Raw genomic sequence first — 57,671 nt, 5'->3', positions numbered from 1 at the left:
TGTATAATGAATCCCATATTCTACTAGACCAATGTTTGAGTTACGATCAAGGCTATAATGGTAGAGAAGCTATGGCTAAAGGGAAAGTCGTAGTTAGCGGAGCTAATGAGGATTTTAAAAATTATTACAACCTCACTGAAGCAACCATGCCATTAGTTGAAGCTAGGCCTAATGTAGATTATTTAGTAAACAAATTATCAGAGCTTATTGAAAACCCTGATAAAATGTTAGCTATTTCGAAAAGAGCTCGAAAATTTATTGAGCAACATCACGAATGTACCGAAGTAGCAAAAAAATACCTAAAAGCATGGAGTTTAGACTAACTCCAATTTACAAACTATTTATAGTTTGCCTAATAGCCACTAAATTAGTTAGTAAATTTTTCAAATAATCTAAGTGCAACATATTAGCACCATCACTTTTTGCTTTTGAAGGGTCAAAATGAGTTTCGATAAACAAACCATCTACTCCTGTTGCAATTCCAGCTCTAGCAATGGTTTCAATCATATCTGGCCTTCCTCCAGTTACTCCACTTGATTGATTGGGTTGTTGCAATGAATGTGTAACATCTAACACCGTAGTTCCATACTGTTTCATGGTAGGTATCCCTCTAAAATCTACTACCATATCCTGATATCCAAACATCGTACCTCGATCTGTAATCATAGCATTATCATTACCACTATCGTGCACTTTTCTGATCGCATGTTGCATAGCTTCAGGACTCATAAATTGTCCTTTTTTTAGATTTACCGTTTTTCCAGTTTTTGCTGCTGCTACCACTAAATCTGTTTGACGCACTAAAAAAGCAGGAATTTGCAACACATCCACATATTCTGCCGCCTTAGCAGCATCCTCATTAGTATGAATATCTGTCACTGTAGGAACATCAAATGTTTCTGATACTTTCCTTAAAATTTTCAAGGCTTTTTCATCACCTATTCCGGTAAAACTATCTACACGACTACGATTTGCTTTTTTAAAAGAGCCTTTAAACACATAAGGAATATTTAAATCCGATGTTATTTGAACTACTTTTTCAGCAATTCTAAGCGCCATTTCTTCCCCTTCTATCGCACATGGACCAGCTAGTAAAAAAAAATTATTACTATCTAAATTTTTTATTTTAGGAATATTGTTTAGTTGCATTTTATTTCAGTTTACACAAAAGTAATTTAATTAAAAAACTATACCAACATTATAAAACAGTATTCTGTGCAACTGCACTCACCTAAATCAGGGTAATCAGTCTACAGAAATGCCCTTCATTTCCAACTAAAAATTGTTTAGATTTTTTAATTTAAATACTATTCTTATTTGTAAAATCCTTATTTAAATAAAGAAGAAGACAACAAAAACACTTCACTACACAGTAATTAACCAAATAAACGTACCTTTGCGCCAAATTTTAGTATCAATAAATTAGCTTTTATGAGTAATACGATTAAAAACATAGCCATTATTGCACACGTTGACCACGGAAAAACCACCTTGGTTGATAAAATCATGTATCACTGTCAATTGTTTCGTGAAAACGAAAACACAGGAGATTTAATTCTTGACAATAATGATTTAGAACGTGAACGTGGTATTACCATTACGTCTAAAAACGTTTCGGTTACTTATAAAGGAACAAAAATTAACATTATCGACACTCCGGGTCACGCCGATTTTGGTGGTGAAGTTGAGCGTGTATTAAACATGGCCGATGGGGTTTTATTACTTGTTGATGCTTTTGAAGGACCAATGCCTCAGACTCGTTTTGTATTGCAAAAAGCTATTGATCTTGGTTTAAAACCATGCGTAGTTGTAAACAAAGTGGACAAGGAAAATTGTACTCCCGATGAAGTCCATGAAAAGGTATTTGATTTAATGTTTGAGCTTGGCGCAGAAGAATGGCAATTAGATTTCCCAACGGTTTATGGTTCTGCTAAAAACAATTGGATGAGTACCGATTGGAAAAACCAAACTGAAAACATAGAACCATTATTAGATATGGTTTTGGAACATATTCCTGCACCAAAATTTGATGAAGGGACCACTCAATTGCTTATTACTTCATTAGACTTCTCTTCGTTTACTGGTCGTATAGCTATTGGACGTTTACAAAGAGGTAGCTTAGTTGAAGGACAGCAAGTATCTTTAGTAAAAAGGGATGGTTCTATTTTAAAATCAAAAATTAAAGAACTTCATAGTTTTGAAGGTTTAGGCCGTAAAAAAGTTTCTGAGGTTCAAGTAGGTGATATTTGCGCATTAGTAGGTTTAGAAGGTTTTGATATTGGTGATACCGTTGCTGACATAGAAAACCCTGAGGCTTTAAAAACTATTGCCATTGATGAACCAACTATGAGTATGTTATTTACCATTAATGACTCTCCCTTCTTTGGAAAAGATGGAAAATTTGTAACATCACGCCATATTAAAGATCGTTTAACAAAAGAGCTTGAAAAAAATCTTGCTTTACGTGTAAATGAAACCGATAGTGCCGATAAATTTTTAGTTTTCGGACGTGGAGTATTACACCTTTCTGTACTTATAGAAACTATGCGTAGAGAAGGTTACGAACTACAAATAGGTCAGCCACAAGTAATCATTAAGGAAATTGATGGTGTTAAATGCGAACCTGTTGAGGAGTTAACTATTGACTTACCAGAAAACGTATCAGGTAAAGCTGTTGAAATGGTTACGCTTAGAAAAGGAGAACTCCTTAGTATGGAAACTAAAGGTGACCGTATGATTTGTGAATTTATTATTCCTTCAAGAGGTATTATTGGTTTGCGTAATCAATTATTAACTGCCACTGCCGGAGAAGCTATTATGGCACATAGATTTACTGAATACCAACCAATGCGAGGCGGTATTCCAGAACGTCAAAACGGATCATTAGTTTCTATGGAATTAGGAAAAGCAATTCCTTATTCTATTGATAAATTACAGGACAGAGGTCGTTTCTTTGTTGATCCAGGTGAAGATATTTACGAAGGTCAAGTTATTGGAGAAAATTCTCGAGGTGATGATATGACTGTAAATATTACAAAAACAAAAAAATTATCTAATGTCCGTTCTTCTGGAGCAGATGACAAAGCTAAAATTGTTCCTGCAATTAAATTCTCTTTAGAAGAAGCTTTAGAATTTATACAGAAAGATGAATATGTTGAAGTAACACCTAATTACCTAAGATTAAGAAAAATATATTTAACAGAAAATGAACGTAAGCGCAACAAAATAGCTTAATTCATTTAAAAAATAATAAAAACAATAAAAAGGTGTTATATTCATAGAATATGATACCTTTTTACTTTCCTAAACTTTAACTTATGAAAAATCTTTTTTTTAGCTCTTTATTAACCCTAGTTACCCTATTTATAGTTTCTTGCTCTGGGGATGATGCCGGAGCACCAATTAAACCCGTAATAGACCTAGTTGATGAAAACCTAGTTGGAAAATGGAAACTTACAAATTTTGAAGTTAGTAATGGTACTGTCGACTTAAAAGTTGACGAAACAACTATAGAAATTCCTTTTACCACTGAAGGTTCTGAATTTAACACCACTGCTTTATTTGAAACTACTCCTAATAAAGTAACATTTGATGGTACTTTTAAAGCAAATACAAACTTTGTAACACCTTTAATGATAAACCAGCCTACAACTCGCGAAGATACGTTTGAATCAAGCAAAATTTTAGGGGGCACTTCGACACTAAACGATTGGTCTATTAGCGAAGGGGATTCCGTTATAGCTGGCTCAAAAGCTGAAATCATTAAATTTACTAAAAACGAAATTCAGTATAAACTAGACATCGCACAAACTAGCTTTATTTCGATAATAGAAGAAGGTTTTGATTTAAATGGATTTACAACTACTAACCCAAAAGGACAAATTATTGTTACTTTAGAAAAAATATAAACTACAATTTATACATTCACAAAAAAGAGGTTCGAACAATTGTTCGAACCTCTTTTTTCATTTTTTTTAATTACTATACCTGCATAATATATTTTTTGATGGGTCTAAAATTACATAATAGCAATAAAGCCAAAAGAGCAAATACAATATCGTAATACATAAAATACCTTCGTATACAATGCAACGATATGCTAATAAGAAATAAATTACCTAGAATCAATAATGAAAAGAAATATATTAATCCTTGGAATTGTAATATTTTAGACTTCTTTTTAAAAAAAAGATAGCTCACCAATAGAATAAGAAAAATAACGGGGATAATTGAATAATAAGGGAACGCTAAATTCATATAAAACATTTCACTCCATGCTAAAGGCCTAGCCATAAATAATGGGATAAGAGTTTTTCCTACAATTCTATCAACATTTTTATAGGATGCTGCATAACTCATCTCTTTACCTCTGTACATAGACTTGGCCTCATACTCTATGGTTTGATTCATTATTTTAGGATAATTATCATGATAAAATTGGTGCTTTTCTTTTAAAGAGGAATTTTTGGGTAATTGACATAATAATAATTTCTTTTCTTCTAAAGAGCCATGTACACATCTAAAATATTGTACTACCTCTTCATCAGGCATCAATTTATAATCCTGTAATTCAGACAAATAAAAAGGCAATGTACTTATACTCACATTACCTAACTGCCTAGAAGTGTAATGCCCATGAAACACTCCATAAATTGTCTTTTCTAATAAACCTGAAATAAGAGGAATACTCAATATTAAGACAACTAAAATCATCTTTTTTTTAAGTTCTTTTAAACTCCACATGTAAAAGACAAACAAAACCAATGCTATTGAAATACTTAAAAATTGCGCCCTTGTTAATTGTAAAAGAACTAAAAAAGTAATCATAAAAAAAATATGCTTGTTCTTCTTTGTAAAAAACCATTTTACAGAAGAAGCCATAAAAAAAAGAAAAAAAGTAGTTGACAATGATTTAGTGACCAACTTATTACACATGCCATACGAACCATAAATAGGGTATGTTAAAAGCATGAATAATAAAATCATAACTACTGAATTAAACTTAAAATATTTTTTTAACACCTCACTAAAGTATAGCATTGTCAAATAAGACATCAGCAATTGAATACCAATAGTTGCTTCCTTATAATTTATTCCAAATATACGCTTCACTATATTTAGAAAAATGGAGTACGCAGGCTGTACATTGGGACGGATATACAAATAACTAGCAGTATCATAAGTAAACACATAACCTTTGTCAATAACTACAACAACATTAAAAATAAAAAAGAGTATATAAAAAAGGAATGTAATTTTTTTAATCATAACTTTAAACATGGAGCAGCCTTATCAAATTTTAATTTATCACAGTAAAAATTTACTGTGATAATTCTGCTCATATCAACGGTAAATCGTACTAATATTTTTCTATATTGGCTAAATTATATATAATATAGTTATGCATTAGATTATTTTATATTAAAAAATACTATTCTCGTAAAGAATATCTAAAATTATTTATTCCAAAAAATGATTCAACAATATACCGTAAAAAAATACAATAAAACACATTATCAAAGCTGGAATACTTTTATTGAAAATAGTAAAAACAGCACTTTTTTATTCCATCGAGATTTTATGGAGTATCATAATGATCGTTTTGAAGATCATTCTTTACTTGTATTAAGAAAACAAACTATTGTTGCTTTAGTTCCTGCGAATAAAAATGATACTACTTTCTATTCCCACCAAGGGCTTACTTATGGAGGATTACTACTTTTAAAAAGTATTGGTGTAACAAAAGTTGAAACTATTTTTTTGACTATTATAGAATATTTGAAAAGGAATCAATTTTCAACAATTCGGATAAAAACACTTCCTGTATTTTATCATAAAGCGCCTAGTTTTGAATTAGAATCATTATTCCTCAAGCTTGGAGCTAAAATTTTTAGAAGGGAGCAAAATTTTGCCATTGACTATAACTTGCCATTTGAAATACATAAAACTAAACTTAAAAATTATAAGAAAAATCAACACTTAAATTTTAAGATTATAGAAACAGATAATTTTACTGACTTTTGGGAGGAAATTTTAAAACCTAGACTAAAAACAAAACACAATGCTAAACCTGTTCATACAGAAAGCGAAATATTATTTTTAAAAAGTAAATTCCCTAATAACATCAAACAGTTTAATATTTTTTTAGAAAATAAATTACTAGCTGGAATTACTATTTTTAAAACAGATACCGTTGTAAAGTCTCAATATGGAGCAACAACTAACGATGGAGAAAAGCTAAGGGCTTTAGAATTTCTCTTTATCTATTTAATAAAAAAATATAAAAGTGAAGGATATAAGTTTTTCGATATGGGTATTATAGCTGGAAATATAAGCTTATTAAAACAAAAAGAAGAATTGGGTTGTAATCAGTATCTTCAAGATTTTTATCAACTTTCAATAGACCAAACTAATGAAGTTTAAATTTAGTATTTTACATATATCTTTAATTGTGCCTATATCTATTTTTTTAGGTATGATCATCACTCAATATAAATTATTTCCTTACAACCAATTAAGAAATATAAATCAGAATATTAAATTAAAAATTCTAAAAAAAAATGCATACGATGTTACAGACTTACACGTTCCAAACTTAGATAGTATATTATCCGTTACAAAAGATAATTATACCGAAATAAGAGCTGAACTAAGAAAAACTATTTTTGGTAATAAAACTTCATCATATAAGATCAAAAAAAACATTTTTGACAAAGATTATAATAATTTAGAAAATTTAGCAAACATTGATAAAGTCTATATTGAACAATCATATCATATAAATTCAATAGCTTATATTTTTTATCCAAAAAAAAGTAATGGCAAATCTTTTATCTATCATCAAGGTCATAGAGGAAATTTTTTGTTAGGAAAAAAAACTATTCATTTTTTAGTTAAACAAGGTTTCACAGTAGCAGCACTTGATTTACCTTTGGTAGGCTTTAATAATACTCCCAGCATTTATTTAAAAAAATTTGGTAATGTAGTTTTAAATAACCACAAATTTATGGAACATCTAGATGATCCTATTAGTTTTTTTATCAATCCGATTATTAACATTTTAGATATACTTGAATCAAAAGGGTACAATGAGATTAATATGATTGGTATTAGTGGAGGAGGATGGGCAACTACCATAGCTGCCGCAATAGATGAACGAATAAAAAATAGTTTTCCCGTTGCTGGAACTTATCCAATGTATATTCGATTTCAAGATCCTTATTTAAATTATGGCCATTTCGAAGGAGCCCATAGCGCTTTATTTAAAAAAGTAAATTATCTAGATATGTATATTTTATCGTGTCTAGGAGAAAACAGAAAACAGTATCAAATTTTGAATTTATACGACCCGAAATGCTGCTCAGGCTATATGTATAAAAGCTATGCTTCTTTTGTTGAAGAAAAAGTTAAAAAGTTAAGCCCTAGTTCTGAATTTAAAGTAATTATTGATAGTACACATTTTGAACATAAAATATCTGAATTTTCACATCAAATAATTGAAAAAAAACTATTCAAAAAATAGTTGATAATTTCTTTATTCATTTACTAAATGAGAATACCTTTTTTAAATCTACACAAACTCAACAAACGATTTGAAAACAATTTCAAATCACAATTTGATACATTCTTAACTAGTGGACATTATATTTTAGGCACTAAACTAACTGAATTTGAAAATGCTTTTGCTAGTTATTGTAATGTTTCTTTCTGTATTGGTACGGGCAATGGATTAGACGCACTTACGCTCATATTAAAAGCTTATATCGAACTAGGGAAATTAAATATAGGTGATCAAGTAATTGTACCCGCAAACACATTTATTGCAACCCTACTTTCTGTAAAACAAGCGGGACTCATTCCTGTTTTAATTGAACCAGATGAAGACTCTTTTATTATTAATGTGAGGAATGTGCAACAAAAAATCACCCCTAAAATTAAGGCAATAATTACAACCCATTTGTACGGTCAAGTTTATGGAATGGATGAATTGAAAGAATTTTGCTCAAATGCGCAATTACTTTTAATTGCCGATGCCGCTCAAGCACACGGAGCTATTGATCAAAATGGAAATAAAGCGGGAAGCATTGCTCATGCAGCTGCTTTTAGCTTTTATCCTTCAAAAAACCTTGGTGCTTTAGGTGATGGTGGCGCTATTACTACCAATAACACCGAATTAGCTAATTGTATAAAAAAATTAAGGAACTACGGTACATCGGAAAAATATAGAAATGAATTAATCGGGATCAATTCTCGTTTGGATGAACTTCAGGCTGCCTTTTTAATTGAAAAATTAAATTTATTAGATGATGACAATAACAAACGTAGAGAAATTGCCCTTAGATATTCAAATGAAATAACAAATGAAAACATAAAATTGCCATTTTGGAATGGTAGTAAAAATCATGTTTTTTATGTTTATGTTATAAGGGTAAAAAATAGAATTAATTTTTGCAACTATTTAAATGAAAACCAAATAGGTCATATGATTCATTACCCAATTCCTCCTCATAAACAAAAGGCACTTACAAATGAATTTAAAAATCAATCATTTCCCATAACCGAAAAAATAAGTAACGAAATAGTTAGCATTCCACTAAATCCAATTTTAGAGGTGTCAGAAATTGATTATATTATTCAGGTATTAAACAATTATACATGCCAGGAATAAAAAATTACACTCCTAATAAACAATTACTAAAAGTAATGTCAATCAATTCGATTGCCGTTCTTGTCCGTTTAGTTACAGGCTTTATTTTATCAAAAGCTATTGCTATTTTTATAGGACCACAAGGTTTAGGCATTATTGGTAACCTTCGTAGTTTTATAAATAGTATTCAAACCATCGCTTCATTAGGTTTTTATAACGGCGTTGTTAAATATGTTGCAGAACATAAAAATAATATCAAAGAATTAAGTAAAATCTTATCTACTAGCTATTATTTAGGCTTTATAGCCATGTTAGGCACATCTATGATTTTATATTTTTTTGCGCCATTTTGGAGTAGTTATGTATTAAATTCTTCGGATTATGCACATGTTATCAAAATATTAGCTGCAGGAATTTCATTAATGATTGTCGACTATTTTTGTTTGGCTATTATAAATGGTTTTTCCCGTTATAAAGTATATACCATACTCAATATTACAACGACAGTTTTTAGTCTAATTGTAACTGTTATTTTACTATGGCAATACAGACTAGAGGGAATGCTTTATGCTATAGTAATCACCCCTGCCCTTGCATTATTTATTACTTTGATCATCATATTTAAGCAAAAAAGCTTCGTACAACTTTTAAAAGCATCTAATATAAGTTGGGACTACTCTAAAAAGCTAATAGAATACAGTTTAATGGCATTGTTAACCGCTGTTATTATTCCTCCAACTATTATTGCTATCAGAAATCATATTGTAGATGTTGAAGGCTTAACCCAAATGGGTTATTGGGAAGCTATGAATCGAATTTCTAATTATTATTTAGTATTTGTTACTTCATTACTCAGTTTATATTTATTTCCTAAACTATCGGCTGTAAAAACTACAAAACAATTTAAACAAGAAATTTTTAGCTTTTATAAAACATTAATGCCACTAGTAATTATAGGACTGCTTATACTCTATTTCTTTAGAGTCTTTTTTATTAAGCTCCTATTGACATCAGAATTTTTACCTATGCAACGGTTATTTTCTTGGCAATTAACAGGTGATTTTTTTAGAATTTTATCCTCGGTACTTGCTTATCAATTTATGGCAAAAAAAATGACGAAAAGTTACGTTTTTACCGAAATATTATCTGCGGTAATATGGTATTTTTCTAGTATTTATTTTATAAACAATTACGGATACGAAGGTGCTGCCATTGGGTATTTAGTATGTTATAGTTCCTATTTTTTTGTACTTGTTATATGGTTCAGGAAATATTTCTTTACAAAAGAATAAATATAAATTCTGCTTTTTAAGCTCTATACAAAATGATAAATATCTAGTAAATGTTTTAAATTTTACAACAAACTCACCTAATCAAAAACTAGTTTTTCAATAAAATATTAACACATCTAAGCCTATCCACATTAAAATCAATTTACATATGTAATTTCCTTTTACTATTCTAAACTAACTCCACTCTATTTTGATATAAAACAATCTAACTTTTGTTTTTCTTTAATTTGCTTTCCTATATAACACCATAACCATCATTTTTTCTCTACTCTAAATTCATTCAAACCTTGAATTAACAAATCTTTGTAACTCAACACAACAACATTTAACATATTGATAACTAAACATTTACAAATCAAAGGTATCTTCACTTAAACTTAAATCTATTTTAATAACTAAATTCTTATGAAAAATTTACTTTTATTTTTGAGCATGACAGTATGCTTATTTACTACCGGAAATGCACAAATTATTGATTTCCCTGATCCTAACTTTAAAGCTGCGCTATTAGAAATCACCTATAATGATAATGGTACATGGTATTCATTAGATAGGAATAATGATGGACAAATTGACTCGCAAGAAGCTAGCTATATAAAAAGAATCAATTTAAATCTAAAAAACTTAACTAGCGTTAAAGGAATAGAGAACTTTACTAAGTTAGAAGAACTCTCTCTGTTTAGTAATAATATTCAAGAAATTGATATTTCGAACAATAAACTATTACAAAAATTTAATATAGGTAAAAACCCTATTACCAACTTAGATGTTAGCCAAAATATTAATTTAAAAGAATTAATTATTTCTATAACCCAAATTTCTTCTATTGATATTACTAAAAATGTAAAATTAGAAGAACTGGCTGCACACGAAGCCAATTTGAGTGTTATAAATTTATCTAAAAACATCTTATTGAAAAATCTATCGTTATTTAGTAATAATTTTTCTCAAATAGATGTATCAAATAATTCAAAACTCGAAAGTTTATTTTTAAGCAATAATATTATTACTGAATTAGATGTTTCACAGAATCCAGAACTAAAAACACTATATGTTAGAAATAATCAATTGACTAACATTAACATTACAAACAATCCAAAGTTAGAGCGATTAAATATTGGAATCAACCAAATAACAGAACTAAACGTAAACAACAATACTTTATTAGAACTTATATCTGCGGGACAAAACCAAATATCAACTATTAATGTTACTAATAACAAAGAACTAATTTATTTATATCTTAATAACAACAAAATAAATACTATTAATCTTTCAGAAAACACTAAAATTCAGTACTTACATTTAAATAGTAACTTATTAGAAACAATTGATGTACGCAAATGCCAACTTCTGAATTTTCATTTTGACTCTAACAGAAACTTAAAAAAAGTTTATATGACAGGACAACCTTTTCAATTTAGAGCAAATGGTGAAATTAATATCAGACTATATAATAATCGACAAAACTTAGAATTCATTTGTGCTGATCAACAATATTTAAGCGCTATATATGAGCTCTTAAAAGAAGCTAATCAAACTGATGTGTTATTATCAAACGATTGTGAAACCCCTCACAATAGAATTTCTGGTAGTGTCACTTACGATAATGAAAGTGATGGCTGTGATAACCAAGATGAAGCTTTTACCGAAAGTGTTAGCTTTTCATTGGCTGGACCAGCAGGCTTTTATACTGTTTTCCCTGATAGAGAAGGAGAATACACTTTTCACGTCCCTGATGGAAATAATTATTTAATGTTTAACAACATAGCTAATTCGGCTTATTTTACTTTTTTTCCTACTATCATTTTTGATCCAATAAATGATTCTTTCAATATTCCTGAACAAATTGATTCTATTACTACTGATTTTTGTATTCAACCTGTAGGTGTTTTTAATGACCTTGAAATTTCTATTATTCCACTTACAAGAGCTAGACCTGGTTTTAGTGCCATATACAAAGTAACTTATAAAAATATTGGTACAACAACTCAGTCGGGAGAGGTAACTTTGACATATCAAAATGACGTGTTAACCTACTCAACAGCAAGCCCAACAATAGATAGTAATACTAATGGCTTATTAACTTGGAGTTTCACAAACCTTGCTCCTATGCAATCCAAAGATATTATTGTTACTTATAGGTTAAACACTCCTACTGATAGTCCTGCTTTAAACAATGGAGATATACTCAATTATACAGCTAAAGTAACAGCATCTCTAGATGAAGAAACTCCAGAAAATAACATCGCTAAACTAACTCAAACTGTTGTTAACTCATACGATCCTAATGATAAAACTTGTCTTGAAGGGGACATATTAGACCCTGATGATGTAGGTGAGTATTTACATTATTTAATTCGTTTTGAAAACAAAGGAACAGCTGAAGCGGTTAACATTAGAGTTCAGGATGATATTGATACCACAAAACTTGACATTAAATCTTTTAGCCCTTTAAATTCTAGTCATTTATTTACTACTACTGTGACTAATAATAAGGTTGTAAATTTCCATTTCAACAATATTAACCTCCCTTTTGATGATGCTAATAATGATGGTTATGTGCTATTTAAAATTAAATCAAAAGATAACTTAGTTGAAGGTGATCAAATTGTTAATGGGGCTGGTATTTATTTTGATTTTAATCCTCCTGTAATCACCGAAGATGAAATTGTAACAGTGAAAAGAGAAGTTATTGAAGTCCCTACATTTTCCGATTACTTTTCTTTAACTCCTAATCCCACAACAGGCATAATAAACCTTGAGTTATTGGATACAAATATAAAACCTACTACAATTACCCTATATGATATTAATGGTAATATAGTAGGATTTTTCCCGGGAATTATGCGCACAATGAACATAAGCTATTTATTTCCTAATACTTATTTTGTAAAAATTCAAACTAATAAAGGTCTATTTACTACTCAGCTAATTAAACTTTAAAACTAGTTTAAAGCATTAAAAATAGGGTGTCTTACTTTTACACCCTACTTTTAATGCTTTAAACATACTAGTTAAAACAAGCCCCCTTGAACAGAACCTCTTGTCTTTCCTAAATGTGTATAGGCTAATTCCGTTACTTCCCTTCCACGAGGTGTACGCATAATAAAACCTTGCTGAATTAGAAAAGGCTCATAAACCTCTTCAATAGTTTCGGCACTTTCACTAACTGCGGTAGCCAGTGTAGTGATTCCAACAGGTCCACCTTTAAACTTATCAATAAGTGTGGTTAAAATCTTATTATCCATTTCATCCAAACCATGAGCATCTACATTAAGCGCTTTAAGCGCAAATCTAGATATTTCAATATCAATAGATCCATTCCCTTTAATTTGGGCAAAATCACGTACCCTACGCAATAATGCATTAGCTATCCTAGGTGTTCCTCTACTACGACCTGCAATTTCGAATGCAGCTCGTTCATCAATAGGTACATTTAATATCGAAGCACTTCGTTCTACAATTCCTGCCAATAATTCAGTAGTATAATACTGTAATCTGGACTGAATTCCAAAACGTGCTCTCATAGGAGAAGTTAACAACCCGGAACGTGTAGTAGCACCAATTAAAGTAAACTCATCTAAATGAATTTGAACTGTTCTAGCATTAGGGCCACTTTCTATCATGATATCAATCTTAAAATCCTCCATTGCCGAATAAAGATACTCTTCTACTACGGGACTTAAACGATGAATCTCATCAATAAATAACACATCTCTGGGCTCTAAATTAGTTAACAATCCTGCCAAATCACCCGGTTTATCCAATACAGGACCCGAAGTAATTTTAATGCCCACTCCAAGCTCATTTGCCAATATATGAGCAAGTGTTGTTTTTCCTAATCCTGGAGGTCCATGAAACAACGTATGATCCAAAGACTCCCCTCTCATATTAGCGGCTTTTACAAATATCTCTAAGTTTTCGAGTACTTGAGATTGTCCCGCAAAGTCACCAAAGCTTAATGGACGTAAAGCTCTTTCAATATCATGTTCTTGTGGAGTAAAATTCTCTCCCGTTGCGTCTAAATTACTATTCAAAATAACTGTATCTAATGTAGATTATAAAAATAGGTAAACTTCATAAATAAGGAATTAACAAAAACAAAAAAAGCCCTCTAAAAGAGGGCTTTCAATATATAAGTACATCCTAGTGATGCAATTCTTCTTCGTTTTCCTGTAAAGGAACTACTTGAGGCGCATAATCCTGACCTGCTATTACATACTCACCATCAGCATTTGTTTTACTGTAATCATATGCCCAACGATACACAGTTGGCAGTTCACCGGGCCAGTTACCGTGTACATGCTCAACTGGTGTAGTCCATTCTAAGGTATTTGATTTCCATGGGTTTTGTGTTGCTTTTTTACCATAAAAAATTGATGATATAAAGTTATACAAGAAAACCAATTGAGCTGCTGCAGTTATGATTGCAAAAACAGTAATCAAAACATTGGTATCAGCTAAATCATCAAAGTATGGGAAATTAGTATACGTATAATATCTACGAGGTAATCCAGCCATTCCTACAAAATGCATTGGAAAGAAAACTCCATAAGCACCTATAGCCGTTACCCAAAAGTGTACATATCCTAAGTTCTTATTCATCATACGACCGTACATTTTTGGGAACCAATGGTAAACCCCTGCGAATAAACCATACAATGCAGATATCCCCATTACTAAGTGGAAGTGTGCAACTACAAAATAAGTATCATGCACGTTAATATCTAATGTACTATCTCCTAAAATAATTCCTGTTAAACCTCCTGTTATAAATGTAGATACTAAACCTATTGAAAATAACATACCTGGATTAAACTGTAAATTACCTTTCCATAATGTAGTAATATAGTTAAATGATTTTACAGCAGATGGTATTGCAATTAATAATGTTGTAAATGTAAATACCGATCCTAGGAATGGATTCATTCCAGATACAAACATATGATGACCCCATACAATTGTAGATAAGAAAGCAATCGCAATGATTGATCCTACCATGGCACGGTAACCAAAAATTGGTTTACGAGAATTTGTCGCAATAATTTCAGAAGTTATACCTAAAGCTGGTAATAATACAATGTATACTTCAGGGTGACCTAAGAACCAAAATAAGTGTTCAAACAATACTGGTGACCCCCCTTGATTATGTAACACTTCACCTTTAATAAAAATATCACTTAAATAGAATGAAGTACCAAAACCTCTATCCATAATTAATAACAATGCTGCCGATAATAATACTGGGAAAGAAACAATACCGATAATTGCAGTAACAAAGAATGCCCAAATTGTTAAAGGCATACGCGTCATTGACATTCCTTTTGTACGTAAATTAATTACAGTTACTACATAATTTAAAGATCCTAATAATGAAGAAGCAATAAATATTGCCATAGACACTAACCATAATGTCATTCCCATTCCAGATCCTGGCATTGCTTGTGGTAAAGCACTTAATGGAGGATATATTGTCCAACCTGCAGCTGCTGGCCCAGCCTCTACAAATAAAGAAAAGACCATGATAATGCTACTCAAAAAGAATAACCAATAAGACACCATGTTTAAAAAACCTGAAGCCATATCACGTGCTCCAATTTGCAATGGAATTAATAGGTTACTAAATGTACCACTCAATCCTGCTGTAAGTACAAAGAATACCATAATGGTACCATGAATTGTTACTAAAGCTAAATATACATTAGGATCCATCACTCCATCAGGAGCCCATTTCCCTAACAATACCTCAAAAATTGCAAAAGATTGTTCAGGCCATGCAATTTGCATTCTGAATAATATCGACATTGCAATACCTATAATACCCATAAGCAAACCAGTAATTAAATACTGCTTTGAAATCATTTTATGGTCTTCACTAAAAATATACTTAGTGATGAATGTTTCTTTGTGATGTCCGTGTCCGTCTGCTGACATAATTTAAAACCTTTTGTATGTTTTCTATTATAAATATCTTATAAATTATTGATACTATATATCGAACAAATTATAAAATTATACTTCTCTTGTTAAATTGCTCCTATGTTTATTTAGAAACTACTTGTCTGAATGTTTTTTGTTCTGCTATCCAATTATTATAATCTTCTTCAGATTCAACGATAATCTTCATTTGCATATTAAAGTGCGATGCTCCACAAATTTTATTACACAATAAATAGTAATCAAATTCATAAGGCTCTAATGCTTCTTCACCTTTAGCTAACAAATCTTTACTCTTAGCTTTTCTGATTGTATTAATTGTTTCAACTTTTTCTACCATAAACTCAGAAGTTCTCATTTCTTCAGTAGTTTTTGTAGGCGTATATGAAAACTCAGTAATCATTCCTGGTACCACATTCATTTGTGCTCTAAAGAAAGGCATGTAAGCTGAATGCAATACATCCTGAGATCTCATCTTAAAAATCACTTTTTTACCTACTGGTAAATGCAATTCATTAACAATAATATCATCTTGAGCATAGTTATCAGAAGCATCTACACCTAAAATATTTACGCCCTCAATAAAACGGACATTTGCTTTTCCCAATTCATTATCCGCTCCAGCATAACGTGCTCTCCAGTCAAACTGATAAGCATATAATTCAACTACTAAAGCATCTTCATCATCATCAATACTCATAATATCTACCCATGTATACAATCCGTAGATAATTAATGCTGCTAATGTAACAATTGGAATAGCTGTCCAAATAATCTCAAGTAAATTACTATCTGCAAAAAAGGTAGCTTTATTTTCTTTTTTTCCACGGTATTTATAAGCAAAAAAGTGTAATAAACCTTGTGTAATGATTTGAACAAACATGATCAACACTACCGAGATCATCATTAATCTATCATAATCTGTTCCGTGCTCAGAGGCAGCTTCAGGTAAAAAATAACTATCGTACTTTACAAAACACCAAACTGTCAAAAAATATAAAAAACCTACAAATGCAAGCATGAGCTTTCCTTGCATGGAATTGTCTTTATCATTAGCCACTTGTGAATTATCGGCTGATCCTTGAGACAATTCTAATATTTTAGAAAGTTGCCAAAAAGTGATACCCAAAAGGGCTACTACTAGTAAGATTAAAAAAATCGTCATTGTAATCTATCTTAATTTAATGTCTAAATTCTATTAATAATGGAAATGTTTACTCTCTTCAAGTAATGGATTCCCTTTAGGTACTAATGGTGCTTTTGTTAGTGCATTAAACACAACGTAAATGAAAATTCCTAAAAATAATAATACTGCACTTATTTCAGAAATTCCAATAAACCATGATTTACCAACTGTAGCAGGCATTACCATATTAAACACATCAATATAGTGACCTAATAATATTACAATTCCTCCCATAACTACTAACCAATTGATTCTTTTGTAATCTGAATTGATTAATAATAATATTGGGAATAAGAAATTCATTATTAACATACCAAAGAATGGTAATTTAAAGTCATTTATACGTGTTATAAAATACGTTACCTCTTCAGGTATGTTTGAGTACCATATTAACATAAATTGAGAAAACCATAAATACGTCCAAAATACACTAATACCAAACATGAATTTAGCTAAATCGTGAATATGACTATCATTTACCTGCTCTAAATATCCTTTAGATTTCAAATAAATAGTAACTAATGCAATTACAGTAATTCCACTTACAAATAAACTTGCAAACACATACCATCCAAACAATGTACTAAACCAGTGAGGATCAAAACTCATAATCCAATCCCATGACATCATTGATTCTGAATAAATAAAGAATACCAAAAATACGGCTGCTAATTTAAAACTCTTTTTGTACCATACATTCCCTTCTGGACTTTCATCTTGATTACGAGAATACTTTACTGCAAAGTGACGATATAAACTCCACACTCCAATGTAAATAGCTGCTCTAATTAAAAAGAAAGGTACATTTAACCATCCCGATTTCCCTTGTATTAGCTCATCATGAGCAACAACTTCTGGATCCATCCAAACAAACAAGTGATTCATATGGAAACCAGACAATGCTAGAATCACAAATAGTATAATCCCTCCAGGTAATAAGTAAGCAGTAATACCTTCCATTACTCTTAATAACAATGGTGACCAACCAGCTTGGGCAGCAAATTGAATCGCATAAAATGCTAATACCCCTAATGCAATCATAAAGAAAAAGAAAGCTGCTACATATAATGCAGCCCAAGGCTTATTCTGTAATTGATGCAATACATGTTCATAATGTTTATCGCTATCATGCGCATCATGAGATTTAGCAGCGTGTGCACCATGCGTATCTGCTGCTTTATGAGTGTCGTGACCATGCCCATGTTCTGCTTTGTCATGAGCTCCGTGAGCTGCTGCAGGTGCATGAGCTGCTCCATGAGCATCATGATGACTTGCTAATTGCTCTTTTACTTCCTCTATTGTACTAGGTGTAGTAGTAAAACCTATAGCTAACCCAATAGCTCCTACAACCATCAATATGATAGGAATTAATTTTAAATTTTTTGATAACGTATACATATCTTAAAAAAATCGTTAATCGTGCTTAATTATTTTTTACCAGCTTCTTTGTGTGAATGATGTGATTTACCTCCCAATAGATCTTTCTTACTATAAGAAACTTTATCTTTTACATCTTCTTTAATCTCTGAATGCTCATCAAATTCACCTTCAAACTCTACATCGGAACTATAATATCCTTCTGTATTAGCTAATAAAGCGTCAACTATTGAAACATCTGATTTACTACCAGAAACTTTATCTATTCTTGGTTTTTTACCCTCTAATGAAGCTTTTAAAGACTCCACATACTGAGCAATTTGCCAACGCTCTTCAATGCTTGTTTGAGCAGCATATGACCCCATAGAGTTGATACCATAATACATTACATGATATATACTACCAGCAGTTATATTACGTCCTGGGTCATCATAACTAGGTACCCCCAATATTTTTTCTCTTTTTACTAAAGTTCCTTTTCCGTTTCCTTTACCACCATGACAAATAGCACAGTAAATATCATATAATGCTTTTCCTTTAGCTGCATTCTCCTTGGTGTAAGGCAGTGGATTTTTCAATCCTGCTTTAGCAGACGCATAACCTGCTGGAGAATTTGTATAGTCATATGGCAACCATCCTCTTTTAACTGTACCTTCGACAGGTAACAAAGCTTCGGATGTATTATTATCGGCAAATACTTCGTGAGAACTATAAGCTTCATAGCCTACAGACTCATACATATTTGGAAAATACTGATAGTTTGGCTTTTTCTTACTATTACAAGAAGTAACCAATGCAACAGCTGCAAACGCAAATAGTGAATTAATTAATGTTCTCATAAAGCTACTCCTTATCTTTTAAATTAATTTCTACAGCACCAGTATCCTTCAAAAATGCTGTTAACTCATCGACATTTGTATGACTTGCATCAACCTCTACTAAAAAATGATCATCAGTAGTACGCTCATCTGGGTTTTCAGCTTTTTTAAATGGCCACAATTTACTTCTCATGTAAAATGTTATTACCATTAAGTGAGCTGCAAAAAATACCGTAAGCTCAAACATAATTGGAATAAACGAAGGCAAGTTTTCGATATAACTAAAACTTGGTTTCCCTCCGATATCCTGTGGCCAGTCTTCAATCATGATGTAATTCATCATGGTAACGGCTACAGTTAAACCAACTAATCCATATAAAAAAGAGCATATAGCCAAACGTGTGTGTGGCAAGCCCATCAATTTATCTAATCCGTGCACTGGAAAAGGTGTAAACACCTCTTCAATGTGGTAGTGCTTAATTTTTAATGCTTTTACTGCATCCATCAGTACCTCGTCATCAAGGTAATAGGCATGAACAACTTTTGAAGCCATCTATAGTTACTTTTATAGTTTAGTGATGGTCGTCTTGACTATCCGCTAATAATTCAACAATTCCTTCAGCTCTTTCATAAGTAGGCTTTCCGGCCTCTCTTAATTTCTTATACTTCTCACCTGAAGATTTAAGTATCGATTTCACTTCCGCTTGAGCAATTACAGGGAATGTACGCGAGTACAACAAGAATAACACAAAGAAGAAACCAATGGTACCAATAAATATTCCGATATCAACAAATGTAGGTGAAAACATAGTCCATGATGATGGTAAATAATCACGGTGTAGTGATGTTACAATAATCACAAAACGCTCAAACCACATTCCTATGTTTACCACAATTGATATAAAGAAAGAAAACATAATACTTCTTCTCAACTTAGGAAACCACATAAATTGAGGTGAAAACACATTACAAGTCATCATTGACCAGTATGCCCACCAGTAAGGTCCAGTTGCTCTGTTTAAGAAAGCATACTGCTCATACTCTACTCCAGAATACCATGCTACAAAAAGCTCAGTAATATATGCCACACCCACAATAGATCCCGTTAACATAATAACGATATTCATTAACTCGATATGTTGAAGTGTGATATAATTTTCTAAGTTACACACCTTACGCATGATTATAAGTAAGGTATTTACCATGGCAAAACCTGAGAAAATCGCCCCTGCCACAAAGTAAGGAGGGAAAATTGTCGTATGCCAACCTGGAATCACCGATGTAGCAAAGTCAAAGGATACAATGGTATGTACAGAAAGTACTAATGGAGTTGCTAAACCTGCCAATACCAATGATACTTCTTCAAAACGTTGCCAGTCTTTAGCACGACCAGACCAACCAAAAGAAAGTACGCTATAAATCTGTTTTGTAAATGGTGTTACCGCTCTATCACGTATCATTGCAAAATCAGGTAACAAACCAGTCCACCAAAATACTAATGAAACCGAAAGGTAAGTTGAAATTGCAAATACATCCCAAAGTAATGGCGAGTTAAAGTTTACCCATAACGAACCAAATTGGTTAGGTATCGGTAATACCCAATATGCTAACCATGGACGCCCCATGTGTATAATTGGAAATAAACCTGCTTGCATTACCGAAAATATGGTCATAGCCTCCGCAGAACGGTTAATTGCCATACGCCATTTTTGACGGAATAATAATAATACTGCTGAAATTAATGTTCCTGCGTGTCCGATACCTACCCACCATACAAAGTTGGTAATATCCCAGGCCCATCCTACTGTTTTATTTAATCCCCAAGTACCAATTCCAGTTGAAATGGTATAGGTCATACAACCCAATCCCCATGCAAAAGCTACAAAGGCAATTGAAAACACAATCCACCATTGTTTATTTGCTTTTCCTTCCACAGGCGCGACAACGTCCAAAGTTACATCGTGGTAACTTTTATCGCCTGTTACAAGAGGTCTTCGTATAGGTGCTTCGTAATGAGACATAATATACTATCTATTAGTTTCTTTGTTAATTAATTAAGCTTCTTTTGTGTTACGTACTTTTACTTGATACTGCACATTTGGTTTTGTTCCAACATGCTCTAACAAGTGATACATACGATCTCCTTCTAATGATTTTGCCACTTTACTTGACTTATCATTAATATCTCCGAATGTAATAGCGCCACTAACACATGCATTTGAACATGCAGTCTGGAATTCACCATCCTTAATGACACGTCCATCACGCTTAGCATCTAAAATAGTCTTCTGCGTCATTTGCATACACATTGAACATTTTTCCATTACCCCACGAGAACGCACTGTTACATCTGGATTAACCACCATACGACCTAAATCATTATTCATATGGAAATCAAACTCGTCATTTTGGTTATACAAGAACCAGTTAAAACGACGCACTTTATAAGGACAGTTGTTTGCACAATAACGTGTACCTACACAACGGTTATATGCCATATGATTTTGACCTTGCTTACCATGAGAAGTTGCCGCTACTGGACAAACTGTTTCACATGGTGCATGATTACAATGCTGACACATTACAGGCTGAAAAGCTACCTGAGGATTCTCTGAAGCTACTTCAAGCTCTCCAAATCCAGATAAACTATCACCTAAACCATCAAATCCATCTTTAGTTTCGTTATCCCCTTCAAATGTTTCTTCCGAAGAATAATACCTATCAATACGCAACCAGTGCATATCACGAGACCTACGTACCTCAGACTTACCAACAACAGGCACATTATTTTCTGCATGACATGCTACTACACACGCCCCACAACCTGTACATGCATTTAAATCTATAGATAAATTAAAGTGATGACCAATTGTTCGATCAAACTCATCCCATAAATCCACATCTGGAGAAGTTACTGGTGTTTCCTCATGATCCAATGAAACCATTGGAGTCGGATTATAAACTGGCTTATCTTTAGTATTAAATATCTCTAAAGTCGTTTCTTTTATAATATCACCACGACCCATTAATGTTTTTTGCAACTGTACACAAGCAAATTCATGCTCTCCTCCAGCTTTATCAACCTTAACCGATTGTACATTATTAAAGTTTTGATACAATGAAAAAGCATTCACCCCAACTTGCATCTCTTCTTTTAATCCTTGCTTTCTTCCGTACCCCAAGGCCAAACCTACAGATCCTTTAGCTTGACCTGGCTGAATGATCACTGGTACATTTTCTAAGGTAGCACCACCAACAGTTACTGTAGCATAACTACCATTTAATGCTCCGTTAGCTACATTTTTGTTTTCCAAACCTAAGCTTGCTGCATCAGCCTTAGAAACTGTTAAGTAGTTATCCCAAGAAGCTCTTGTTAATGGATCTGGCAATTCTTGCAACCAAGGGTTAACAGCTTGATTACCACTACCCATAGCTGTTTTTGTATATAATGTAAGCTCTAAACCTTTCGCTTTCGCTGAAGTTAAACTTCTAACAGATGTAGCAAACGAACTTGTAAAAGCAGCTGCCTCTGCACCTTCTTCAACATCACCTTCAGCGGCAACACTAGACACAACAGCTGTTTTAAACACACCATCATGCAAGGCTTTATTAAACGAAGCTCCACCTAAAATAGAAGACTTCCATACATTTTTCATGTACGCGTCATACGTCAAACCAGAACCAATTAATTGCAATAATGTATCCTGAAATTGGCGTGTTTTAAATAAAGGTCTAATAGTAGGTTGCACCAAACTATACACCCCCTTATTGATTTCAACATCACCCCATGATTCTAAATAATGTGGAGTTGTTGCAACAAATTCACATAAAGCGGCAGTTTCATCATTACTTGAAGCAAAAGAAACTGTCACCCCTACCTTTTTTAATCCACTAACAAACTCCTTTGAATTTGGTAATGAATACACAGGATTCACTCCTGCTATTAATAATGCTCCAATTTTACCAGCATTCATATCCGCAACCAAAGCGTTTACCTTAGCAGCATCACCTTGACTGGTTAATTTAGGTCGCTCAGCATTAAATACTTTACTCCCTAATTTATTATTAATTGCTAAAGCAATTACTTGTGCATCTTTATCTTGAATACCCGTAACAACCACTGCTTTACTACCAGCAGCTTTTAATTGTTGTGCCGCTTTTTTAGCCGCTTCATTTATTGGAGCTGGTAAGCTTGCATTTACAGCATACCCCATTACATACCCATACAACGCAGCCAATACTTGCTTCTGTTGTGATGGCGTAGTCGGAATACGCTTATCAGCATTTGCTCCAGACAATGTCATATTAGCTTCAAACTGTACGTGACGTGACATTTTTCCATGCTGAGGAACACGTCCTTTTGCATATCCAGCATCATATCCTCCACCTTGCCAATCACCCACAAAATCAGCACCAACACTTACTATAGTTGACGCTTTTTCAAAGTCATAATCAGCTAATCCACGAACACCATACACCTGCTCATAAGCAGCTAAGGCTTCAGAATTAGAAACTGAATCATAAATTACATGAGAAACATTTGGATATTTAGAAGCAAATTCACCAATTAATTTATCCGTTGAAGGACTAGCAAAAGTCTGTGTCAATAACACAATTTTACCAGAAACCCCACTCAACTTTGATGCTAATTGTTTATCAAACTTAGCCCAATCAGTAGATTTACCACCAATTTGAGGAGTTTTTAAACGCGTATTATCATACATTGACAATACCGAAGCATGCACACGTGCATTAGCCGCTCCATTTGCACCCGCTAAACGATTGCTTTCAATTTTAATTGGCCTACCTTCTCGAGTTTTCACAAGTACATTTGCAAAATCAAATCCATCTGCAATAGTAGTTGCATAATAGTTAGCAACCCCAGGAACAATTTGCTCCGGTTGCACTACATAAGGAATAGCTTTTACAACTGGGCCTTCACATGCCGCTAATGTAGCAGCAGCAGTACTAAACCCAACATACTTCAAAAAATCTCTACGTGATGTAGAAGATTCATCAAGCATTTCTTTATCTCCCAAAAACTCCTCTACAGGAATATCCTCAGAAAACTCATTTTGCTTGAGCGCCTCAACCATAGAGCTATCACTTAGCTCCTCAACACTTTTCCAGTATTTCTTGTTTGATGACATATATATAACTTATTTGCTTCTTAAATTATTTTTAAAGTTTCCAACTCTCAATACAATCTCAAGAGTAGACCGACTTCTCGGCAAGAATAAAAACCTTCTTAATAGTGACACTTTCCACACTCTAAACCACCCATTTGAGCAGCCGTAAGCTTATCCACACCATACTTTTTCGAAAGCTCCTCATGAATTTTTTCATAATAAGCATTTCCTTCCACCTTTACATTAGTCTCTCTATGACAGTTTATACACCAACCCATAGTTAATGGCGCATGCTGATACATAATCTCCATTTCCTCCACAGGACCATGACATTTTTGACATGCAACTCCAGCTACCATTACGTGCTGCGAGTGATTAAAATATGCAAAATCTGGCAAGTTATGGATACGCACCCACTTTACAGGTTCTGTTTTACCTGTGTAAGCTTGCTTATCCGCATCCCAACCCACAGCTTTATACAACTTCTGAATCTGTTTGTTATAATCCACTCCATACTCAGCCAATCCTTCTGCTTGTGTCGCCTCAGCAACCTCGCCAATTGACTTATGACAGTTCATACATACATTTAACGAAGGTATACCTGAGTGCTTAGATACTCTAGCAGACGAGTGACAGTACTTACAATCTATCTTATTATCACCCGCGTGAATCCTATGCGAATAATGAATTGGCTGCACCGGCTCATACCCTTGATCAACGCCAACCTGCATCAAATACCCATACACAAAATAGCCACTTAGCAAAAGTAAAAATACCGCAGAAACCAATAATAGAAATTGATTCTCAATAAAAGCTTTCCAAATTGGCTTTCTTTCTTCTTTAACTGGCAAGTCAATATTGTTAGCTTTCGCAAATTGACGCAATGTTTTGTTCACCATAAACAACACCCCTACCAAAACAAGCAACACAACAGCCAACAAACCTAAAACCCAAGAATTCACAGAACCTGAACCCGAGTCATCTGTTGCTTTCTGAGCTCCACCCACAGGAACTGCACCTGGAGCAGGAGCTGCTTTTGGCTCCATTACATAAGCTAATATATTATCAATATCCGCATTTGATAATTGCGGAAATGAATTCATTGGCGTCTTATTGTATTGCTCATAAATCTCAATAGCTTCAGCGTCTCCCGAAGCAATCAAAGCAGTACTATTTTTTATCCATTTATAAAGCCACTCCGTACTATGACGCTCCGTAACACCAAATAGCGCTGGACCTGTTGCTTTTTTGTAACGTTTGTGGCAAGCTGCACATAATGAATTAAACAACTCTTTACCTTTTCCCGCATCGGCTTGAGCGAAAGCAGTTGTTGTTGTCGAAAACGTAAGTAGAAACGCAAGACCTAAAAGAAGTAGTTTAGAAACCGAATTTCGGTGTTTTACCTGTCTCATATTAAATTATAGAGTTATCATCTAATTTTTGGCATGAATTCTGTAGTTATTAATCACAAAAAAGCATGCATAAATTTGCAGAGCAAAAGTACTACATAAAGTCGGTTCGCAAAATGTTAGCCAAAGCTTAAAACCTAATTTATAAAAATTCTAAATAAAGATTTCCTATAAGAGTATAAGCTTTTCTTTTACATTTGTATACATCATAAATTACAACCCAATGAAAGACAGATTTAATTTTTTTTCATTCCTTTTTTTACTATTAAGCATAGCAAGTCAAGCTCAAAATAGCTCTGACAACGCTAATTCTGAAACCAATAGCCCCGCCACAATTAACATAAATGTTGATCCAAATATTGAAAAATTAGTCAAAACTAAATTTTCTGAAAACAATAAAGACAATTACAAAATACAATTGTACTACGGGAACCTGAATAAAGCACACGCTGTTTTAAGCAATTTCAACACAAAATTTACCGATTGGCCTGGAAAAATAGAATACGAAACTCCCAACTACAAAGTCTGGGTAGGCAATTTCCAAACAAGATTAGAAGCAGATAGAGCCCTAATGAAAATAAGCAAAAATTTCCCCCATGCTTTTATTTTTAAACCCGAGAAATAAATCCCTATAAAATCACAAGTATAGAAACCAAAATACCACAATTAGAATATCTAATTATGGTATTTTTTTTTGCATTCAACTTAAAAACTCAGCTGTTTTCTCCTCTATCATTTAGTTTGTTTTTCATAAACTACTTTTCCAGGAATACCGATCGTATCATCTAATAACGATTCAGAAAACCGCTCTATTACAACTTCACTAACAATTGGAAATTCCTCAACAACTGTTTCAGAAAACCTAAGCAGTATTTTTGTTTCTTCCTCATTTAAAGACCAAGTCATGGGATTCTCTTCGTACTCAACACAAGTTAAAGGAAAAGGAGTTGTCTGCCCTTCTGCCTGTCCATGAATATTAGCTTTAAACAAACCTGTTCCATCTGGATTAAGAGTTATATTTTGAATTAAACACGGCAACTCTATCTTATAATCCCTACTTGGAATTCCATCATTATTAAAATCATAAGCTTCATTAACCAGAAACTTTGTTCCTATCCAATCCCCACTAAAATCCATTTCTTTTGAATTGGAATTATCATCATCATTAGAGCAATTTGAAAGCAACAAGGCTAGTAATACCAAGGGTAATAGATTGATTTTTTTCATTTTTTATATTTAGTTTATATTGATGTTGTGTTTTCATTTAAAATTCTTCATTATTCAATACCAGAATACCTAAATTAGACTTCACCTCAATAAGATGAATAATCAGAAGAAAGGTTGCGTCAAAATATTGGCTAATATTAAGATACAAATAAGAACACCACATATATACTACACCCTAGCCCTTGAACAATAAATTATAGGATTTGCGAATAAATATTTCACATATATCTTGTTTCTTTTTTACAATTCATGCGTTAAAAAATGAAACAATAACTAAAGCTATTTCCCTCTACCTTCAAGCATCAACTGACTCATCACTATCGTACTGCCCTGTCTTTGACTTGCAAAAAAAAAAAAAAAACCGAAACCACATTAATGTGATTTCGGTTTATACTTATTTTACTGTAAAATTGTTATTTCAACTTCTTTTTCACAGCCACTTCTTGGAAAGCTTCAATAATATCACCTTCTTTAATATCATTATAATTCTTGACTTGCATACCACAATCGTATCCTTTAGCCACTTCCTTAACATCATCTTTAAAACGTTTCAAGGCTGCTAATTCACCAGTGTAGATCACTACACTTTCACGAATTAAGCGTATCTGATTATTTCTAAAGATTTTACCAGTAAGCACCATACAACCTGCAATTGTACCAACTTTTGAAATCTTGAATGTTTGACGAATTTCTGCTGTACCAGTAATTTCTTCTTTCATTTCTGGCGAAAGCATTCCCTCCATAGCATCTTTCAAGTCATTTATCGCATCATAAATGATTGAATACATTCTGATATCAATTTCTTCCTTGTCAGCAACCATACGTGCATTACCTGCTGGTCGTACATTAAATCCAATAATAATTGCATCAGATGCCGAAGCTAATAATACATCACTTTCTGTAATTGCTCCTACCGCTTTATGAATAATATTCACATGAATTTCGTCGGTAGATAACTTCTGGAATGAATCTGTTAATGCCTCAACTGAACCATCCACATCACCTTTAAGAATAATATTTAACTCCTTAAAGTCTCCAAGTGCAATTCGACGACCAATTTCATCAAGTGTAATATGACGCTGTGTACGTACAGATTGCTCACGGTGTAACTGCGCTCTTTTTGAAGCAATATCCTTAGCCTCACGCTCATCATCCATCACATTAAACTTATCACCCGCTTGAGGCGCTCCATCTAATCCAAGAACAGATACTGGCGTTGAAGGTCCAGCTTCCAAAACACGATTACCGCGCTCATCCTGCATTGCTTTTACCTTACCACTGTTTTTACCAGCTAACAAGTAATCACCAACTTTTAATGTACCCGACTGTACCAATACTGTAGATACATATCCACGTCCTTTATCCAAAAAGGCTTCAACAACTGTTCCAGTTGCTATTCTATTTGGATTTGCTTTTAACTCTAATAATTCAGCCTCTAGCAATACTTTTTCCAACAACTCCTTAACACCTAAACCTGTTTTAGCTGAAATATCATGAGATTGGATTTTACCACCCCACTCTTCAACTAGCAAGTTCATTGCCGCTAATTTTGTCTTTATATTATCTGGATTAGCCGTTTCCTTATCTACCTTGTTAATTGCAAATATGATAGGCACTCCAGCAGCTTGCGCATGACTAATTGCTTCTTTTGTTTGAGGCATAATATCATCATCCGCTGCAATTACAATAATAGCAATATCAGTCACCTGAGCCCCACGTGCACGCATCGCCGTAAAGGCTTCGTGACCCGGAGTATCTAAAAAGGCAATTTTTTGACCACTATCCAACTGCACCCCGTAGGCTCCAATATGCTGTGTAATTCCTCCACTCTCTCCAGCAATTACATTCTCTTTACGAATGTAATCTAAAAGCGATGTTTTACCATGATCAACATGTCCCATTACCGTAACAATAGGCGCTCTTTCTAATAAATCCTCTGGTGCATCAACAACTTCTTCAATTGCTTGCTCTATATCAGCTGTTACAAAATCAACTGTATATCCAAATTCATCTGCAACAATAGTTAATGTCTCGGCATCTAAACGCTGATTCATTGTCACCATCATTCCAAGCGACATACATGCCGATATAATTTGAGTAACACTCACATCCATCATAGTTGCCACCTCACTTGCAGTAACAAATTCAGTAACCTTAATTACTTTACTTTCTGCTGCTTGAGCTGCTTGATCCTCCTCTGTCTTTTGACGGTGTTGATCTCGTTTATCTCTTCTGTATTTAGCTCCTTTACCTTTACCTGATTTCCCTTGAAGTTTTTCAAGAGTTTCACGTACTTGCTTTTGTACTTCTTCTTCTGTTGGTTCTGCCTTAACAATTGGCGCACGTTTTCCACGTGGTTGAAATTTACCACCACCTCGGTTATTACCACCACGGCCTCCACCTTGACCTTGGTTAGGCCCTTTACTTATACGCTTTCGCTTTCGCTTATTCGCATCGTTTGAAGACGACTTATCATCCTTCTTCTTTTCAGGCTTTTTAAATTGAGACAAATCAATTTTTTGACCTGTAAAATTAGGACCATCAAGTTTTTTATATTGTGTTTTCACCTTTTCAGATGGTGCATCACCAACTTCGGCATGCTTAGGACCAGATGTCGCAGCTGGAGAAGCAGCAGCTTGCTTGGCAGCCGGTGCCGCCTTCGCTTTTTCTTCGTCAACTTTTGCAACTTTAGGCTTTACTGGTTTTGCAATTGGTGCTTGACCAGTAATTTTTATCCCTTGCTTTTTAGGCCTATTTGAAACTACCTGTGGTTCTTCCGGAGCTTTTTCAACCTCCTTCTTAGGAGTAGCTACCTCCTTTTTAACAGGGACTTCTTTTTTTACAGGAGCCTCTTTTTCAGTTTCTGTCACAGGTTCGGGCTTTGAACTTGTTTTTGGAGCAGCTTCTTGGTTTGGTTTGTTTAACTCAATTTTACCAACTTGTTTGGGTCCATCAAGTTTTGCTTTCGCTTTAACAACCTCATTGGATTGTGCTTTTTTACGCTTCTCTTCTTGCTCCGTTTCAATTTGAATACGGATCGCTTCCTTTTCTTTGCGCTTTTCTTCCCCTTTTTCCTTTGAGGCCACCTTTTTAGATTTATCTCCCTGAAATTCATCAGTCAATAACTGATAAATTTCCGCAGAAATCTTGGTAGTAGGTCGCGCGTCTATTTCGTGACCTTTTGCACTTAAAAAGTCCACAGCCCTGTCTAACGAAATATTAAATTCGCGCAAAACCTTGTTTAATCTCATGTTGTTAACTCCAGCCATAAATGCCTATTCTATTCTGTATCTAATGTAATACTATTATAAGGTAAGTCTGTTATTTAATCGTCAAATTCCGATTTCAAAATACGCATTACCTCATTTACGGTTTCTTCTTCTAAGTCCGTTCTTTTTACAAGATCAGCCACATCTTGCTCCAATACACTCTTAGCAGTATCCAAACCAATTTTTGAAAACTCTTCAATAATCCATGCATCTATTTCATCTGAGAATTCAGTTAATTCTACATCTTCCTCAACTCCCTCTCTAAATACATCTATTTCATACCCTGTTAACATTCCTGCTAAACGAATATTATGCCCTCCTCGACCAATGGCACGCGACACCTCTTCAGGCTTCAACATTACCTCTGCTCGCTTAGTTTCTTCATTAATTTTAACCGAAGTTACCTTTGCAGGACTCAATGCTCTAGTAATATATAACTGAACATTATTTGTATAATTAATGACATCAATATTTTCGTTCCCTAATTCACGAACAATACCGTGAATACGAGATCCTTTCACTCCAACACATGCTCCTACAGGATCTATACGATCATCGTAAGTATCCACAGCTACTTTTGCTTTTTCACCTGGCGCACGTACTACATTTTTTATTGTAATCAACCCATCAAAAACTTCAGGGATTTCTGATTCAAATAATTTTTCTAAAAACGAAGGAGCTGTTCTTGACATTATAATTGAAGGCTTATTCCCTTTTAGCTCCACCTTTTCAATCACCCCTCTTACGTTTTCTCCTTTACGGAAAAAATCAGATGGTATTTGCTTCTCTTTTGGAAGAATCACTTCATTACCATCATCATCCAATAATATTACTGCTCTATGACGAATATGATGCACTTCTGCCGTATACATTTCCCCTTCAAGCTCTTTAAATTGCTTATACAGGTTTGTATTATCATGCTCATGGATTTTAGCTATCAAATTTTGACGCAATGCCAAAATTGAACGACGCCCTAAATCTATCAATTTCACCTCTTCAGAAACATCTTCACCCACCTCAAAATCAGGCTCTATTTTACGCGCTTCAGAAATTGAAATTTCTTGATTTTCATCCTCAACTTCACCATCATCGACAACAATACGATTACGCCAGATTTCCAAATCACCTTTATCCGGATTTACAATGATATCAAAATTATCATCTGAACCATATTTTTTCTTCAAGGCACTTCTAAAGGTTTCCTCTAGAATAGACATTAACGTAACTCGGTCGATAGACTTATCGTCCTTAAACTCCGAAAACGAGTCTATTAGCGCAATGTTTTCCATACTCTGTATTAATTAAATTTTACGACTACGTGCGCTTTTTTTACTTCTCCATAAGGAATAACCTTTGTTTTTTGAACAGTTACTTTCCCTTTACCAACCGGCTTAGGTTCTCTGGCTTTCCATTGAAGTGTAAAATCATCCGCTGTTGTAGCTATAAGTTCCCCTTCTATTTCTTCTTTTTCAGTTACTACATTTAAAGTTCGTCCTATATTTTTAGGATACTGCCTAATATGCACTAAACCTTCTGTAATTCCTGCTGACATTACTTGTAGAGAAAAATCTTCTTCCTCTCGATCTAAATTATGCTCTATAGCCCTGCTTATCTCAATACAATCATCAACACTCACTCCTTCATCCCCATCAAGAATCACTTGAATAATATTTGCTCCAGTTATTTGGAAACTAATTAAAAACAAATTAGACCTTTCAACTAAAGCTTCTTCTAATAAGCTCTCTACTTTTTGTTTGAACATTTTTTAGTATAAAAAGAGGGGACTTCCCGTCCCCTCACCCTTGTTTTTCATTTTCAACAGTGCAAATATAGCTAATTATATTCAATAAATAAAAAGCTTGAAGTTTTCATTATTTTTTATTAACTTGTTAGATACATTCAATTAAAAATCAATTAGTTATGAAAAACATACTAGTACCCACTGATTTTTCATCAGATGCCTACAACGCACTATCGGTTGCGGCGCAACTCGCAAGAAAAAACGATAGCACCATTCACTTGCTTCATTTACTGGAGCTTCCATCCCACATTAACGACCCCATACTTGGCTCTAACGGCAATTTTCCCGAAGCCATTTTATTCATGAAAAACATTCACTCTAAATTCAAAGAACTTATTGATTCCCCATTACTTGAAGGCCTAAAAACTCATGAAGACGTAAACACACAACCCATCCCTCAAGGAATTATAAAAAGCTGCAATGACAACGAAATCGATTTCATTGTTGTTGGATCCCACGGAAAAGAAGCTTTTTCTGATCTGTTCGTTGGATCAAATACAGAAAAAATTGTTAGAACTGCCAACACTCCTGTTCTAGTAGTAAAAGAACCCACCAACATAAAGAATGTAAAAAACATTGTTTTTGCCTGTAATTTCAAAGATGAGGAAGTTCGTTCACTTAATGCATTACACGAATTTTCAGAAGAAGTGAATGCTAAAATTCACTTACTATATATTAACACCCCTAGAAATTTCAAAACAACACATGCTATTGAAGAAGAAATGAAAGCTTTTCTAAGCAAAACCCCATTTAAAAAAGACAACCTCCACATATATAACGATACTACCATTGAACGAGGCGTACTTAATTTTAGCAACGACATAAATGCCAATCTAATATGTGTTGACGTACACGAAAGAAAAGGCCTATCGCACTTTATAAACGGAAGTATTAGTGAAGACCTTATTAACCATACCCAAATCCCCATACTCACCTACAAACTATAAGCTTAACATATGACAAAAACTTACTCAACATAGGCCACCCAAAAAAACCTACACATATAAACAAAAAAAAGGAGCTTTCAAAAATGAAAGCTCCTTTTAAGTTGGTCTACTAGAACCACCATACTTTTTTAACTCCTATTAATGTCATTTAATTCCCTATATTTGAACACATAAGGGTTTACACAAACTATGTTTAATACTATTTAATGTATTAAACATAGTTTTTATCCCCCTTTTTAACCCCCTAATTAATTAATAACAATCAATATTAATAAGGCTTAAGTTAAACTTCAATAAATATAATGAAACATTACAAAAAAAATTACATACAAACTTTTTGTTGTTTACTAACTTTTTGTTGTGTATATTTACTAACATATAATTGAAATGATAAAATCGTTTGGCGATAAAGAAACAGAAAAATTGTTTGCGGGTCATTCATCTAAAAAGATAGATGCATCAATTCAAAAAAAAGCTTTTAGAAAGCTCGTACAAATTCATTCATCAAAAGATTTAAATGATCTTACGATTCCGCCTGGCAATAGATTACACCAGTTACAAGGAAATTTAAAAGAATATCACTCAATTAGTATAAATATGCAATGGCGAATTATTTTCAAGTGGAATAATCACAATGCTTACGATGTAGAAATTATAGATTATCACTAAAAAGATGTAAAAATGGAAAAGCAAATGAACGTACACCCTGGAGAGATGCTTAGAGAGGATTTTTTAAAACCCATGGGAATAACAGCCTATAAATTGGCTAAAAGTATTGGCGTAAGTGATTCTAGAGTAGGTAAAATTGTACGTGAAGAAATGGGTATAAGTGGCGAAATGGCATTAAGATTAAGCAAATTTTTTGGAAACAGCCCAGAATTTTGGTCAAACTTACAATCCTTCTACGAAATTAGGAAAGCTCAAATTGAAAAAGAAGATGACATTAATAAAATTCAACCTTATACAAAACAAGCAGTTTAGCTAATCTATCCTTACTAGCACTTATAGCTTTTAGCAGGTAATAATTAAAATTTTATGCAAGTTTCATTCACATTACGAAAAGATAAAATAAACAAAGACGGATTTATTCCTGTTCGTATGATTATCACTCTAAACGGTGAAAGGATTCGTAGGAACGTAAAGAGCGTAAGAACCAAGCAAAAGGACTGGAAAAACCAAAGAGTTAAAGCCAATCTTAAAAATGAAGATTACAATTTCCATATTGAATTCAATAAGGAGCTTGATGAACTTGAAAACAAGCTTAAGCTAATTCATAGGCATGCCTTGCTAAACAACATTCCATTAACTAAGGAATATGTAATTGACAAGCTTGAAAACGACAGCATAAATTCAAATAGTATTGCTCCAAGTTTTTTTGAATCATTCCAAGAATTTATTGACACCAATAAATCAACTAAGGCAAACGGTACAATTAAAAAATATATATCCTGTAAAAATTTCATAAAGGATTTTGATGTAGCAAAAAAATATAACTTAAGATTTGACAATGTTGACGTTAATTTTTACGAAGATTTTAGAGATTACGCTTTTGAAGAAAGAAACACGCTCAATAATTATTACGGCAGAATAATATCAGTGCTTAAAACTTTCATGAATTGGTCTTACGAAAGAAAATACCATGAAAATTTAGAATTCAAAAAATTTAAGACCGTAAGCAATACAATCGAGGTAATTTATTTAACCATGGATGAACTGATGAAACTCTATAATTACGAGTTTGAATCTAAACGCCTGGAACACGTTAAAGACTTTTATTGTTTAGGTTGCTTTTCAGGATTGAGATTTAGCGATATAAAACAGCTTAAACCTTCAAATATTTATGAAGATTACCTAAAACTTAATGTTCAAAAAACAAAGACCATTGACCACAAAATACCTTTAAATGCTTTTTCCAAAGCCATTTTAAACAAGTATAAAGACACTCTTTACGAGCCTATACCTAAAATCTCAGGTCAAAAATTTAATCAGTATATAAAAGAGTGTTGCAAAATAGTTGGCATTGATACTCCTGTAAACACTACACGATATATTGGTCAAAAAAGAGTTGATAAAGTGTTTCCAAAACATCAATTAATTACTAGTCATACAGCTAGAAAAACTTTTGTGACAAACTCTTTAATTCTTGGAATGAAAGAAATGGTAGTACGCAATATTACTGGTCATAAAGATGAATCGTCGTTTAAACGCTATGTAGAAATTGCTGATGATTTTAAGAAAAACGAAATGGATAATACTTGGAATAAAATTTGAATATGTACAATATAGAATACATTAAAAAAATGGTAACTAGTTTAGAATGGTTAGATACCAACTCTGAAAAAGAAACTCCCGAATTTTATCTCGTTAAAGGTATGATAGCTAATCTGCCTTTTTTGGATAGAATTAAACTGTTAGGTTCAATTTTAGGTATGCCTGAAGACAACGATCTTCTATCATTACCATTCACTCCAGGACATTTTAACCTGTTTTTTGATTTAGAGTATTGCAGAATACATCCGCATACTAATGAGTTACTGATATATGATAAACTTATGCTAGATGAAGCCAATTATAATTATTCCCAAGGTGATGATTCAGCACTAGAAGCTTTTAATTGGCTTCATCAACCTGAAAACATAGATCATCTTGAAATCAACAATTACCATGTTAGAATTCAACAAAAAATCGTAAGTAAAATCTATTTAACAGGAAATAATTTTAATAATGGAGAAACAGACCCAGATTCTATTTTAGAAATACTATATGGAATTACTACTGGATTACAGTATAGAAAATTTTTACTGAAAAAGTATAAAGAACCCATAGTAAACCATTCTAGCAAATATATGCATCCCACAATTGCTAATGATTTTTTAACCTTGGAGAATAAAAAAATAACAAATAAAAGTTTGCTTGATTTAACAGAATCTACAATTTGGGAACTATTAACTCAATTACAATCAAACGAAGACTTAAAATCAAATCAAGACTATCTGACTCAAATAATCAATATTGACACCTCTACAATTAGCAAACAAAATCTATCAAAATTTATTAAACGATTCTTTGAGGAATATTGCACTCTACTTCCAATAAACAGCAACGATTTTTTTGATTTTCTATTTGTAAAACAAAGTTTTAATCATGAAAGATTAGACCTAAATAGGGATCAACTTGAAAAAATTATGGAAATGTTCTTATTTCTTTCCGAAAAAAACGCTCTTAAAAAATCAAAGAAAATTCAAATTATAAGAAATCTACATAGCTATTTTAACACTAAACTTTCCATTCCTATGCTAAAAAAGATTTACAATAAAAGCACTACCCATCCTAAAAAAAACACTTTATTAAATTACTCAATGTCTTGGAAAGAATTATCTATTTAAAAAAAATTAAATATATAAAAATCTGATTATCAGCAAATAAAATTATCTTTTCAAAAACGATAATTTATCATGTGATTTTAAAAATAGTTTTGATGTGTTAACAAAAGTTAACTATGAATTATTTAAAAATCAATTAACATGAGTAATCCAATATTATACGGTTTTTCAAAAAAGGACTTAGAACACACTATAGAATTAGTGGTGAATCGCCTTAGAAAAACTGAGCTGATAGATGAATCCTCAGCTAATCCCGAAGAAGATAGACTTACCCAAACAGAAGCAGCAGACTTACTTGGAGTTTCAGTGCAATGCTTAATTAAATGGAAAAAGAAAGAACTCATACCCTACTATAAAATAGGCAGGACTGTATTCTATTCTAAAAAAGAGCTTTTAACTCAAGCAAGAAAAAACTCAAAGCTTGTAAAAGCATCTAGAAAATAAAAAAGTCTAAAATAGCTTCTGACACTTCTTTTAGACTTTCTAATTAACATCTAACATATTAATACAGCACAAAGATACTGTATTTACAAAATCATTTACTATGGAAAAATCCAAGCCAAACTATTATGCAATACTCCCTGCAGAAATAAGATACGACAAAAGGTTATCGCCGGCTGCAAAGATTCTTTTTGCCGAAATAACCGCTCTTACTAATAATCACCGTATTTGTTGGTCTACTAATAAATATTTTGAAGAACTCTATCAAGTTTCGAAACAAACTATCAATAACTGGCTTCTTCAATTGGAAGAATGCGGATACATTGAAAGGTTTATTTATCGTGCTGATGGTAGTAAAGAAATTTTGCATAGGTATATCACAATTTTTTCCCACCCTAGTAAAATTAATTTGAATAGACCTATACAAGAAATTTTGAATGATAATAATACGAGTATTAATAATACATCTAATAATTATTTAAAAAAGAAAAATTCAAAAAGAAAATTCATTAATGCTAATCCAAGAAAAAAATGAAAAACTCTCTAGGGCAACAGGCAAAAATTCAAATGGGTTTGGAAACTGAGGAAGAAAGAAAAAAAAGAATTGAGCTCAAAAAAGAAGAAACCAAAAAAAGCAATCAATATTTTGATTCTCTGAAAGAAAAAAACAAACCTAGACCATTAACACCAATTCCAACTCAGTGGATAAAAAAACAAATTTGGGTAGAAGGCAAAAAATATTTTGCTTCAAAGGGGAGATACTTCAATGTTGATAGTGAAAATAAGCTCTTTTTAGATATCATCTCTCGATACTTTTCGGACGATATCGAATTTGAAAAAATAACAAATGGAGAGCTTAGAAAAGGGCTTTTAATTTATGGCGAGTGTGGAACAGGAAAGAGTTCAATATTTGATATTATTCAAAGCATAAGCCTAAAGTATGATTTAAAGCAAATCTATTTTAAAAACACTTCGGTTCATACTGTGATAACTGAGTTTAACAAAGAAAGTAAGGCGTATGGAAATGGTGGTGAATCTGTAATTGAAAAATATTCCAGAGGCACTATTCATTTTGATGATTTAGGCACTGAAAACCAAGTACAAGCTTGGGGAATTAAAGAAGAACTTTTCGATCGCATTTTACAGATTAGATATAACAATTTCAAAAATTTAGGAAAGAAAACTTTTGTTACCACAAATCTTAGCATTGAAAAACTAGAAAAAAGATACTCCCCTCAAGTAAAAAGTAGATTATATGAAATGTTCAATATTATTCCTTTAACAGGAAATGATCGTAGATTTTAAAAAATCAGAAACTCAACTTAAAAAACAAAACATGATACCATCAAGAATGAAATTACAGCTCCTACAGCTATTAGTCAGAAATGTAATGATCTTATTTTTTCCAATAGCAATAATCAGCGGTTTATTTTTTCTGTTCGCTGAATCTTTAACAACAGAATCTTTACAATGTCTAAAAGAAACAAATTTAAGAGGAAAAAAAGCTTTTTATTTCCTCTTAAGGAACCTGGATTTTAACCTCAAAAATTTATCTATTTCACTATGTAATATAGTCTTGTTTTCGTTCCTAAAATTCCAAAAAAAATACAACTGGAAAGACGCCTTTTATAAAACCTCATTATTAGGGGTTTTACAGCTCATAATTTATAGTTGTTATTCTATTGCTATGAGCAATAAAAAACAAGGAATTGTTCTTGGCGAACATGATCTCCTTCGGATCTATTTTGAGACGGATAAAATATTTTATGCCTGGTATATTCCATTAGGCTGGATAGCTATTTATTACTTCATTTTATATACCAAAAAAGGAGGCCAAATTATCCATAATAGATACTTCTAAACTTCAAACCTGTGTAAAGTGTAACAAACTACACTTTCTCCGAAAGGTGAAGTTTGCTCTCCGAGGGGGAGATAGTTTAATAGTAAAATTAAAAATAATACAAAATGAGCTATGCAATTTTAAGACTTAACAAAATAAAATCATTGTCGGGATCACTAGGCAATCATATTGATCGATGCACAAGTGATGGAGAATTATGCTATCCGTCAAATATTCAAGATAGAGCCATTTTAAACAATATACATTGGGACAAAAACGGGCAGTCATACACACAAAAAGAATGGGCTAATTATTGTAAAAAAACACCATTTCAAGACCGCATTCAAAATGAAATAAAATCACGATATAAAATTCAAAAAAACATTCGAAAAGATGCTGTAAAAGCTATTGACTATATCATGACTTCTGATAACGCAAAAATGGCTGAAATCTTTAGTGACGAAAACTTAGTTCAAAGCTGGATGAAAGATAATAAAACATTCCTATCTGAAACATATGGCGAAGAAAATGTTTTGAGTATGCATTTACATCTTGATGAAACAACACCCCATTTACATGCTGTAATTGTACCAATCACAAATGATGGAAGATTAAGTGCTAAAGAATTTATTAATGGAAGAAAATCCTTAGCCGAACAACAAACACGCTATGCTGAATTAATGGAAAAATATGGAATGCAAAGAGGTGAAGCAGGCAGTAAAACCAAACACGAACAACTTTGGAAAAAGGACAAACCGCAACACACTCAAATTTACGAAAGATGAAATTAGATTTTTTAAAACCAAAAACACCTCCATTCTATTTAAAGAGCGGTAGGTTTTCAAAACACTACAGAATAAATAATCTGAATCGTGGAGCTATTGCCGTAGGCGGTGCAGGAAGTGGAAAAACGTATTCGTACATAAACCCATTACTTTCTTACTGTGTAAAACACAAAGGCTGTATAACCTTTGACCCAAAAGGAGAATTGACACCACTAATAAATGGAATTGCTAAGCAAAACGAAAAACCTATTATCAATTTTAGTTTAGATAACAATTTTAATACTATTAACGTGCTTTCATTGTGTGAAGATAAATCAGACATTATTGAATTCAGCAGTTATTTTTTAAGTGGTATCGTGGGTATTCCAAAGAACGACGCAGCTAAGTACTTCTTTAATTCTGCAAAAAGTATACTAACTGGAACAATTCTTTTCTTAAGAAAAAAGCACCCAAAATTCTGTAGTATCCCACATATTATTGCATTATTTCTAACTGCTAATCCTGAGCAAATTATCAAGCTGATTTTTAGTGACGAAGAAGCTAAAAGAAGTGCACAGGTACTTTCTAGTGTTTCAGGAGACAAAAAACTCTTAGGCTCTATGATGAGTACTTTTACTGCTTTTTTTGCTTCGTTAGATGTACCGCGAATATTTAGAAACCTACTTTCCGATACTGATTTACCATTACCTAACGACCCAAACAATCCAAGTATAATAAACTTAATCTTCAATTTACAAAAGCGAGATATCTATAGCCCTATTTATAGTTCAATTATTGGTCTAATTCTAAAAAAGATGAATATCCCTGACCAACACGAAAGTGCTGTAATTATTGACGAATTTACAGTATTATCTATTCCAAATTTTAGCAATATCCCTGAGACAGCAAGAAGTAACAAAATAGCTACTTGTATTGCCATACAGGATTTTAGTCAACTAGTTTTAAAGTACGGAAAAGAGGAAGCTAGCTCAATTATAGCCAACATGGGCTCTCAATTTCTTTTCAGAACCACAAGCCCTGAAACCTTAGATCATTTTCAAAAAACATTAGGCAAACGAGAAGTCGAAAAAACATCTATTTCAGAAAAACAAGGAGGTTTAAGTTTAGATGGTCCAACTCATAGTTATTCAAGTATCGAGAGAGACATTTTAAGACGTGAAAAAGTTATTAATTATAAAGCAGGTATGTGTACTGCCATCATTGCTGAAGGTAATGAAAGACTTATTGAAGGCAAACGATTGAATGGAAATCACTACTTAAAAAAAATTAAGCCCATTCCTATCCAACCTCAAAAAAATATTGATGAGCAAAGAGCTTACGAAAAAGTCTATAGTGACATAAATTTTTTACTCAAAAAATCTACTACAACACCTACTCTAACTAAGAAATTCAATCTTTAACATTTAAATTTTTATTATGAAAAAACTATTTTTTTCCATAGCAGTAATAGCTATGGCACAGGGAGCATTTGCTCAAAACGAAACAGAATTACAAAAGCAATCTGAAGAAACCCTTCACTTCCAATTAAATCGTCTGCAGATGCAAAATAAGCAAATCGAAAATGAATTAAAACTATTACAAAAGAGCTATAGCACTAGATCATTTAGGCTAATGAAAAAAGAAAAATCAAGGAAAACCACATATGCAAGCTTTGAAACTATTATTGGTATAACAGACAATGAAGGTCTAGGTTATCAAGCGAATTTCAGTATTGAAATAGATACTGATAAAAACAAGGGGCTTGAAATGGGATTGTATTATGACAACAATGATTTACTAGCCAAAGAATTAGAAATACCTTCAGAAGTCTTTATTTTGAATTTAGGATACACTAAACAGCTTAGTTTTTTAAGCAATAAAACAAGCACCATTACTACAAGATTTACAATTGGTGGAGCTGTAGGTGCTGAATTACTAAACGACGGAAAAGACAAACTCTCAAACGGTGCTATTCTAGAAACCGAAGATGGTCTAATCTATGGTGGTTATACAGGAATATTTTCTCTTTTCAAAATCAACAATAACCTATCTGCTGTATTCCGCAATTCAAACTTCTTTACTACTAGCGATGTTTCATTACATAAGTTCATTATCGGAGCCGGAATACGCTATCACTTTTAATCTTAAACTTTTACAATTATGAATTTATTATTTAAACAATTTAATATTTTAATAAAGTATCATTTTAATACTTTATTAATCGCAACGCTTTCTATTTTTTTACTGGCTTGTGAAGATGAAAGTACAATTATAGATAGCTTTCCTTTTCAAATTTCAGTTACTGGAACTAATGAAGCTCTGCTATCTGAAACAATTCAAAATGAATTAATCATTTTACCTGAAAACTTAGTCGATAGTACTGTTTTTTCATTTTCATATAATGCTGATGATAAAGGGCACTATAAAATTGATGGCACTAAAATTCAAGAAAATACAATCTATGATTTATCTATAAAAAGTCTAGACTATACTCTTGAATTTGTTCCAACTGAAGAAGGAGAAATTGAAATTGAAATTTTCGTTGATGACAATAAGAAACATTCAGCAACTGCCAAAGTTATTTATTCTGTTACCAAAGAATTAACTGATTTTAAATTTAGCTTTACTCCATTGAAAGAAGAGGTCCTTTTTGGAGAAAGAACAAGTTTAAACCTTAATATAGAACAAACTTCTGATGAGCTCTTAACTTATACTATGAATATAAGCAGCAACTCAAATGGAGAAATTAATTGGATTGGCTACTCAAATTTACCTGAGACAATTTCGAATCTTTCAAAAGGTAATTATGTTTTTGACTATATACCTACAGAGGTTATTGAAAAAAATAATTTTACAGTTACTATTGTTGCTAGTAATGGAGTTACTAAAACCAAAACTTTTGATGGCTTAACTGCAGAACCCGTAGAATTCGATTTTAGCTTATCTAAGACCGTTATAACTATAAACTCAGGCTCTATTAACGACTTTATAAATGTGACGTTAAATAGACCTTCGTTTGCAACAGGATACTTTTATGACTTGGATTATTATTTACGAATTTCAACTACGACCGAAAACATCTTATTCAACAATGGAAAGATAGTTTTTGGTGAAAATATATTACTAGATAACTTTTCAGGAATTCAAAATGAAACTTTTTCGTATTCTCTAAATTATTCAGGAAATGTAGTTCCTGGAGAAGTAATTTTTACCGTATTTAATAATACTGGCTTTGAAGTGAGTAAGACTGTTACCGTCAAAACTGACTTTTAAATGTAACCTATTGTATAAATTTGTACCACAGGAGATAATAATTGGTTTCTCGCATGGTATGAATTTATACAATAACTATAGTCTTATTGCACGCACGTTCGTTAATTTAGAATAACCCTAAAGGTTATTTCCAAGTTAACAAACTATTTTTAAGATAATAATTTATTTGATTTAAGAAATAACAAAGTCTTAAGCGAAATAACATATTGTATTATTTTACTATATTTACAATCACACATAATACGATATGGATACAAACAAAGAGTATAATAGTTTACTGATCTCAAAAATTCGAATAAAGAGGTTAGAATTAGGTCTCACACAATCGCACCTGGCTAACAAAATTGGTATATCTCCAATTACCTTTAGTCATATTGAATCTGGACGAAGAGAAATAAAGGTATTCGAGGTAGTGAAGTTATGTAAATATCTAAACATTAAAATTGATGAAGTATTAGAAATTTGCTATAACAAAATTAAAATCTCTCATAATTCAGAAATAACTTCTAACAAAAAGTTAAAAAACAAAGTAATATCATTTACAAGTTTTAAAGGAGGAATGGGCGTTTCTACTTTGTCAATAATCTTAGCAAATGAGATTTCCAAAGATTATAAATTATTATTTATCGACTCACATTATCAAAATTCTTGCTATGATAAAAGAGCATTAGATTTAGAAGTTTTTCCAAATATAAAACCACTATATAGTATTGCGTCCATAGAAACAAAAGAATTAGCCAAATATATAGATCAAAAAAAGAAAGACTATGACTATATCATAATTGATTTACCTAGGTTTTTTTATATCCCTGATTATATAGAGGAAATAACTAATCAAAGTGATTTCGTAATTTCACCTTTCAAAGGTAGAGGTATGTTAAAAAAGCCCTTTAAAAATAATAAAGATTATTTAAAACATATAGCTGAAGGACGACTTGATTTGTTTATTGAATATCGAAATCTTTTCAAAAATAATGACACTGTTTTTTCCTTAATTCCTTTTTTAGTAAAAATAGAAGATGATGAATTCGATGATTACTGTAGTGATCAAGAAATAGTATTAATCCCAGAAACCTTTAAGGAATTTCCAGAACATGATTTATTTTGTGATACTCTAAACCCAATATCAAACCTTGAAAATGCTTATTATAATCCATTTATCGTAGAGACTTTAAAAGTTATATTTCATTTAAAAAGTTTAGTTGGAGCCGATTTGATAATGGAAGACCTAAAACATAAAAGCAATGCTAAATGGCAAAAAATACTTGACAAATCTTAAAAAATAATTATGAAACTCTTTTTTCTACTAACAAATAAAAATCCACTTGAAAACTTAAATAATCTGCTTGAAGATTTCTTGGATACACTTAAAACATCAGCCATTCTACTTTCTTTATGTGTTACGATAGTACTATTAATCTATTATTTTATACGAAATAAAAGGTAGTACAAAAATATTCTCCAGATCATTCCTGTAAAATCAAATTAAATCTTTAATCATAAATAGTAGTAAAATATTTCAGTTGAACTAACTTTCTAGACAACTAAAATATTTCTTAGCCAATTCACAAAAATATAGTATAATTTCTCTATTAGTCTTGAAGTCCTCTCTGTAACCTAATAGGTATTCTTTTTTCATTAATAGCTCACCAGACTCCTCAAGTTCCGAATAAAGAACACAACGTATATGCTTTTTGCTAACTACTAAAATATATGCATTTTTATAAGGGTAATTTTTACCTAATTCTTTTAATAGAAATTTACCATCTGCTCTAAATTTAACTTCAACATAGTATACAGAATTATCATTTGGATTCTTTATAATAAAATCAGGCATCTTCCTAATTTCATCTGATACTTCTTTAGGTTTACAGTTGTATAAGTCTTGTATTATACCAGGAACTGTGTTTTCCATACCGTAACGATAAATATCATAACCCATGCGTATAAACATCTGCTCAACAATAGTTTCAGCTATACGCCCTTTTATCATATTTTCGTCAAACCGTTTAGATCTGTCTTCGTAAACTATAGTATTTGACATCTAGATATTTTGTTAAGAATTATTATTAGCCCCCCTATTTCGCCCCCTAAAAAAACAAAAACCCCTAAAAAACAATGTTTTAAAGGGGTTTTAAGTTGGTCTACTAGGGCTCGAACCTAGACTCTTCTGTACCAAAAACAGACGTGTTGCCAGTTACACCATAGACCAGTGTTTCAAACACGGGTGCAAATATAAAACTTAATTCCCTTGTGGCAAATTTTTTTAAGCAAAAAATTAAACTTTTTTTCAAGCCTAAACTCCATTGGTTTCTTCTCCACTGAAAATCAAAGACAAAAGAACATACAATAATATAGTTAAAGTTATACCTAAATATTTAAAAAGCAAAATCAAAACCAACGAAGAAATTATAAGTAAATAACGTACCCAATTATCTTTAATATTCCAATTTTTAAATTTTAAAGCAAACAGTCGCACTTCTGCATTAAGCAAATAACAACTCAAAGCTACTATTGACAGTAATACCCATACATTATCCATCAAAACCTCGATAATACCCGAAGACTGATACATACTAACCAGACCTATACTTATTATAAGCAAAGTATTTGCCGGTGTTGGCAAACCAATAAAAGAACTTGTTTGTCGCGTATCAATATTAAAATTAGCTAAGCGATAACACGAAGCCAAGGTTACAAAAAAACCTAAAAAAGGAACCCACTCTATAACATTCCCCCCTATATTCTCTATTGGAAAAGAATCATTAATCGCACTTGATTCTAACAATAACTGAAACATAAACACCCCTGGGACTACCCCACTGGTTACCATATCCGCCAATGAATCCAACTGCAAGCCAAGCTCACTATTCGCATTAAACAAACGCGCAAAAAAACCATCGAAAAAATCAAAAAATATTCCCAATGCTGTAAATACAGCTGCTAAAAACAACTGATTCATACAAGCAAAGTAAACCGCAATACAGCCCGAAAATAAATTTAACAAGGTAATTATATTAGGAATTTGTTTTTTTAACGACATATCACTGTAGGTGTTTACTTATTTACTTAAAATACTTTATACAATAAGGAGATGTAAATAAAGTTTAATATATTACAAAAATGTAACATCTTTGCAAAAAAAACAGCCTTTGAGAAACATATTTTTTTTCATGCTATTGACAGGAACAATCATCTCTGTTAAATCTCAGACTCGTAAATATTCAAACGAGTTTTTAAACATTGGGGTTGATGCTGCTGCATTTGGAAAATCAAATGCTGTGGTTGCTTCTACCAATGATGTTAATTCAGGATATTGGAATCCCGCTGGATTAATTAACATTAAAGACAAACAATTAGCTTTAATGCACGCTTCTTATTTTGCAAATATTGCAAATTACGATTATGCCGCTTTTGCCACTCCTATTGACGATAAGAGTGCCATAGGTGTCTCCGTGATACGGTTTGGTGTAGATGACATTCTTGACACTAGAGCTTTAATAACCTCTGGCGGAGATATTACTCCCATTGAAGAATTACCTCGATTTTCAACCGCCGATTACGCTTTTACTTTATCCTATTCTCGAAAACCCTTCAATAAAAATTTTAGCTATGGAGTAAATGCTAAAGTTATCCGAAGAGTAATCGGTGATTTTGCTACAGCTTGGGGATTCGGATTGGATGCTGGACTTCTGCTTACAAGCAAAAATAAAGCTTGGAAATTCGGAATAATGGTTCGTGACCTAACCACCACTTACAATTCATGGCAAATTGAAGATGGTATTTTTGACAACGACTTAGGTGATGACCCCAGAGGAAACGGATCCATAAATGCCTTAAACAATCAAGAAGCTCCAGAAACCACTGAGATCACCCTGCCTAGTGTTCGAATGGGACTTAACAAAACATTTACTATTAATAGGGATATCTTTATTGATTTTGAAGCTGACGGAAATTTTCGCTTTGCTCAAACTAACGATGTAATTAGCAATGCTTCTTTTAGCATATCACCCGCTTTCGGATTCGAAGCTAATTTCAGAAAACTTATTTTCCTAAGAGGAGGTGTTGGTAACTTCCAAAAAGTAAAACAATTTGACAACACTAATGAACTTGGCTTTCAACCTAATTTTGGTGTAGGTTTCCACTACAAAGGAGTATCCGTGGATTACGCTCTTACAGATATAGGAGACCAAAGTGTTTCCTTGTACTCAAATGTGTTTTCACTCCGAATTGACTGGAGCCTTTTTAGATAATAAAGAGTAAAGAGTAAAGAGTAAAGAGTAAAGAAGTAACAGGCTTTTCGTTTTCTTATTATGTTCTTTAGCCTATTTTTTTCAATACTATCATCCACAAATTTGACACCCATCACATAGTATAGAAAATATCAAATACAAACACTTCTATCATTTACAAGCTTATCACCTCAAACATATTTATCAGCAACCTCTAGTTAAGAAACAAAAAAACCTATAATTAATAATTCATAGTTTGATAATTAACACTTAGTTTTACCAAAAATTATAGATTTTGATAAATTTTGTTTCTGTTGAAAATGTTTCCAAAGCATTTGGAGAGCGTGTTTTATTTGAAAACATCTCATTTGGTATTAATGAAGGTCAGAAAATTGGTTTTGTTGCCAAAAATGGAACTGGAAAAAGCTCACTATTAAATATTATCACCAAAAGCGCCCCATCCGATACAGGGCAAGTAGTGTATCGCAAAGGATTAAAGGTTGCTTTTTTGCCACAGGAACCTAATTTAGATCCTCAACTTAGTATTGAGGAAACCATTTTTACTGGCGACAACGAAAGTTTACAAGCCATTGAAGCTTATGAAAAAGCAGTATTAAACCCCGAAGATGCTGACGCTTTTCAAGCTGCCTTTGACCGTATGGATCAAGCACAAGCATGGGATTTCGAAACAGAATACAAACAAATACTTTCAAAACTTAAATTAGATAATTTATCGCTTAAAGTAGCATCACTTTCTGGTGGACAGAAAAAACGCTTAGCTTTAACAAATGTCTTATTAAGTAAGCCCGAATTGGTCTTTTTGGACGAACCAACCAACCATTTAGATTTAGAAATGATCGAATGGCTTGAGGAATATTTTGCCAAAGAAAAGATTACACTTTTTATGATTACTCACGACCGTTACTTTTTGGAAAACGTATGTAACGAAATTGTTGAGCTAGACCATGGCAAACTATACAATTACAGAGGAAATTACGCTTATTACCTAGAAAAGAAAGAACAACGACTTACCGCCGAAGCTACCGAACTAAGCAAAGCCAAACACTTATTTAAAAAAGAACTGGATTGGATGCGTCGCCAACCAAAAGCGCGTACCACTAAATCCAAATCCCGTATTGATGATTTTTTTGAAATAAAGAAAAAAGCCCACCAACGCCGAGCTGATCACCAAGTTACCCTTGAAATCAACATGGAGCGCATGGGGAGTAAAATTATTGAATTCCACAAAGTTTCTAAAAGTTATGGTGATTTGGTTATTACCAATAAATTCGACTATGTTTTTCAACGCGGTGAACGCATTGGAATTATTGGAAAAAATGGAACAGGTAAATCTTCATTTTTAAATCTACTCACAGGGATTGAATTACCCGATAGTGGAAAAGTTATTACAGGAGAAACTATTAAAATTGGTTACTATACTCAAAAAGGAATTAAAGTAAAGGAAGGTCAAAAGGTCATTGATGTTATTCGCGAATTTGGAGATTACATTCCTTTAAAAAAAGGAAGACAAATTTCGGCTGGTCAATTATTGGAACAATTTTTATTTGATCGTAAAAAACAACATGATTTTGTCGAAAAACTAAGCGGAGGTGAACGTAAACGCCTTTACTTATGCACTGTTTTGATTCAAAACCCTAATTTTTTAATCCTAGATGAACCTACTAACGATTTAGACATTGTTACACTAAATGTACTAGAAAGCTTTCTTTTGGACTTTCCAGGCTGTTTAGCCGTAGTATCTCACGATCGTTATTTTATGGATAAAATTGTAGATCACCTTTTTGTTTTTGAAGGCAAAGGTGTGATTGAAGATTTCCCTGGAAACTATTCCGATTATCGCGCCTATGAGAATAGTCCGAAAACAAAAAAAGAACCCGAAGCCACAATTACTCCCGAGGTAAAACAGCACAAAAATTCATGGAAAAAGGAACAAAAAAACACCTCTTTATCCTTTAATGAACAAAAAGAGTATAACAAAATAGAGCGCGAATTAAAAAAACTTGAACTTCAAAAAAAGGAAATTGAACAACAATTTGCAACCGAAAATTTTGAAGGAGACGCACTTATTGAAAAATCAAAAGAATTAGGAAAAATCACTAATGCCATTGAAGAAAAAGAAATGCGCTGGATGGAATTGGCCGAAAAAATGGGATAACTATTAGTTGTTGGTTGTTGGTTGTTGGTTGTTGGTTGTTGGTTGTTGGTTGTTGGTTGTTGGTTGTTGGTTAACAAACTAATCTCCATTATTTATTAGTACAAATAAAAAGAATAAACATTAAAATAATGTCTGTTTTATTAAAAAAATCTTACTGGTTATTTTTATTAAAATCAACAAACGAACATGGAGTACACTCTCCTTTTGTTTATAATTTAGTAACACGCTGCTTTTACAAGCCCATAAAAACAAGCCCACTCCCAAAAAACACCATTAAAAACACCCCTAAACAACTAAAATCAAAACACATACTATTACTAGATCGTATCATTTGTTATTTTAAAATCAACAAAATAGCCGGGGATTTCAAAAACAATCACCCCATAACACACCTTATTAAGCATCAAAAAAAAATAGACACTACCTCTAGTAGCAATGCCGATTTAATTTTTATTTCCAAAAACACACACATCGCAAGACAAATAGACGAACTTCAACCTAATGCACTTGCCATAATTGAATTACCACACGAGAATAAAAAAAAATGGAATGCTATTAAAACTCATAAAAATGCTCATGTTGTAATTGACACTTATTTTTTTGGTTTCATTTTTAACAGAAACCAACAAGCTAAAGAAGAATTTTTTATCCGCTTATAAATAGCATCACAGTTTGCTTTTAAACATAGAATTAATTGTATATTTAGTAGTGCTTATAATTACCTACTGGCATTTATGAATTTACACTAGCCAAAAAAAAGCCTAAAATCACAGAAAAAAACAATGAAAATATACACCAAAACAGGAGACGAAGGCTTTACAAGTTTATATGGAGGCAAACGTGTTCCTAAAAGTAATGATCGAATTGACGCATATGGAACCATTGATGAATTAAATTCATTTATTGGACTATTAAGAGATCAAGAAATTTCAATTACGCATAAAAACTTTTTAACCCAAATTCAAATAGAACTATTTAGCATTGGCTCTATTTTGGCTACACCACATAATAATCAAAAGAAAAAATTAAATATTCAAAAAATCAGCATTGAAGAAATTGAAGCTTTAGAAAATGAAATCGATCACTTGGATACGAGCTTAAATCCAATGACACATTTTATTTTACCGGGTGGACACGTCACCGTGTCATATTGTCACGTTGCTCGATCTATTTGTAGACGAGCAGAGCGCTTAGCCTATGCATTACATCATCACGAACCTTTGGAAAAAGAAGTTTTAATATATTTAAACCGGCTTTCTGACTATTTATTTGTACTGGCACGAAAGTTGTCAAAAGAATTAACAGTTGAGGAAATCAAATGGATTCCTAAAAAAACAAACAAGGAGGTATAACACTCAACACTAAGTTCTTATAAAACATATAATAAAAAAATAAGTTTTTACTTGCTTATGTTACGTAAAAATTTATTTTTGCAAAAAAAATCATAGACAAATGTATTGGACACTAGAACTAGCATCTTATTTAAGTGATGCACCTTGGCCTGCTACCAAAGATGAATTAATCGATTATGCCATCAGAACGGGAGCTCCATTGGAAGTTGTAGAAAATCTACAAGCAATTGAGGACGAAGGTGATTCATATGATTCCATAGAAGAAATTTGGTCGGATTATCCTACTGATGAAGATTATCTCTGGAACGAAGATGAATACTAGCCTTCAGCCTAAATAAACAACACAAAAAGTCTCGATAGAGGCTTTTTTTTTGCGTAAATTACGCCACAAAAGCAATATCAGTTTCCAACATACGTTGGAACTAACCTAACGAATACCTTAACCTATTTTAACAAATAGTATAAGGTAAGTTTCATTAACAATATAACCATGGGAATTTTAGATTCTGTACTTAAAGTATTTGTCGGGGACAAATCCAAAAAAGACGTTAAGGCCATACAGCCTATTTTAGATAAAATAAAAAAAGCAGAAGCTACATTAGTTAATATCACTAACGATGAATTAAGAGCAAAAACAACAGCTTTTAAACAAATTATTATTGATGCTAAAGCTGATATCGTTGCTCAAATCGACGATTTAAAAGTTAAAGCAAACAATACAGCTGATATTGATGCCCGCGAGGACATATATACAGAAATTGATTCTCTTGAAACCAAAGCGTTAGAAATTACTGATAAAAAATTAAGTGAAATTCTGCCTGATGCTTTTGCTGTTGTTAAAGAAACCGCTCGTCGTTTTACCAATAATGAAACTGTTGAAGTAACTGCTTCCGAATATGATCGTGAACTTTCTGCTACAAAAGAATATGTTACTATAAATGATACTAATGCAAACTGGGCTACTAGCTGGAATGCAGCTGGTACATTAGTGACTTGGAATATGATCCACTATGATGTTCAATTAATAGGTGGAGTAGCATTACATAATGGTAATATTGCCGAAATGCATACTGGTGAAGGTAAAACCTTGGTAGCAACACTACCGGTATACTTAAATGCACTTACTGGAAATGGAGTACATTTAGTAACCGTAAATGATTACCTAGCACGACGTGATAGTGAATGGATGGCTCCGTTATTCCAATTTCATGGATTAACAATTGATTGTATTGACAATCACAGACCAAATTCTGAAGCACGTCGTAATGCTTATAATAGTGATATTGTATATGGAACCAATAACGAATTTGGTTTTGATTACCTAAGAGACAACATGTCTCATGCGCCAGAGGATTTAGTACAACGCAAACACAATTATGCGATTGTGGATGAGGTGGATTCCGTGTTAATTGATGATGCACGTACTCCCCTAATTATATCTGGTCCTGTACCTAAAGGAGATATTCACGAATATGATATGCTAAAACCAGGTATTGCTAGCATTGTTAGCTTACAACAAAAGTTTTTAACTGGTGTTTTAGCCGAAGCCAAAAAATTAATTAAAGAAGGAAACACTAAAGATGGTGGTTTTAAATTACTACAAGCTTACCGTGGTATTCCAAAAAATAAGGCTTTAATTAAGTATTTAAGTGAAGAAGGAGTAAAACAACTACTTCAAAAAACAGAAAATCAATATATGCAGGATAACAATAGGGACATGCACCTTATTGATGTTGATTTGTATTATGTTATTGAAGAAAAGAATAATCAAATTGATCTTACCGATAAAGGAATAGCACATATTTCAAAAGAAGAAGATTCCGATTTCTTTATTTTACCCGAAATTGCTGTTGAAATTTCTAAAATTGAAAAATTAGGATTAAACGCCGAAGAAGAAGCCGCTAAAAAAGAAGAACTTTTCCGTGAATACAGCGTAAAAAGTGAACGTATTCATACCATTACTCAATTATTAAAAGCCTATTCGTTATTTGAAAAAGATGTAGAATATGTAGTAATGGACAACAAAGTAAAAATTGTTGATGAGCAAACGGGTCGTATTATGGACGGACGTCGTTTTTCCGACGGACTACACCAAGCCTTAGAAGCTAAAGAAAATGTAAAAATTGAAGATGCTACACAAACTTTAGCTACCGTTACCCTACAGAACTACTTCCGTATGTACCACAAATTATCTGGTATGACAGGTACAGCGGTAACTGAAGCTGGTGAATTTTGGGAAATTTACAAACTAGATGTTATTGAGATCCCTACTAACAAACCTATTGCTAGGGATGATCGCCAGGATTTAATATACAAGACCAAACGTGAAAAGTACAATGCCGTTATTGAAGATGTTGTAAAAATTGCACAAGCTGGTCGTCCGGTACTTATTGGTACCACTTCCGTAGAAATTTCGGAATTACTAAGTCGTATGTTAAACATGCGTAAAGTAAAACATAATGTACTTAATGCTAAACTACACCAAAAGGAAGCAGATATCGTTGCCGAAGCAGGTAATCCTGGCGTGGTTACTATAGCAACTAATATGGCAGGTCGTGGAACGGATATTAAACTTTCGAAAGAAGTTTTAGACGCTGGCGGTTTAGCTATTATTGGTACAGAGCGTCATGACTCTCGTCGAGTTGACCGTCAATTACGTGGTCGTGCTGGTCGACAAGGAGATGTGGGTAGCTCACAATTTTATGTATCATTAGAAGATAATTTAATGCGTTTGTTTGGTTCCGAAAGAATTGCCAAACTAATGGATAAAATGAATATTGAAGAGGGAGAGGTATTACAAGCAAAAATGCTTTCTAACTCTATTGAACGTGCACAGAAAAAAGTTGAAGAAAACAACTTTGGTACACGTAAGCATTTATTAGAATATGATGATGTGATGAACGCCCAACGTGAAGTAGTTTATAAACGTAGACGACATGCCCTATATGGAGAACGTTTAAAGGTGGATATTGCGAACATGCTTTATGAGTTATCGGAAAGTATTGCTCAAGGTAATAACATATCGCAAGACTATAAAAACTTTGAGTTTGAATTGATCCGTTATTTTGCTATGCCAAGCCCAGTAACTGAACAGGAATTTAATTCGCTTAACGCTGAAAAATTAACTGGAAAAGTATATCACGCTGCCTTGAAACATTATCAGAGCAAAATGGAACATACTTCTGCAGAAGTATACCGAGTAATCAAACAGATATACGAAGATCCCAACAACCAATTTGAGCGTATTGGAGTTCCTTTTTCTGATGGAATTAAATCATTAAACGTTGGTACCAATTTAGAAAAAGCCTATAACAGTGAAGGAAAACAAATTATTTCCGATTTTGAAAAGAATATCACATTAGCGCTTATTGATGATGCATGGAAAACTCATTTACGTAAAATGGATGAGTTAAAGCAAAGTGTTCGTTTAGCAGTTCATGAACAAAAAGATCCGTTGTTAATCTATAAATTTGAAGCCTTTGAATTATTTAAAAGCATGCTTCAAGGCTTAAATAAAGAAGTAATATCCTTTTTATTTAAAGCTGAATTACCATCTGCCAACCCCGATGATGTTCAAGCTGCAGAGCAACACCAGCAGCAAGAAATGCAGACTCAAAAGGAAGAGATTCAAAATTTAGAAGAGCGTACCAATCAAAATAGAGCTATTGCCGATGCACAACATCAGCAACAACAAGCTCCAGTAGAAACTATTGTTAGGGAAGAACCTAAAATTGGTCGTAATGACAAAATTGTTATTAAGAATTTAATGAATGGCGAAACCAAAACTCTAAAGTTTAAACAAGCCATCCCTTTACTTGAAAAAGGTTGGGTAGTTGTCCAAAAAGCATAAAATAAGTCAATATTCAATGACTTTTTAGTTTTTTTATTGTAAAAAATCTAAAATTTATAAAAAAGGTTATAATTATCACTTGATAATTATAACCTTTTTTTATTGCACTTAATCGACTTTAACACTTAACTAATCAAAATAACACAATCTTTACATCTAAAAACACAAACAGCTGAAAAACAATGTTTTAACAAAATATTAGATATGAAAAAATTAAATTATATTAATATTTTATCACAAAAAAGTGTTAAAAAAAGAAGATACCTCAACAATAAACTTAATAAATTGACAAATGTTAAATATTTAAATTAATTCCTACGAAAACGTTTTTTGTATATATTTGTAGTATTATTTTTATAAACAACCTATAAAAACGCTCACATTATGAAATTAAAATCACTATTACTATTCGCTTTTGCGATGTATTTATCCTCTGCCATTTATGCGCAAAGAAATGACAGAGGCTTAAATTTTGGAAACACTCCCTTACCAAACAATCTACAAAGTTTTGCTTCTTGGGATTTAATTACAGGATTATCGGATGACTTTAATCACAACAACAAAAACAGTGCAAAGTTCCAAGATGTTTGGGCACAAAGTTATTTGCCCGATCCTGGCTTTAGAGGACCTGGTTCAACTGTTTGGCAAGGTGGAAATTTAGTTGAAGTACGAAACGGACGAATGGAAGTTAGAGCGCGTCCTGGATCAGGAGGCCTAGTTAATTGCGGTATTGTATCTTCTAAAAGAACAATTCGTTATCCGGTGTACATGGAAGCTCGAATTAAAGTGTCAAATATTCGTAATTCATCCAACTTTTGGATGTTAAACAAGTGTGACAATGAAGAAATTGATGTTTTGGAATGTTATGGAGGTGATCCAGATGAATTCTATTCAAAACAAATGTCAACAAATTTTCACTTGTGGCATCGTAGAGGGGGACAATCTCATGCTGGCGCTCAAACTGCTACCAACTGTGGTGGGCAGGATTTAACCGACTTTACTTACCAAACATTCTTTACCACAAGTAATAATGATTTCTGGAGAAATGCTTTCCATACTTTTGGAGTGTATTGGGCTAGTCCAACTGAACTTGAATTTTATATTGATGGTCAACCAAGGTTTGATGGTCAACATTTTGTTCCAGGTAGAGCTGCCAGGAATTTAACTGGAAAGTTTTCAGACGCAAGATTACAATGTCCAAATGCAGCCGTTTTAAACTGTACTACCGAAGCGCTTTTAAGAAATGTACAAGGACAAAGCGGAGGAGGCGTTCCTTATCCTAACAGACAATTCAACGATCCTACACATATTATAATTGATACCGAAGCACATGCGGGTAGACCTGTAGAATCAGTAGCCAACTTAAATAATAACAATAGAAATGTGATGTTAGTGGACTGGGTACGTGTGTACCGCCCTAACATCAACGGAGGCGGAGGAGGCTCTACTCCACCACCCCCACCTCCAACAGCAAATAATGATGGTGCTCCAATTGGAAGTATAATTTCATTAAGGAAATCAGGTGGAGATCGTAGATTTGTTTCTGCTGTAACAGAATTAAACAATGATTTGTATGCTAATAAAACTAGCGTTGAAAGTAACCGTCAAAGATTTAGAGTAGACAGACATCGTTCTGGAGTTGTAGCATTATACTCTTTGTCTGCGCGTAAATACATACAGACCAATAACAGTAACCAAAATGTTATTGTACGTGCAAGAGGAAACAGTGACTTAAGCTGGGAACGTTTTGAGTGGAGAAATGTTGGAAACAATAAAGTAGCGCTACGAAGTTTACAAGTTAACAAATGGGTGCAGGCAGCATGGAATCAAAATAATGCTGCATTATTCCCTAGAGGAAATGCTCCTTTAGGATGGGAAACATTTGATTGGAGAAGAGAAAGCGGTGGTAAAATATTATCAAGCACCGAAGCCACTGAAACGGTTGCTTATCCAAACCCTGTACTTGGAGGTAATGATGTTTTCTTGGAAGGAATTAACCAAGGAGATACTATTATAGTTCGAAATTCAACAGGTTCAGCACTTGTTAACATGGTTGCCACAGATACTACGGAGGTAATACCTACTTCTAATTTAGCATCTGGTATTTACTTTATACAAGTTAACACTGGTACTTCTTTAAAATTAATAATAGATTAATTCATATAAAAGTTTTTAAGTTACATGAAAAAGAGACTGTCTAATAAAAGGCAGTCTCTTTTTATATTTTAATCATTCATCCTTAACCTTCATTACTTGATGTGTAGCTGTATCAAAAACAATAATCCCCTGATTGGTATCATCCAGCTGTCCTATTAATTTACCTTCTTTATTCCAAACCGAACTTTTGCCTGCACAATCATAACCTCCAGATTCTCCCACTAGATTAGACATTAGCGCAAGCATTGTATATTTTTTTGCAATTTCCGAAATTCGATGTATATCCTTATCAACACCACTTACTGTATTGAGTACACTAGCCACGTACACGTCTGCTTTATTATTAAACGCTTTTTCTATATGTTCCGTGATAGATGTTTCATAACATATTGCAAATGCCACTTTATGATTGCCTATTGGAATTGGAGCTAAATTTTCCCCTGTTATAAAATATTTTTCTTCACCAGGATGTAAGTAAGCTTTAGAATAAGTCATTCTAGGCTTATTGGGTTGAAATAAGATTAGACTAATACAGGTACCTTGATCATTTTTAGTAGGTAATCCAATTACTATTGTGATTTTATGTACATCACTAATCTCCTGAAATTCATTAAACCTTTGATCATCCTTAGTTGTTGCTAATTTTTGAGCTAACTCGGGCTCATATCCTGTTAAAGAAAGTTCTGAAAAAACTATTAGATCTGCTCCCTTTTTAACAGAAAGCATAATCAATTTTTTATGATTTTCAATATTCTTTAAAATATCTCCCTTGATTGGCTCCGTTTGCGCTATACAAATTTTCATTTCTTGATAAAGATTAGCCCTATTACAAAAACAATAATGCTTATACGATTTACTAACAAAAATTTCGCATATATGCTGAATTATTATCTGCAAATCGTATTATTTCTACTCACATTAAAAGTAATAATTCCCCATAAAAAAATAGCCTTAGAAGAACCTATGCATGTTAAAATAAATATATTTTTTTTTTTAAATTTATTCCCTAGTAATAAGTTATAAAATATTGTGTGCTTTTTAGAAATGTATAAAGATTTAAACCTTCTTGTTTATATTTTATACGATTTACTGATAAGAATTTCGCATATATGCTGTTTCTTTTTCACCATTCTTGCGTTAAAAAAAGCAACCGTAGCTAAT

Annotated in this window: 46 protein-coding genes, 1 tRNA gene and 1 pseudogene (1 of these 48 only partly in view); 29 read left to right on the top strand and 19 right to left on the bottom strand. The window is 32.7% G+C overall.

The window, feature by feature from the left end; all coding sequences use genetic code 11:
* Positions 1 to 323, top strand: partial view of a glycosyltransferase family protein gene (locus tag KQA_RS0201435; protein WP_010177391.1) — the 3' end only. Its footprint begins 826 nt before the window's first position; 323 of the gene's 1,149 nt are visible here — the last part of the coding sequence; its start codon lies beyond the left edge, outside the window; its stop codon occupies positions 321 to 323.
* Positions 324 to 330: 7 nt separating this feature from the next.
* On the opposite strand, the gene kdsA is transcribed toward KQA_RS0201435, so the two are convergent.
* Positions 331 to 1,149: a 3-deoxy-8-phosphooctulonate synthase gene (kdsA, locus tag KQA_RS0201430; protein WP_010177390.1), complete on the bottom strand. Its 819-nt coding sequence runs from the start codon at positions 1,147 to 1,149 to the stop codon at positions 331 to 333.
* A gap of 282 nt (positions 1,150 to 1,431) precedes the next feature.
* On the opposite strand from kdsA, the gene typA reads away from it, so the two are divergent.
* Together typA and KQA_RS0201420 are read left to right on the top strand one after the other, a co-directional pair.
* The gene (gene typA / locus KQA_RS0201425; RefSeq protein ID WP_010177389.1) at positions 1,432 to 3,234 is read left to right on the top strand and encodes a translational GTPase TypA; all 1,803 of its coding nucleotides are present in this window, start codon (positions 1,432 to 1,434) and stop codon (positions 3,232 to 3,234) included.
* Between the two features lie 83 nt (positions 3,235 to 3,317).
* Complete coding sequence (locus KQA_RS0201420; protein WP_010177388.1) at positions 3,318 to 3,908, top strand: hypothetical protein; 591 nt, start codon at positions 3,318 to 3,320, stop codon at positions 3,906 to 3,908.
* A gap of 73 nt (positions 3,909 to 3,981) precedes the next feature.
* Here KQA_RS0201420 and KQA_RS0201415 read toward each other — a convergent pair whose 3' ends face one another.
* Positions 3,982 to 5,268 (bottom strand): hypothetical protein, encoded by a 1,287-nt coding sequence (locus KQA_RS0201415; protein ID WP_157366559.1) that lies wholly within the window; start codon positions 5,266 to 5,268, stop codon positions 3,982 to 3,984.
* A 204-nt stretch (positions 5,269 to 5,472) separates the two neighbouring features.
* Here KQA_RS0201415 and KQA_RS0201410 point away from each other — a divergent pair, with 204 nt between their 5' ends.
* From KQA_RS0201410 to KQA_RS19410, 5 genes are all read left to right on the top strand, one after another.
* On the top strand, positions 5,473 to 6,423 hold the full coding sequence (locus KQA_RS0201410; RefSeq protein WP_010177386.1) for a hypothetical protein: 951 nt from the start codon (positions 5,473 to 5,475) through the stop codon (positions 6,421 to 6,423).
* Positions 6,413 to 7,522, top strand: a complete 1,110-nt coding sequence (locus KQA_RS0201405; RefSeq protein WP_010177385.1) for a hypothetical protein — start codon at positions 6,413 to 6,415, stop codon at positions 7,520 to 7,522. The genes KQA_RS0201410 and KQA_RS0201405 overlap by 11 nt, the downstream gene beginning before the upstream one ends.
* Positions 7,523 to 7,549: 27 nt before the next feature.
* Positions 7,550 to 8,668: a DegT/DnrJ/EryC1/StrS family aminotransferase gene (locus tag KQA_RS0201400; RefSeq protein WP_010177384.1), complete on the top strand. Its 1,119-nt coding sequence runs from the start codon at positions 7,550 to 7,552 to the stop codon at positions 8,666 to 8,668.
* Positions 8,656 to 9,939 carry an O-antigen translocase gene (locus tag KQA_RS0201395; protein ID WP_010177382.1) on the top strand — a complete coding sequence of 428 codons (1,284 nt, stop codon included), beginning with the start codon at positions 8,656 to 8,658 and terminating at the stop codon, positions 9,937 to 9,939. The genes KQA_RS0201400 and KQA_RS0201395 overlap by 13 nt, the downstream gene beginning before the upstream one ends.
* A gap of 405 nt (positions 9,940 to 10,344) precedes the next feature.
* On the top strand, positions 10,345 to 12,885 hold the full coding sequence (locus tag KQA_RS19410) for a DUF7619 domain-containing protein (RefSeq protein ID WP_010177380.1): 2,541 nt from the start codon (positions 10,345 to 10,347) through the stop codon (positions 12,883 to 12,885).
* 71 nt (positions 12,886 to 12,956) lie between these two features.
* Here the strand turns inward: KQA_RS19410 and ruvB are convergent, their stop codons facing one another.
* The 9 genes and pseudogenes from ruvB to KQA_RS0201345 form a co-directional block, all read right to left on the bottom strand.
* Positions 12,957 to 13,979 carry a Holliday junction branch migration DNA helicase RuvB gene (gene ruvB, locus KQA_RS0201385; RefSeq protein ID WP_010177378.1) on the bottom strand — a complete coding sequence of 341 codons (1,023 nt, stop codon included), beginning with the start codon at positions 13,977 to 13,979 and terminating at the stop codon, positions 12,957 to 12,959.
* A gap of 109 nt (positions 13,980 to 14,088) precedes the next feature.
* The gene (locus tag KQA_RS0201380; RefSeq protein WP_010177377.1) at positions 14,089 to 15,876 is read right to left on the bottom strand and encodes a cytochrome c oxidase subunit I; all 1,788 of its coding nucleotides are present in this window, start codon (positions 15,874 to 15,876) and stop codon (positions 14,089 to 14,091) included.
* A 109-nt stretch (positions 15,877 to 15,985) separates the two neighbouring features.
* Positions 15,986 to 17,044 (bottom strand): cytochrome c oxidase subunit II, encoded by a 1,059-nt coding sequence (locus KQA_RS0201375; protein ID WP_010177376.1) that lies wholly within the window; start codon positions 17,042 to 17,044, stop codon positions 15,986 to 15,988.
* A 33-nt stretch (positions 17,045 to 17,077) separates the two neighbouring features.
* Positions 17,078 to 18,463: a quinol:cytochrome C oxidoreductase gene (locus tag KQA_RS0201370; RefSeq protein ID WP_010177375.1), complete on the bottom strand. Its 1,386-nt coding sequence runs from the start codon at positions 18,461 to 18,463 to the stop codon at positions 17,078 to 17,080.
* A 29-nt stretch (positions 18,464 to 18,492) separates the two neighbouring features.
* Positions 18,493 to 19,281 carry a c-type cytochrome gene (locus KQA_RS18295; RefSeq protein ID WP_010177374.1) on the bottom strand — a complete coding sequence of 263 codons (789 nt, stop codon included), beginning with the start codon at positions 19,279 to 19,281 and terminating at the stop codon, positions 18,493 to 18,495.
* A 4-nt stretch (positions 19,282 to 19,285) separates the two neighbouring features.
* On the bottom strand, positions 19,286 to 19,813 hold the full coding sequence (locus KQA_RS0201360; protein ID WP_010177373.1) for a DUF3341 domain-containing protein: 528 nt from the start codon (positions 19,811 to 19,813) through the stop codon (positions 19,286 to 19,288).
* Between the two features lie 88 nt (positions 19,814 to 19,901).
* Positions 19,902 to 21,281: pseudogene (gene nrfD, locus KQA_RS0201355) on the bottom strand (NrfD/PsrC family molybdoenzyme membrane anchor subunit); the annotation flags it as partial.
* Positions 21,282 to 21,314: 33 nt separating this feature from the next.
* Positions 21,315 to 24,410, bottom strand: a complete 3,096-nt coding sequence (locus KQA_RS0201350) for a TAT-variant-translocated molybdopterin oxidoreductase (RefSeq protein WP_010177371.1) — start codon at positions 24,408 to 24,410, stop codon at positions 21,315 to 21,317.
* A gap of 98 nt (positions 24,411 to 24,508) precedes the next feature.
* A complete protein-coding gene (locus KQA_RS0201345) occupies positions 24,509 to 25,801 on the bottom strand; it encodes a c-type cytochrome (RefSeq protein WP_010177369.1) in 1,293 nt (430 codons plus the stop codon).
* A gap of 220 nt (positions 25,802 to 26,021) precedes the next feature.
* Here KQA_RS0201345 and KQA_RS0201340 point away from each other — a divergent pair, with 220 nt between their 5' ends.
* The gene (locus KQA_RS0201340; protein ID WP_010177368.1) at positions 26,022 to 26,423 is read left to right on the top strand and encodes an SPOR domain-containing protein; all 402 of its coding nucleotides are present in this window, start codon (positions 26,022 to 26,024) and stop codon (positions 26,421 to 26,423) included.
* 107 nt (positions 26,424 to 26,530) lie between these two features.
* On the opposite strand, the gene KQA_RS0201335 is transcribed toward KQA_RS0201340, so the two are convergent.
* The 4 genes from KQA_RS0201335 to rimP form a co-directional block, all read right to left on the bottom strand.
* Entirely contained in the window at positions 26,531 to 27,025 is a 495-nt protein-coding gene (locus KQA_RS0201335; protein ID WP_010177367.1) for a hypothetical protein, read from the bottom strand.
* Between the two features lie 413 nt (positions 27,026 to 27,438).
* Positions 27,439 to 30,294 (bottom strand): translation initiation factor IF-2, encoded by a 2,856-nt coding sequence (gene infB / locus KQA_RS0201330; RefSeq protein WP_010177366.1) that lies wholly within the window; start codon positions 30,292 to 30,294, stop codon positions 27,439 to 27,441.
* A gap of 56 nt (positions 30,295 to 30,350) precedes the next feature.
* Entirely contained in the window at positions 30,351 to 31,583 is a 1,233-nt protein-coding gene (gene nusA / locus KQA_RS0201325) for a transcription termination factor NusA (protein ID WP_010177365.1), read from the bottom strand.
* Between the two features lie 8 nt (positions 31,584 to 31,591).
* A complete protein-coding gene (rimP, locus tag KQA_RS0201320; RefSeq protein WP_010177364.1) occupies positions 31,592 to 32,056 on the bottom strand; it encodes a ribosome assembly cofactor RimP in 465 nt (154 codons plus the stop codon).
* A gap of 158 nt (positions 32,057 to 32,214) precedes the next feature.
* Here rimP and KQA_RS0201315 point away from each other — a divergent pair, with 158 nt between their 5' ends.
* From KQA_RS0201315 to KQA_RS19400, 13 genes are all read left to right on the top strand, one after another.
* Positions 32,215 to 33,042, top strand: a complete 828-nt coding sequence (locus KQA_RS0201315; RefSeq protein ID WP_010177363.1) for a universal stress protein — start codon at positions 32,215 to 32,217, stop codon at positions 33,040 to 33,042.
* Positions 33,043 to 33,429: 387 nt separating this feature from the next.
* Entirely contained in the window at positions 33,430 to 33,711 is a 282-nt protein-coding gene (locus tag KQA_RS0201310; protein WP_010177362.1) for a type II toxin-antitoxin system RelE/ParE family toxin, read from the top strand.
* A 12-nt stretch (positions 33,712 to 33,723) separates the two neighbouring features.
* The gene (locus KQA_RS0201305; protein WP_010177361.1) at positions 33,724 to 34,023 is read left to right on the top strand and encodes a HigA family addiction module antitoxin; all 300 of its coding nucleotides are present in this window, start codon (positions 33,724 to 33,726) and stop codon (positions 34,021 to 34,023) included.
* Positions 34,024 to 34,077: 54 nt separating this feature from the next.
* Complete coding sequence (locus KQA_RS0201300) at positions 34,078 to 35,313, top strand: site-specific integrase (RefSeq protein WP_010177360.1); 1,236 nt, start codon at positions 34,078 to 34,080, stop codon at positions 35,311 to 35,313.
* A gap of 2 nt (positions 35,314 to 35,315) precedes the next feature.
* Positions 35,316 to 36,428 carry a hypothetical protein gene (locus KQA_RS0201295; protein ID WP_010177359.1) on the top strand — a complete coding sequence of 371 codons (1,113 nt, stop codon included), beginning with the start codon at positions 35,316 to 35,318 and terminating at the stop codon, positions 36,426 to 36,428.
* A 138-nt stretch (positions 36,429 to 36,566) separates the two neighbouring features.
* Positions 36,567 to 36,869, top strand: coding sequence for a helix-turn-helix domain-containing protein (locus KQA_RS0201290; protein WP_010177358.1), 303 nt, complete (start codon positions 36,567 to 36,569; stop codon positions 36,867 to 36,869).
* 100 nt (positions 36,870 to 36,969) lie between these two features.
* Positions 36,970 to 37,401 (top strand): helix-turn-helix domain-containing protein, encoded by a 432-nt coding sequence (locus tag KQA_RS18290; protein ID WP_010177356.1) that lies wholly within the window; start codon positions 36,970 to 36,972, stop codon positions 37,399 to 37,401.
* The gene (locus KQA_RS19405) at positions 37,398 to 38,171 is read left to right on the top strand and encodes a P-loop NTPase family protein (RefSeq protein ID WP_010177354.1); all 774 of its coding nucleotides are present in this window, start codon (positions 37,398 to 37,400) and stop codon (positions 38,169 to 38,171) included. Before KQA_RS18290 ends, KQA_RS19405 begins: the two co-directional genes overlap by 4 nt.
* Positions 38,172 to 38,831: 660 nt before the next feature.
* On the top strand, positions 38,832 to 39,491 hold the full coding sequence (gene mobV, locus KQA_RS0201270) for a MobV family relaxase (RefSeq protein ID WP_010177350.1): 660 nt from the start codon (positions 38,832 to 38,834) through the stop codon (positions 39,489 to 39,491).
* Positions 39,488 to 40,891: a type IV secretory system conjugative DNA transfer family protein gene (locus tag KQA_RS0201265; RefSeq protein WP_010177348.1), complete on the top strand. Its 1,404-nt coding sequence runs from the start codon at positions 39,488 to 39,490 to the stop codon at positions 40,889 to 40,891. The genes mobV and KQA_RS0201265 overlap by 4 nt, the downstream gene beginning before the upstream one ends.
* A 16-nt stretch (positions 40,892 to 40,907) precedes the next feature.
* Complete coding sequence (locus KQA_RS0201260; protein ID WP_010177346.1) at positions 40,908 to 41,612, top strand: conjugal transfer protein TraO; 705 nt, start codon at positions 40,908 to 40,910, stop codon at positions 41,610 to 41,612.
* An 18-nt stretch (positions 41,613 to 41,630) separates the two neighbouring features.
* Positions 41,631 to 42,743 (top strand): TraQ conjugal transfer family protein, encoded by a 1,113-nt coding sequence (locus KQA_RS0201255; RefSeq protein WP_010177344.1) that lies wholly within the window; start codon positions 41,631 to 41,633, stop codon positions 42,741 to 42,743.
* A gap of 247 nt (positions 42,744 to 42,990) precedes the next feature.
* On the top strand, positions 42,991 to 44,022 hold the full coding sequence (locus tag KQA_RS19400) for a helix-turn-helix domain-containing protein (RefSeq protein WP_010177343.1): 1,032 nt from the start codon (positions 42,991 to 42,993) through the stop codon (positions 44,020 to 44,022).
* 249 nt (positions 44,023 to 44,271) lie between these two features.
* Here KQA_RS19400 and KQA_RS0201245 read toward each other — a convergent pair whose 3' ends face one another.
* The 3 genes from KQA_RS0201245 to KQA_RS0201235 all read right to left on the bottom strand — a co-directional run bounded on the left by KQA_RS0201245 (position 44,272) and on the right by KQA_RS0201235 (position 45,786).
* On the bottom strand, positions 44,272 to 44,736 hold the full coding sequence (locus tag KQA_RS0201245) for a hypothetical protein (protein ID WP_157366558.1): 465 nt from the start codon (positions 44,734 to 44,736) through the stop codon (positions 44,272 to 44,274).
* A 146-nt stretch (positions 44,737 to 44,882) separates the two neighbouring features.
* Positions 44,883 to 44,955, bottom strand: a tRNA-Gln gene (locus KQA_RS0201240).
* Positions 44,956 to 45,039: 84 nt separating this feature from the next.
* Positions 45,040 to 45,786 carry a CDP-alcohol phosphatidyltransferase family protein gene (locus KQA_RS0201235; protein WP_010177341.1) on the bottom strand — a complete coding sequence of 249 codons (747 nt, stop codon included), beginning with the start codon at positions 45,784 to 45,786 and terminating at the stop codon, positions 45,040 to 45,042.
* Positions 45,787 to 45,895: 109 nt separating this feature from the next.
* Between KQA_RS0201235 and KQA_RS0201230 the strand changes: the two genes are divergently transcribed.
* From KQA_RS0201230 to KQA_RS0201200, 7 genes are all read left to right on the top strand, one after another.
* Positions 45,896 to 46,996, top strand: coding sequence for a putative type IX sorting system protein PorV2 (locus KQA_RS0201230; RefSeq protein ID WP_029209404.1), 1,101 nt, complete (start codon positions 45,896 to 45,898; stop codon positions 46,994 to 46,996).
* Positions 46,997 to 47,273: 277 nt separating this feature from the next.
* On the top strand, positions 47,274 to 49,151 hold the full coding sequence (locus tag KQA_RS0201225) for an ABC-F family ATP-binding cassette domain-containing protein (RefSeq protein WP_029209403.1): 1,878 nt from the start codon (positions 47,274 to 47,276) through the stop codon (positions 49,149 to 49,151).
* Positions 49,152 to 49,279: 128 nt separating this feature from the next.
* On the top strand, positions 49,280 to 49,810 hold the full coding sequence (locus KQA_RS19395) for a hypothetical protein (protein ID WP_010177338.1): 531 nt from the start codon (positions 49,280 to 49,282) through the stop codon (positions 49,808 to 49,810).
* Between the two features lie 123 nt (positions 49,811 to 49,933).
* Complete coding sequence (locus tag KQA_RS0201215) at positions 49,934 to 50,503, top strand: cob(I)yrinic acid a,c-diamide adenosyltransferase (RefSeq protein WP_010177337.1); 570 nt, start codon at positions 49,934 to 49,936, stop codon at positions 50,501 to 50,503.
* Between the two features lie 100 nt (positions 50,504 to 50,603).
* Complete coding sequence (locus KQA_RS0201210) at positions 50,604 to 50,825, top strand: DUF2795 domain-containing protein (protein WP_010177336.1); 222 nt, start codon at positions 50,604 to 50,606, stop codon at positions 50,823 to 50,825.
* Positions 50,826 to 50,993: 168 nt separating this feature from the next.
* On the top strand, positions 50,994 to 54,353 hold the full coding sequence (gene secA / locus KQA_RS0201205; RefSeq protein WP_010177335.1) for a preprotein translocase subunit SecA: 3,360 nt from the start codon (positions 50,994 to 50,996) through the stop codon (positions 54,351 to 54,353).
* Between the two features lie 384 nt (positions 54,354 to 54,737).
* Positions 54,738 to 56,510, top strand: a complete 1,773-nt coding sequence (locus KQA_RS0201200; protein WP_010177334.1) for a T9SS type A sorting domain-containing protein — start codon at positions 54,738 to 54,740, stop codon at positions 56,508 to 56,510.
* A 72-nt stretch (positions 56,511 to 56,582) separates the two neighbouring features.
* Here the strand turns inward: KQA_RS0201200 and KQA_RS0201195 are convergent, their stop codons facing one another.
* A complete protein-coding gene (locus tag KQA_RS0201195) occupies positions 56,583 to 57,314 on the bottom strand; it encodes a carbon-nitrogen hydrolase family protein (protein ID WP_010177333.1) in 732 nt (243 codons plus the stop codon).
* Positions 57,315 to 57,671: the final 357 nt, after the last annotated feature.

It is taken from the genome of Aquimarina agarilytica ZC1 (genome assembly GCF_000255455.1).
GTDB lineage: Bacteria > Bacteroidota > Bacteroidia > Flavobacteriales > Flavobacteriaceae > Aquimarina > Aquimarina agarilytica.
This window is presented reverse-complemented; position numbering and strand designations above follow the sequence as displayed.

Coding starts and splice junctions, on each gene's coding strand:
- kdsA (WP_010177390.1), bottom strand. CDS start 1,149: ATGCAACTAAACAATATTCCTAAAATAAAAAATTTAGATAGTAATAAT.
- typA (WP_010177389.1), top strand. CDS start 1,432: ATGAGTAATACGATTAAAAACATAGCCATTATTGCACACGTTGACCAC.
- KQA_RS0201420 (WP_010177388.1), top strand. CDS start 3,318: ATGAAAAATCTTTTTTTTAGCTCTTTATTAACCCTAGTTACCCTATTT.
- KQA_RS0201415 (WP_157366559.1), bottom strand. CDS start 5,268: ATGATTAAAAAAATTACATTCCTTTTTTATATACTCTTTTTTATTTTT.
- KQA_RS0201410 (WP_010177386.1), top strand. CDS start 5,473: ATGATTCAACAATATACCGTAAAAAAATACAATAAAACACATTATCAA.
- KQA_RS0201405 (WP_010177385.1), top strand. CDS start 6,413: ATGAAGTTTAAATTTAGTATTTTACATATATCTTTAATTGTGCCTATA.
- KQA_RS0201400 (WP_010177384.1), top strand. CDS start 7,550: ATGAGAATACCTTTTTTAAATCTACACAAACTCAACAAACGATTTGAA.
- KQA_RS0201395 (WP_010177382.1), top strand. CDS start 8,656: ATGCCAGGAATAAAAAATTACACTCCTAATAAACAATTACTAAAAGTA.
- KQA_RS19410 (WP_010177380.1), top strand. CDS start 10,345: ATGAAAAATTTACTTTTATTTTTGAGCATGACAGTATGCTTATTTACT.
- KQA_RS0201380 (WP_010177377.1), bottom strand. CDS start 15,876: ATGTCAGCAGACGGACACGGACATCACAAAGAAACATTCATCACTAAG.
- KQA_RS0201375 (WP_010177376.1), bottom strand. CDS start 17,044: ATGACGATTTTTTTAATCTTACTAGTAGTAGCCCTTTTGGGTATCACT.
- KQA_RS0201370 (WP_010177375.1), bottom strand. CDS start 18,463: ATGTATACGTTATCAAAAAATTTAAAATTAATTCCTATCATATTGATG.
- KQA_RS18295 (WP_010177374.1), bottom strand. CDS start 19,281: ATGAGAACATTAATTAATTCACTATTTGCGTTTGCAGCTGTTGCATTG.
- KQA_RS0201360 (WP_010177373.1), bottom strand. CDS start 19,813: ATGGCTTCAAAAGTTGTTCATGCCTATTACCTTGATGACGAGGTACTG.
- KQA_RS0201350 (WP_010177371.1), bottom strand. CDS start 24,410: ATGTCATCAAACAAGAAATACTGGAAAAGTGTTGAGGAGCTAAGTGAT.
- KQA_RS0201345 (WP_010177369.1), bottom strand. CDS start 25,801: ATGAGACAGGTAAAACACCGAAATTCGGTTTCTAAACTACTTCTTTTA.
- KQA_RS0201340 (WP_010177368.1), top strand. CDS start 26,022: ATGAAAGACAGATTTAATTTTTTTTCATTCCTTTTTTTACTATTAAGC.
- KQA_RS0201335 (WP_010177367.1), bottom strand. CDS start 27,025: ATGAAAAAAATCAATCTATTACCCTTGGTATTACTAGCCTTGTTGCTT.
- infB (WP_010177366.1), bottom strand. CDS start 30,294: ATGGCTGGAGTTAACAACATGAGATTAAACAAGGTTTTGCGCGAATTT.
- nusA (WP_010177365.1), bottom strand. CDS start 31,583: ATGGAAAACATTGCGCTAATAGACTCGTTTTCGGAGTTTAAGGACGAT.
- rimP (WP_010177364.1), bottom strand. CDS start 32,056: ATGTTCAAACAAAAAGTAGAGAGCTTATTAGAAGAAGCTTTAGTTGAA.
- KQA_RS0201315 (WP_010177363.1), top strand. CDS start 32,215: ATGAAAAACATACTAGTACCCACTGATTTTTCATCAGATGCCTACAAC.
- KQA_RS0201310 (WP_010177362.1), top strand. CDS start 33,430: ATGATAAAATCGTTTGGCGATAAAGAAACAGAAAAATTGTTTGCGGGT.
- KQA_RS0201305 (WP_010177361.1), top strand. CDS start 33,724: ATGGAAAAGCAAATGAACGTACACCCTGGAGAGATGCTTAGAGAGGAT.
- KQA_RS0201300 (WP_010177360.1), top strand. CDS start 34,078: ATGCAAGTTTCATTCACATTACGAAAAGATAAAATAAACAAAGACGGA.
- KQA_RS0201295 (WP_010177359.1), top strand. CDS start 35,316: ATGTACAATATAGAATACATTAAAAAAATGGTAACTAGTTTAGAATGG.
- KQA_RS0201290 (WP_010177358.1), top strand. CDS start 36,567: ATGAGTAATCCAATATTATACGGTTTTTCAAAAAAGGACTTAGAACAC.
- KQA_RS18290 (WP_010177356.1), top strand. CDS start 36,970: ATGGAAAAATCCAAGCCAAACTATTATGCAATACTCCCTGCAGAAATA.
- KQA_RS19405 (WP_010177354.1), top strand. CDS start 37,398: ATGAAAAACTCTCTAGGGCAACAGGCAAAAATTCAAATGGGTTTGGAA.
- mobV (WP_010177350.1), top strand. CDS start 38,832: ATGAGCTATGCAATTTTAAGACTTAACAAAATAAAATCATTGTCGGGA.
- KQA_RS0201265 (WP_010177348.1), top strand. CDS start 39,488: ATGAAATTAGATTTTTTAAAACCAAAAACACCTCCATTCTATTTAAAG.
- KQA_RS0201260 (WP_010177346.1), top strand. CDS start 40,908: ATGAAAAAACTATTTTTTTCCATAGCAGTAATAGCTATGGCACAGGGA.
- KQA_RS0201255 (WP_010177344.1), top strand. CDS start 41,631: ATGAATTTATTATTTAAACAATTTAATATTTTAATAAAGTATCATTTT.
- KQA_RS19400 (WP_010177343.1), top strand. CDS start 42,991: ATGGATACAAACAAAGAGTATAATAGTTTACTGATCTCAAAAATTCGA.
- KQA_RS0201245 (WP_157366558.1), bottom strand. CDS start 44,736: ATGATAAAAGGGCGTATAGCTGAAACTATTGTTGAGCAGATGTTTATA.
- KQA_RS0201235 (WP_010177341.1), bottom strand. CDS start 45,786: ATGTCGTTAAAAAAACAAATTCCTAATATAATTACCTTGTTAAATTTA.
- KQA_RS19395 (WP_010177338.1), top strand. CDS start 49,280: ATGTCTGTTTTATTAAAAAAATCTTACTGGTTATTTTTATTAAAATCA.
- KQA_RS0201215 (WP_010177337.1), top strand. CDS start 49,934: ATGAAAATATACACCAAAACAGGAGACGAAGGCTTTACAAGTTTATAT.
- KQA_RS0201210 (WP_010177336.1), top strand. CDS start 50,604: ATGTATTGGACACTAGAACTAGCATCTTATTTAAGTGATGCACCTTGG.
- secA (WP_010177335.1), top strand. CDS start 50,994: ATGGGAATTTTAGATTCTGTACTTAAAGTATTTGTCGGGGACAAATCC.
- KQA_RS0201200 (WP_010177334.1), top strand. CDS start 54,738: ATGAAATTAAAATCACTATTACTATTCGCTTTTGCGATGTATTTATCC.
- KQA_RS0201195 (WP_010177333.1), bottom strand. CDS start 57,314: ATGAAAATTTGTATAGCGCAAACGGAGCCAATCAAGGGAGATATTTTA.